Here is a 56547-nt window from a genome sequence, read left to right as displayed (position 1 = left end):
TTGGCTTCTACGGTCTGCAAGCCATCATGGCGGTCTACCTGGTGAAACAGCTGGGGATGTCCGAAGCGGACTCCATCACCCTGTTCACCTCGTTCAGCGCACTGGTCTACGGTCTGGTTGCCATTGGCGGCTGGCTGGGTGACAAAGTGCTCGGCACCAAGCGCGTAATCGTGCTCGGCGTGATTGTGCTGGCGCTGGGCTATGCCATGATTGCCTTCTCCGGCCATGACACCACCATGGTGTATGTCGGCATGGCGACCATCGCGGTGGGTAGCGGGTTGTTTAAAGCTAACCCCTCTTCGCTGCTGTCGACCTGCTACGAGAAAGACGATCCGCGTATCGACGGTGCTTTCACCATGTTCTACATGTCGATCAACATCGGTTCGCTGTTCTCGATGATGCTGACGCCGTGGCTGGCAGCCAAATATGGCTGGGGCGCGGCGTTTTCGCTGTCGGTAGTGGGCCTGGTGATCACCCTGCTGAACTTCCTGTTCTGCCAGCGCATGGTGAAGAATTACGGCTCCAAACCGGACTTTGCGCCGCTGCAGGTCGGTAAGCTGCTGATGACGCTGGTCGGCGTGGTGGCGCTGGTGGCGCTGGCGACCTGGTTGCTGCATCACCAGAGCATTGCGCGCATGACGCTGGGCGTGATCGCCATCGGTATCGTGCTGGTGTTCGCTAAAGAAGCCTTTGCGCTGCATGGCGCGGCGCGGCGCAAAATGATTGTCGCCTTCCTGCTGATGGTCGAAGCGATTGTGTTCTTCGTACTGTACATGCAGATGCCAACCTCGCTGAACTTCTTCGCCATCCGTAACGTCGAGCACGCCATTCTGGGCATTACCTTTGAGCCCGAGCAGTTCCAGGCGCTCAATCCGTTCTGGATCATGGTGGCCAGCCCGATTCTGGCAGCGGTGTACAACAAGCTGGGCGACAAACTGCCGATGCCGCACAAATTCGCCATTGGTATGGTGCTGTGTTCTGCGGCATTCCTGGTGCTGCCGTTTGGCGCGAAATTCGCGAACCAAGCCGGTATTGTCTCGGTTAACTGGCTGATCCTCAGCTATGCACTGCAGAGTATTGGCGAGCTGATGATCTCCGGTCTCGGCCTGGCGATGGTGGCACAGCTGGTGCCGCAGCGCCTGATGGGCTTCATTATGGGCTCGTGGTTCCTGACTACCGCTGGCGCTGCGATGATCGCCGGTAAAGTCGCCAACCTGATGGCGGTGCCGGAAAACGTCACCGATCCGCATGCCTCGCTGGCGGTTTACAGCCAGGTGTTCCAGCAGATTGGTATCGCTACCGGCGTCATCGCGCTGCTGATGCTGATCACCGCGCCGCTGCTCAACCGCATGACGCAGGATGATTCGCAGGCGGAGCTGAAGCGCGCCGACGCCAGCCAGTAATCCTCTTTAAGCCGGGCTCAGCCCGGCTTTTTTTATCCCCTTCACTTCCCCCGCCATCCGCTGTAGTTTAAGCAACACGCTCTTTACGCTCGCCTTTCAGGGCGCAGCCCAGGGATTTTGCATGGACAGATTTGACGAACTGCAGGTTTTTGTTGCGATTATCCAGCAGGGCAGTCTGGCCGGTGCGGCGCGCGTCCTGCAGCGTTCGCCGTCGGTGATTACGCGCACGCTAAATGCGCTGGAAGCGCGTTTCGGCACCACCCTGATTGAACGCACCTCGCGTCAGCTGGCACCGACCGCGAGCGGCTGGCAGCTGTTTGAGCAGGCGCGCCGGCTGCTCAGTGATTATCAGAGCGCGCTGGACAGCGCCCACCACAACGGGCTGCACGGCCTGCTGCGCATCACCGCGCCGGTGATGTGTGGTCGTCGCCACGTGATGCCGCTGGTCAACGCCTTCCTGCAACAGCATCCCGACATGCAAATCGAACTGATTTTAAGCGACAGCTATCAGGACCTGATTGAAAACGGCCTGGATATTGCGGTGCGCATCGGCGCGCTGCAGGATTCGTCGATGGTGGCGCGTCCTGTCGGCAACGTGCGCTCAATGCTGGTCGCCAGCCCGGATTATCTGCGCCAGGCCGGTTCACCGGCGCATCCCGCCGAGCTCAGCATGCATGCACTGGTGGCTGGCGTGCGCCATACCCGCGAATGGCGCTTTGCCCGGGATTTGCGGGTGCGCATTTCGCCGCGCCTGCGCGTCAATGATATCGCCAGCCAGCTGGATGCGCTGCGCAGCGGCCAGGGCATTGGCCGTTTGCTGTCGTATCAGGTGATTGATGAGCTGCAGGCTGGCACGCTGATCCGCCTGCTGGCCGCGTGGGAACCGGCACCGCTGCCGGTCCACCTGGTGGCGCAGCGGGTGAAAAATATGGCGCCGAAGGTCCGCTGTTTCTGGGATTTCGCGCTCACGCGGCTGCCGCCACGCCTGCAGGCGGCCGCTGAATTTCCCGATGGCGCACCTAATTACTGATCGCTGTCACGGGTAAACAATGCTGGCAGTTTTATGCTGCTGTGATCACTACAACTCATCAGGAGAGGCCATGATGAAACTCTATTGCAAGCCCGGTGCCTGCTCGCTTTCGCCGCACATTGTTGCGCGCGAGTGCGGGCTGGATTTTACGCAGGTCAACGTCGATCTGCAGAAGAAAGTGACCGAGCTGGGAGAAGATTACTGGCAGATTAACCCAAAAGGACAGGTTCCGGCGCTGCAGTTTGATGATGGCACGATTCTGACCGAGGGCGTCGCCATTGTGCAGTATCTGGCGGATCTGAAACCGGATCGCAATCTGCTGGCACCGACCGGCAGCCTGACGCGCTATCACACGCTGGAGTGGCTGAGCTTCATCAGCAGTGAGCTGCATAAAACCTTTTCACCGCTGTTCCGCCCGGATACGCCGGACGCGTACAAATCTATCGTCCGTGCACAGCTGGAACAGAAATTTAAACGGGTTGACGAGGCGCTGCAGGAGAAACAGTGGCTGATGGGGTTACGCTTCACCGTCGCCGATGTCTATCTGTTCGTGGTGACGCGCTGGGCGAAGGCCATCAAACTGGATCTGGAAGGGCTGAGCGCGCTGGAGACATGGTTTGCGCGCGTGGCGGAACGTCCGGCGGTTCAGGCTGCGCTGAAAGCGGAAGGCCTGGCCTGACGCTGCAGGCCGGCGTGACAGCCGGCCTGTTCATCGGCAATGATTACAGCTGTTCTGCCGCAAAGTGCTGCGTCGGTTGGGCAATCGCATCCTGCGCCGCCACCAGCTGCAGTTCGTACTCGCCCATCTCATGGGTTTTCAGCATCACTTCATACACCGCCGCGGTGACATGCTCCAGCGCATCCTGCAGGGATTTGCCGTGCAGCAGGTCAACCAGCAGCAGGCCGCTGGTCAGATCGCCAACCCCTACCGGCTGACGCACACCAAAATCCACCAGCGGACGGCTGATGTGCCAGCACTGGTCGGCGGTGACCAGCAGCATCTCGAAGCGATCGCTGCGGCGTCCGGCACGCGCCAGATGTTTCACCAGCACCACACGCGGCCCCTGCGCAATCAGCGCACGCGCGGCAACCACCGCCTGTTCCACGTTAGCCACCGTCTGGCCACTGAGCATCTCCAGCTCCAGCAGATTCGGCGCGATAAGATCGCTGGCCGGCATCGCCTGCTTGCAATGAAACTCCGCCACGCCGGGCGCGACAATGCAGCCTTTTTCCGGATGGCCCATTACCGGGTCGCAGAAATACCAGGCGTCGGGATTCGCCGCCTTGACCTGACGGACGATTGCCAGAATCTGCTCGCCCTGCTCGGCCGAGCCAAGATAGCCACTCAGCACCGCATCACAGGTTTTGAGACGATCGATGGCGGCGATGCCGTTTACGATGTCGGTCAGATGGGTGGCGGGCATCACGGTGCCGGTCCAGTGACCGTACTGCGTATGGTTAGAGAACTGCACCGTGTTTAACGGCCAGACGTTGGCGCCCATGCGGCGCATCGGGAATTCGGCCGCGCTATTACCGGCGTGGCCGTAAACCACATGAGACTGGATTGCGAGGATATTTTTCATTATTGCCCTGTACTGCTTGCCATAAAAAAGGGCCGGAGACCGGCCCTTGCACCTTACTGCCAGCTAATCAGGCAGTAGTGTTTTTTGCCGCGACGCAGCAGCGTGTAACGACCAAACAGTTTGTCGCTGTCGCTGAAGCGATATTCGGCATCAGATTGTTTTTCGCCGTTGATGGCTACCGCGTTGGAGCCAATCATGGTGCGTGCCTGGCCGCGTGACGGCACCAGCTCCGCCGCCACCAGTGCCTGCTGCAGATCATCTTCCGCGCTCAGGCTGATGGTCGGCATACCGTCCTGCGCCAGCTGCTCAAAGTCCGCTTCGGTCATGTCGCTCAGGCTGCCGGAGAACAGGCTGTCGGTGATGCGTTTCGCCGCCGTCAGGCCGCTTTCGCCGTGTACCAGACGGGTAACCTGCTCAGCCAGCACGTACTGCGCGCGCGGCGCTTTGCCACTGTTCTTGTCTTCTTCTTCCAGCGCATTGATCTCTTCAATGCTCATAAAGGTGAAGAATTTCAGGAAGCGATAGACGTCCGCATCAGCGGTATTGATCCAGAACTGGTAAAACTTGTACGGACTGGTTTTCTTCGCATCCAGCCATACCGCGCCGCCTTCGGTTTTACCGAATTTGGTGCCGTCCGACTTGGTGATCAGCGGTACGGTCAGGCCCCACGCCTGCTGCTGATGCAGACGACGCGTCAGATCGATGCCGGAGGTGATGTTACCCCACTGATCGGAGCCGCCAATCTGCAGCACCACGTCGTGGCGCTTGTTCAGTTCGGCGAAATCATAACCCTGCAGCAGGTTATAGGAGAACTCGGTGTAGGAGATGCCCTGATCTTCACGGTTCAGGCGCATTTTCACCGCTTCACGGTTGATCATCTGATTGACCGAGAAGTGCTTACCGATATCACGCAGGAAGGTCAGCACGTTCATGCCGCCAAACCAGTCATAGTTATTGGCCGCGATGGCGCTGTTGTCGCCGCAGTCAAAGTCGAGGAAAGGCGCAACCTGCTTGCGGATCTTCTCCACCCACTCGTTGACGGTATCCGTGGTGTTGAGTTTACGTTCCGCCGCTTTAAAGCTGGGATCGCCAATCAGACCGGTGGCGCCGCCCACCAGGGCCACCGGCTTGTGGCCAGCGTCCTGGAAACGTTTCAGGCACAGCAGCGGCACCAGATGGCCCAAGTGCAAGCTATCAGCGGTGGGATCAAAGCCGCAATAGAGTGCAATTGGCCCTTGCGCCAGCCGCTCTGCTAACGCTTCCTCGTCCGTTACCTGGGCAACTAAGCCCCTCTCTTGCAATTGTTGTATCAGGTTACTGCTGGTCATCACTGACTCCAAATTGATCAGACTGCACCTATGCTGGTACACAGCTGTCCGCGCCTGTGCGGATACGAAAAAAATGAGGGCTATAGCATAAAGCGCTGGCGAGTCGTGCGCCAGCGCTGAAAGGGGGTAAAACGCAGTTTTACGGTGCTAAACGATCGATTGTCCAGCGGCTGCCATCGCGCTGATAGAGGAAGCGGTCATGAAGGCGATGTTCGCCGCCCTGCCAGAACTCCATGGTGTGGAATCTGACACGGAATCCACCCCAGAAACTCGGCAGCGGCACTTCCCCCTGCTGAAATTTCTGCTTCAGCTCCAGGAATTTCCCCTCCAGCACGCCGCGCGCGGAAATGCGGCTCGACTGCTTCGATACCCACGCACCGATCTGGCTGTCACGCGGACGGCTGTGGAAATACTTCAGTACTTCCAGCGGCGACAGCTTCTCCACTTCACCCAGCACCATGACCTGTCGCTCCAGGAAGTGCCACGGGAAATGCAGCGAAATGCGCGGATTGTCTGCCAGCTGCAGCGCTTTGCGGCTGCCGAGGTTGGTGTAAAACACCATGCCCTGCTCATCGTAGTGCTTGAGCAGCACGATGCGCTGATACGGCTGGCCGCTGCTGTCCACCGTCGCCACCGTCATGGCGGTAGGATCGGGCAGCTGTGCGGCACAGGCCTGCTGCAGCCACTGTTCAAACAGCGCCAGAGGAGTATCTGGCAAATCTTTGCGCCGCAGTCCGCCGCGCGTGTACTCCCGACGCAGGTGGGCAATTTGTTGCAAGCTGTCACTGTCGCTCATGCTGATATCCCGGTTCTCTGTTACTGTGCGGAGGCATCCGCGTTCTGCAGTTCACAATCATTAATCACGATTTTATCGTTGCGTTCAACAAAGGCGCCATTGCCTTTTGACCAGAAAACGTAAGTGCCGTCGCTGTAGCGCGCGCCAGAGGCGGACACCGTCTGGGTCAGCGTCAGCGGTTTGCCGTCCAGAATAAAGCGCACCTGCTGCTGCGCGTTATCCAGCGTGACCGTCAGCGGCAGCGTGCCGCACTGGTAGTGTAATGTTTCTGGCGCGGGTGTTGGCTTGTGCCACAGGCCACAGCCGCTGAGTAGGGTCAGTGTGCCAGCCAGCACAATCATCTGCTTCATGTTTACTCCTTAACGTGTTACGTGGGGATTGGCAGGATAGATGGCACCCAGCACGCTCATTTCCCGCGCGCCGGTGACCGCCGGCAGATTGCCCGGCAGCCCGGAAAGCGTGCGGAAGGCCAGCCAGGCAAAGGCCAGCGCCTCCATGTCATCACCGCTGATACCGGCCTCATCGGTGGTGCCCACCTCGGTGCCAGACAGATGCGCAGCCAGCCGCGCCATCAGCAGCGGATTGCGACTGCCGCCGCCGCACACCAGCAGACGATCGCAGCCATCGTTGAGCTGCACCTGATGGGCGATAGTCAGCGCAGTCAGCTCGCACAGCGTTGCCTGCACATCCTGCGGGGCCAGCGCCGGGAAGCGCTGCAGCTGCTGTTCCACCCAGCCCAGGTTAAAGTATTCCCGGCCGGTGCTTTTCGGCGGCGGCAGCGCAAACCACGGATCGCTGAGCATCTGCTCCAGCAGTGCAGGCACAACCTGGCCACTGCGCGCCCAGCCGGCATCTTTATCAAACGGCAGGCCTTTGTGGCGCCAGATCCACGCATCAATCAGCATGTTGCCCGGCCCGGTATCAAAGCCGCGCACCGGCTGGCCGGGGATCAACAGCGACAAATTAGCAATACCGCCAATGTTCAGTACCATACGCCGTTCGACGCTGTCCATCAGCAGCGCCTGATGAAAAGCTGGCACCAGCGGCGCGCCCTGCCCGCCCAGCGCCATGTCGCGCCGGCGAAAATCGCCCACCACCGTGACGCCGGTCGCGGCAGCAATCTGGTTATTGTCGCCAATCTGCAGGGTATTCGGGGCTGCCGACTGCGGCTCGTGCCACACCGTCTGGCCGTGACAGCCAATCGCCATGATATCGCTGGCCTCCAGCGCCTGCTGCTGCATCAGCGTCAGCACGGCTTCGGCAAACAGCTGGCCGAGCCGGGTATCCAGCTGACCGAGCTGCGACAGCGTCAGCGTCTGTCCCTGACAAATCGCCAGCACCTGCTGACGCAGCGCCAGCGGGATGGGATGGCAGTAGCTGGCCTGTTGCGCCACCATGTGCTGATCGATGGCGGCCAGTACGACGTCTACGCCGTCCAGGCTGGTGCCGGACATCACGCCGATATAGCGTCCTGATTTCATAGCGCTTCCTTACCCGTTTGCGGGCCTGCAATGCATCTGTGTTTAGCCTGGCAAATTACCGATGCTAATTCTATGATAAATTTCCGCTTTTCAACTGCGCTGCGACGCGCATTCCGCGAGCAAACTATTTTCATCCGGCAATTGAATTTTTGTTGATAGGCAGTGGTCTATGCTTCGGCCCAGCCGCATATTGTTTGGACATGGCGTCAATTGCCCATTTTCTGACTTATACTCTTGCAGTACAGGATGAGAATATGGCGTTTTTTAGCATTAAGGAGCTTTCTGATGATTAAGCGTTTCGTAGCCGTAGCCCTGGCCGGTATCACGCTGGCTGGCTGTGTTAATAACGACACCCTTTCCGGCGATGTTTACAGCGCCAGCGAAGCTAAACAGGTACAAAGCGTCTCCTACGGTACGCTGGTTTCCGTGCGTCCGGTGAAAATTCAGGGCGGCGATGACAGCAACGTCATCGGCGCTATCGGCGGTGCCGTGCTGGGTGGTTTCCTCGGTAACACCATCGGCGGCGGCGCGGGTCGCAGTCTGGCAACGGCCGGCGGTGCGGTGCTGGGCGGCGTGGCCGGTCAGGGCGTGCAGGGTGCGATCAATAAGTCTGACGGCGTAGAGCTGGAGATCCGCAAGGATGACGGCAACACCATCATGGTGGTGCAGAAGCAGTCCGCCAGCCGTTATTCAGTCGGCCAGCGCGTGGTGATGGCCTCCAACGGCAGCCAGGTCACCGTCTCTCCGCGCTAAGCGCACAGATAAAAAAAACCGACGCCAGTGCGTCGGTTTTTTTATTTCTCGCGGTTCTGCAACTCGAGAATGTTTTTTTCCAGCCGGGCAATCAGCGTCACCATCTGATTGATCTCTTCGAGGCTGATGCCGGAGAGGATGTCGTCACGCGTCGCGTCGATCACGTTTTCGACCTGCTCAATGATCGGCTCAGCCTGGCGGGTCAGCTTGATGCGCTTGGCGCGGCGATCGTTAGCGCAGGTGGCGCGGGTGATCAGCCCCTTCTCTTCCAGCTGATCCAGCGTACGCACCAGCGAAGGCTGCTCAATACCGATGGCTTTCGCCAGCTGAATCTGCGACTGCTCTGGCGGGAGTTGATGAATATTGTGCAACGTCACCCAGTGGGTTTGTGTCAACTCAAGCGGCTTCAGACGCTGGTCGATCAACGCGCGCCAGATGCGCACCAGGCGAGACAGATCTGTTCCAAGCGGCGTATCCATTTCATCTCCTTATAATTAGCTTGCTAGCTATCAAGCCAGATTTTACACTATTCTGCGAGTTTACAGGACAAATTACAAATCCCAGGCCAGACGGCACACCCGCTGTCTACACTTGATTTAACCGTGCCGGGGTCATAAGGATGATGCCACGTGTCAATCTTTGCGCTCACCGCGACGGCGCCGCTGACCGATCTGGTCTTTGGCGCGTCGCTGTTCTTCCCGCCGCTGTTTAAAGCGGTGCTGCTGGGCTTCTTTTTCTGGTTGCTGATTCATCCGCTGCTGCGCGGCTGGATTTACTCCGGCGAGGTCTGGCACCCCACCTTAATGGATCTCTCACTGTTTGTGCTGTGCGTGAGCGGCGCGCTGTGGATACTGAGCCTCGGATAAATCATCATGAAATTCAACCCCTTTAAGTACTTTTCTACCCTTGTGGTGTTTGCCCTGGCGCTGCTTGCAGGCTGGTGGATGTGGAACTACTACATGCAGGCACCGTGGACGCGCGATGGCAAAGTGCGCGCCGAACTGGTGGACGTGACGCCTGAGGTTTCCGGTCGCATCAGCCAGCTGGCGGTGCGCGACAATCAGTTCGTGCACAAAGGAGAGGTGTTACTCCGGCTGGATCCGGTACCGTGGCAAATCGCGCTGGACAATGCGCAGGCGCAGCTGGCGAAGGCGCAGGCTGAGCTGGCCAAAGCACAGCATGAGGCCAGTCGCCGCGCCAGCCTGCCGCGCAATGTGATCTCGGCTGAGGATATGGACGCGGCGCGCCTCAACGCCAATGCGGCAGCGGCAACGGCACAAGCCGCGCAGGCGATGCTCGATCAGGCGCGCTGGAACCTGCAGCAAACCACGGTGACCGCGCCGACTGACGGCTGGGTCAGCAACCTGACGCTGCGTGCCGGCAATTACGCCAGCGCCGGTACGCCGTTGTTCGCGCTGGTCGACAGCCACTCTTACTATGTGATGGGCTATTTCGAAGAGACCAAACTGCGTCACATTCAGCCCGGCGCGCAGGCGAAAATCGTGCTGTACAGCAACGGTGCGCGGCTGCAGGGCCAGGTCGAGAGCATCGGGCGCGCCATTTACGATCAGAGCATCGCCAGCGACAGCGGGCTGGTGCCCGATATCAAACCCAACGTGCCGTGGGTCAGGCTGGCCCAGCGCGTCCCGGTGCGTATCCGGCTGAGCGCGGTGCCGGATAATGTGCCGCTGGTGGCTGGCACCACCTGCACCATCGCCATCGCGCACTGAGGCCGGCATGAATTTGCAGTGGCTGGCCTGGCACAATCTGCCGTGGATTAAGGCAACCGGCGGCGAGTGGCGCTATGCATTGCGCAACGCCATCGCGATGTGTCTGGCGCTCACCCTCGCCTATGCGCTGCAGCTGGATCAGCCCTACTGGGCGATGACCTCAGCGGCGGTGGTGAGTTTTCCCACCGTCGGCGGTGCCATCAGCAAAAGCCTCGGGCGCATCGTCGGCAGCCTGCTCGGCGCCAGCGCCGCGCTGCTGATCGCCGGTCATACGCTCAACGAACCCTGGCTGTTTGCCTTTTTCATGGCCGGCTGGCTGGCGCTCTGCACCTGGGTCGCCAACCATTTTCAAAACAATGTGGCTTACGCCTTTTCCCTGGCCGGTTACACCGCCGCGATTATCGCCTTCAGCAGCGTCAATGTCAGCGACGTCAGCCAGCTGTGGGACATTACCCAGGCGCGCGTGTGCGAAGTGATTGCCGGGATCCTCTGCGCCGGGCTGATGATGATGATTCTGCCCAGCACCTCGGACGGCAGTACGCTGATGCTTTCGCTGCGCCAGATGCACACCCGCCTGCTCGATCACGCGGTGCTGCTGTTGCAGCAGAGCAGCACGGATAACGTGCGCACCGCGCATGAAAATGTCATCAGCCAGATCCTCACCATGAATCTGCTGCGCATTCAGGCTTTCTGGAGCCACTATCGCTTCCGCCGCCAGAACAACGTGCTCAACTACGTGCTGCATCAGCAGCTGCGCCTGACCAGCGTGCTCTCCAGCCTGCGGCGCATGCTGCTCAACTGGCCCGAAGCCCCGCCCGCACTGTACAGCGCAATGCAGCAGCTGCTGCACGAACTGGCACAGCCGCAGTGTGATAAATACCGGCTGGCGCAGATTTTGCGCAGTATTACCCCGGAGATGCACGGTGATTTCCGCCAGCGCGCTTTTGTGCAGCGGCTGCGCTACTTTTGCTGGGTGTGGCTGAATGTCGCACGCTGGATTCGCCTGATTGAACGCGCCGACGCTGACACCCGTTTTCAGCCGCCGTATGCGCCCGCGCTGGCTCGCGAGAGCGACAGCGCCGAGGCGGGCTGGAGTGCGCTGCGCACGTTTAGCGTGATCATGCTGGGCTGCGCCTTCTGGATCGGCACACAGTGGGACGCCGGTGCAGCCGCGCTCACCCTGACCGCCATCGCCTGCGTGCTCTACTCCTCGTCGCCTTCGCCCGGCGGCAGCGTGTCGCTGCTGCTGAAAACCCTGCTGTGGCTGTCGCTGTTCAGCTTTGTGCTGCAGTTTGGCCTGATGGTGCAGATCAGCGCGCTGTGGCAGTTTTTGCTGCTGCTGTTCCCGCTGCTGCTGACGCTGCAACTGTTTAAGCTGCAACAGAAGAAACGCGCCGCGCTGTGGGGCCAGTTTATTGTGTTTATGGGATCGTTTATCGCGGTAAGCAATCCGCCAGACTGGGATTTCCAGAGCTTCCTGAACGATAACCTGGCGAAGGTGTGCGGCGTGCTGCTGGCGTGGCTGGCGTTTCAGGTGCTGCAGCCCGGTTCTGATGCGCGCCGCAGCCGGCGCCATATCCGGGCGCTGCGCCAGGCTTTTCTCGATCAGCTACGCCGTCAGCCGCGCCTGAGTGAGAGCCGGTTTGAATCGCAGATTTACCATCATATCAGCCAGCTGAGCCACAGCCGCGATGAGCAGGCGCGTGTCTGGCTGCTGCGCTGGGGCGTGGTGCTGCTGAACTGTTCGCACATTGTCTGGCAGCTGCGCGCCTGGCAGCCTGCCTCGCCGACGCTGGCGCAGCTGCGTGACACCAGCCTGCAGGATCTGCAGCGAATTATGAGTCTGCGCGGCGTGCGTCACGGCTCGCTGCAGACTGCGCTGGATACGCTGGCGCGCGCCATTGATCAGCTGCAACAGCAGCCGGACAGTGAAGCCAATACGCTGGCAGGCATCTTGTGGCGGCTGCGCTGTTCGCTGGCGCAGCTGCGTCAGGCGGTGCCGGATTGATTATTCGCAGTACTGGGTGAACTGATGGTTGAAGTCATCGTGCAGCTGCTGCAGGCTTTTCTGCCCTTCAAAGCGGGTTTTGTCCTGTTCGGACATCGGTTCGATCACCAGCGCTTTTTCATCCGATGAGTAGATGAAGCGCCGCACCAGCGTGCTGCCGGTAAAACTTTTGCCCTGAATCCCGCCACATACCACGGTGATACTGTGACGGCGGATGTCAGTGTGGGTGAAATTGGCTTCGGTCGCGCTGCGCAGGACGTTCTGGCAGCCTTTGGCTTGCAGACGCTGCAGGATACGCTGCGTGATCCATTCGCGGCCGCGGGCAATATCCTCACAGCTGGCGCGCAGCGGATTGGTATCAATATCGCGCTGAAGCTGACGGCTGGCCTCCAGTCGTAACTGGGTATCATTGGGGCGATCGCAGCCCACCAGCGCTAAACACAACAGCAAAATCCCACGCGTTTTCATGCCTGCCCCTGAGCGGTTCCGTTCCTGAATCAACATCATAGGATGGAATGTTGCCGCTGAGTAGCAGGAAAATGGGTCAGAATTTTTCTGCACGACGACGACGGGTACCGGCCCGTCGCCGCCCGGGAGTCAGATCACGCCGCAGGCGAGTCGCGCGCCGCCACCGCCAAGCGGTTGCGGATGGTCAGCATGGTTATCGCCGCCAACGTGCACCATCAACGCTTTGCCTTTGATCTCGCTCAGGGATTTGAGACGCGGTGCCACCACCGGATAGCTGGCTTTGCCGTCGTCAGTGACATACAGCGCGGGCAGATCGCCGAGGTGACCGTCAGCGTAGGGACCGAGGTGCTTGCCGCTGTTTTGTGGATCGAGGTGACCGCCCGCCGCGCCGGCCGCGACGGTTTTGCCTGCGGACTCGCCGGGCTCACAGCTGCCTTTGGCATGGACATGGAAGCCGTGAATACCGGGTTTCAGCCCGCTCAGGTTGGGCGCGAACTGCAGACCATACGGGGTTTCGCTGATGGTGACCTTACCAATCGACTCACCAACCCCCTGCGCCGTGACCTGATGCAGCGTCACCTCTTCTGACGCCGCCTGCGCACCGGCAGCACAGGCCAGCGCCAGAACAGCCATAATGGTTTTTTTCATAACGTCTCCTTACGGTTCAGATTCCCTCTAAGCCTGGACCGCTTTTGTCCAGGCTGCCGTAGTTTGACGCAGATTTACGCTTCAGGGCACATCATAACCCACTGCCGCCTTGCGAATACGGAACCACTGCTGGCGATCAAGCGTCAGTTCGCAGGCTTTCACCGCGTCGCTCACGCGCGCGGTTTTACCCGAACCGATGATTGGCAGCGGACGGCTGGGTAACTTCATCACCCAGGCGTAGACCACCTGTTCGATATTGCTGGCGCCGATCTCCTGCCGCACCTGCTCCAGCTCATCGCGCAGCGGCTGGCAGTGCGGATCGTTAAACAGGCGGCCGCCACCGAGGCACGACCACGCCATCGGCCGCATGCGCGTCTGCTGGCACTGGTCAAGCGTGCCGTCGAGCAGCGCCGACTGTTCCAGCGGTGAGATCTCCAACTGGTTGGTCACCAGGCTGAACGGCAGGCGGGATTGCAGCAGCGTGAACTGCGCAGCGGTAAAGTTGGAGACGCCAAAATAACGCACCTTGCCGCTCTGATGCAGCTGCAGGAACGCTTCGGCGATTTCATCGGCATCCATCAACGGATCCGGGCGGTGAATCAGCAGCAGATCGAGATAATCGGTGGCAAAGTGGCGCAGCGAGTTTTCCGCACTGTGCAAAATGTGGCTGGCTTCGGTGATGTAGTGACCGATTTTGTGCTCAGGTTTAGCGCGGGTCGCGATGCCACATTTAGTGACGATTTGCAGCTGCTGGCGCAGCTGCGGTGCCAGGCGCAGCGCCTCGCCGAATGCGGCTTCACAGCGATAGTCGCCATAGATGTCGGCGTGATCGACGGTGCTGATGCCCAGCGCCAGATGATGCTCAATGAACTGCACCAGCTGCTGTGGCGTCATGCCCCATTCCATCAGCCGCCAGTAACCGGCAATCAGCGGAGAAAACGTCGGTCCCTGCGGAGCAATAGGTTGCGGTTGTAACATGGTTAAACTCCCTTCTGCGCAATAGCGAAAGCGCGAGTATAACCAAATGCGCAGGCCGCGTTTTCTTAAAACAGCTCCGGTTGTTGTGGATCAGGATTTTCATCCACTTTTTGCTGGCGCTGCAGGCGCAACAGGCGCTGACGACACAGGCGCAGCACCTCGCGTTTTTGCGCATCACTGAATTTCATCCAGTTGAAGCGCTCTTCCCGGCTGCGCAGACAGCCACGGCAGTAGCCGCGCGCATCGCTCTGGCAGATACCGCGACAGGGGCTCGGAACCGGAAAGAACTCTAATTGCTCAGCCACATCCACTCCGCAATGAACATATCCACTCTTATTGATAACAGCTTAGTGACATAGTGCAAGGCATTAACCGCGAATACTGCTACTGTACGCAGCGACAGACACGCCTGCTTACTTCTGGGTGGCGTCAGTCAGGCCATCAATCGGGCGCATTGAGACGCGGTTAAGGTTTTCCTCATCTTTAATTCATACGATTGTCATATTCCGTTATTCCGATGAGTCTCCATGAAATTCACCTCTAAGTTACAGTGTCACGACAGCGGTTTTAATTTACTGGCCGCGCTGTTCTTTACCGTCGTACTTAATGCCCTGTTTTTACTGCGCGCATGGGAAATTATTCCTTATACCCGCCTCCACGATTATCTGTTTGCCGCCAGCATGCCGGTGGTGCTGGTCGCCGCATTTTATCTGGTGTTTTCGCTGCTGGCCTGGCCGTGGATACGCAAACCGCTGCTGATTGTGCTGATTCTCGCCAGCGCCGCGGCTAACTACTTTATGCACAGTTTCGGTACGGTGATCGACACCAACATGATCGAAAACGTGTTTGAGTCGAACGCGCAGGAAACCGGCGCGCTGATGAGCCGCAACTATGTTATCTGGATGCTGCTGATGGGCATTCTTCCGGCCGCGCTGGTGTGCAGCGTGCGGATCAGCAGCCGCCAGCGCTGGTGGTGGAACCTGCTGCAGCGCCTCGCCGGTGCGCTCGGTGCTGTGCTGATCATCCTGCTGATGGCCGTGCTGTTTTATAAAGATTACGCTTCGCTGATCCGCAACAATAAAGGGCTGGTGAAGATGATTACCCCAGCCAATATCGTCAGCGGCACCGGCCATTATGTCGATCAGCGTTATCTGCAGGGCAGTCAGGCGCTGATCAAAATTGGCGAGGATGCGAAAAAAGGGCCACTGATTGCCGCTGAGCAGAAAAAGACGCTGGTGGTGCTGGTGGTGGGCGAAACCGCGCGCGCGGAGAACTTCTCCCTCGGCGGCTACCCGCGCGACACCAATCCTCAGCTGGAAAAACAGCAGGTGATCTACTATCCCAACGCCAGCTCCTGCGGCACGGAAACCGCGATTTCGGTGCCCTGCATGTTTTCTAACATGCCACGCGAGCACTATGATGCCAATCTCGCCCATCATCAGGAAGGCGTGCTGGATGTGCTCGCCCATGCGGGCATCAGCGTGCTGTGGCGCGAAAACGACGGCGGCTGCAAAGGGGCCTGCGATCGGGTACCGCATACCGATATGACGCAATGGCGCTTGCCGCAGTACTGTCACGATGGCTTCTGCCTGGATGACGTGCTACTGCATCGCTTCGATAACTATGTCGACAGCCTGCACAATGACGGCATCATCGTTCTGCACCAGATGGGCAGTCACGGTCCGGCTTATTTCCAGCGCTACCCTGCGCAATTCCGGCGCTTTACGCCGACCTGCGACAGTAATCAAATTCAGGATTGCGATCATCAGGCGCTGGTTAATACCTACGATAACTCGCTGCTGTATACCGACGACATGCTCAGTCGTACCATTGATAAGCTGAAAGGCCTGAGCGATCGCTTCAACGTGGCGCTGGTGTATCTGTCCGATCACGGCGAGTCGCTGGGCGAACACGGCATGTACCTGCATGGCGCACCGTACCTGTTTGCGCCGTCGCAGCAGACGCACATTCCGCTGCTGCTGTGGATGTCGCCCGGCTATGCTGCGGCTTACCATGTCGATCAAACCTGTCTGCGCCAGCAGGCGGCAGACGCGGCGGTGTCGCAGGACAACCTGTTCCACACGCTACTCGGGCTGTTCAATATTCAGACGCAGCAGTATCAGCCGCAGCTGGATATGATCAAATCGTGCCAGAATCACGCCTGAGGATTGCATTAGACCGACTGGTCTAATACTCTGCCTGCCATGAACAAGACAGTGCAACGCAACGAAACCCGTGAACATCTGCTCGCCACCGGCGAGCAGGTTTGCCTGCAGCGCGGTTTCACCGGCATGGGGTTGAGCGAAATGCTGGCGCTGGCGGAAGTGCCGAAAGGCTCGTTTTATCACTACTTCCGCTCCAAAGAAGCGTTCGGCGTGGCGCTGCTGGAACGTTATTTCGTCAACTATCAGCAGCAGGTCGAACAGCAGCTGACCCGGCCTGGCCTGACGGCGCGCGAGCGTCTGCTGCAGCACTTTCGCTACGCGGAACGGCTGTTTATCGAGCAGGGCCACATCGTCGGCTGCCTCGGCGTTAAGCTTTCCGGCGAAGTGTGCGATCTGTCAGAACCGATGCGCGATGCGCTGCAGCGCGGTGCCAATGCTATTACGGCGGCTTACGCGCGTTGTCTGACGGAGGTCGCAGCGGAACAGCCGCTGCCCTATGGGCAAAGCCCGCAGCAGCTGGCGCAGCGCTGTTATCTGCTGTGGCTGGGCGCCAGCCTGCAGAGCAAAATTTCACGTGAGCCTGGGCCGATTAGCCTGGCGCTCGACACCATCGAACAGTGGCTTAATCACCGCTGATTTTTAAAAACGGCAATTTCTAGACGACCGGTCTATTACAGGAGTCATCATGGCGAGTAAACAGCTGTTCTCCCCACTGAAAGTGGGCGCGATTACCGTACCTAACCGCGTATTCATGGCGCCGCTGACGCGCCTGCGCAGCATTGAACCGGGCGACATTCCTACCCCGCTGATGGCGGAGTATTATCAGCAGCGCGCCAGCGCGGGCCTGATCATTACCGAAGCCACTCAGGTTTCGTTCCAAGCCAAAGGCTATGCCGGTGCACCGGGTTTACACACCGCGGAGCAGATTGCCGCATGGAAAATGATTAACGAAGGCATTCACGCCGCACACGGTCACAGCGCCGTGCAGCTGTGGCACACCGGCCGTATTTCACACAACAGCGTGCAGCCGGAAGGTAAAGCGCCGGTCGCGCCGTCCGCCATTGCCGCCGGCACCCGCACGTCACTGCGCGCCGCAGACGGCAGCGTGTACCGCGAAGATACCTCGATGCCGCGCGAACTGAGCGTGGCAGAAATTCAGCAGATCGTGAGGGATTTCGGCCAGGCCGCCGCTAACGCACGCGAGGCCGATTTTGACCTGCTGGAACTGCACTCTGCGCACGGCTATCTGATGCATCAGTTCCTCGCACCCGGTTCTAACCAACGTACCGATGAATACGGCGGTTCGATTGAGAAGCGCGGCCGTTTCGCGCTGGAAGTGGTCGATGCTGCGATTGCGAACTGGTCAGCCGATCGCATCGGTATCCGCATCTCGCCAATTGGCGCCTTCCAGAATCTGGAAAACGGTCCGGATGAAGAGGAAGCGGCGCTGTGGTACATCAGCGAGCTGGGCAAGCGCGGCCTCGCCTATCTGCACCTGTCTGAGCCAGACTGGGCTGGCGGTAAGCCTTACACCGATGAGTTCCGCCAGAAAGTGCGTGCCGCCTTCCCGGGTGTGATCGTCGGTGCCGGTGCCTATACCGTGGAAAAAGCGGACGATCTGATTGGCCGTGGCCTGATTGATGCGGTGGCCTTTGGCCGCGACTTCATCGCTAACCCGGACCTGGTGGCGCGTCTGCAGCAGGATGCACCGCTTAACCCGCAGCGTCCGGAGAGCTTCTACGGCGGCGGCGCGGAAGGTTACACCGACTACCCGACACTGTAAGTCAAACGCGACCGCAGCGGATGTGCGGTCGCGTGCTTTCTTCAGGGGATTCAGTCGCTATACTAAGCGGGTTCCCTGATGACTTTTAAAAAGAGGATGTTATGCGTTTACTTCACACTATGTTACGCGTTGGCGATCTGCAGCGCTCCATCGATTTTTACACCCGCGTGCTGGGCATGCGCGTGCTGCGTCAGAGTGAAAACACCGAATACAAATACACCCTGGCTTTCGTCGGTTACACCGAAGAGAGCGAAGGGGCGGTCATTGAGCTGACCTACAACTGGGGCGTGGATAAATACGACCTCGGCAATGCCTACGGCCATATCGCGCTGGGCGTGGATGACGTGGCAGCGACCTGCGACCGCATCCGTCAGGCGGGCGGTAACGTCACGCGTGAAGCCGGCCCGGTGAAAGGCGGCAGCACCATCATCGCCTTCGTGGAAGATCCGGACGGTTACAAAATCGAGCTGATCGAAAACAAACACGCCGGCAACGGCCTCGGCAACTAATGCCGTTAGTCAGCCTGTTAATTTGCAGGCTGGCTCCCCTCTCCTGCTGCACCCTGCGCCGATTTTTGCCATAATGCGCGCTGCCCCATTTCCTGCAATGAGATCCTGATGTCTGAATCGAACGCCTTAAACGCTCTCCATCAACGCTTTCGTGGTTTTTACCCTGTGGTGATTGACGTTGAAACCGCCGGTTTTAACGCGCAAACCGATGCGCTGCTGGAAATCGCCGCCACCACGTTAAAAATGGATGAGGACGGCTGGCTGCACCGTGATGAAACCCTGCATTTTCACGTCGAGCCGTTTGAAGGGGCGATTCTCAATCCGGAGGCGCTGGCGTTTACCGGTATCGATCCCAGCAATCCGCTGCGCGGCGCGGTGAGCGAATATGAGGCGCTGCACGCCATTTTCAAGATGGTGCGCAAAGGCACCAAAGACAGCGGCTGTAACCGCGCCATCATCGTGGCGCACAACGCCACCTTTGATCATAACTTCCTGATGGCTGCTGCAGAACGCAGCGGCATGAAGCGCAATCCGTTTCACCCGTTCGCTACCTTTGATACCGCGGCGCTGAGCGGACTGGTGCTGGGGCAAACCGTGCTGGCGAAAGCCTGTAAAGCGGCAGGGATAGATTTTGACAGCACCCAGGCGCACTCGGCGCTGTATGATACCGAGCAGACCGCCACGCTGTTTTGTGAGCTGGTGAACCGCTGGAAACGCCTTGGCGGCTGGCCGCTGGCGATGAGTGAAGAACAGGCTGAAGACGACGCACCGGCCTGATAGCCGCCAGATCACCGCCAAAAAAAGGCCGACATTGCGTCGGCCTTTTTCTTATTCCGCTTCTTTGTGCTTCTCAGCGGTTTCTTTGATCAGCGGTTGCAGTTCGCCGCGCTGGAACATCTCAACGATGATGTCACAGCCGCCGACCAGCTCGCCATCCACCCACAGCTGCGGGAAGGTTGGCCAGTTGGCGTATTTCGGTAATTCAGCGCGAATGTCCGGATTTTGCAGAATGTCCACGTAGGCGAAGCGCTCACCGCAGGCAGAGAGCGCCTGCACCGCCTGTGCAGAGAAGCCGCAGCTTGGCAGTTTCGGCGAACCTTTCATGTATAGCAGGATCGGGTTTTCTGCGATCTGGCGCTGAATTTTTTCAACAGTACTCATTTTTGCCTTCCTTAATCCTTCACTTCGTGTTTGTTTATTGTAGCGACTTCGCCCGGCGACTGAAAACGGGATTTTGCGTTAGCCAGTGCTAATCGCCATGTTTGTTAAGTTCGCACGCCACGAATAACATTTTCATATCATTAATAAGCATTAATCAATTAATAATTAGCAATAATTCCGCTGAGTTAAGCAGCTGAAATCGCTCATTTTTGCCACAGTTTCAGTACCGTGACAGATTAATGGAAAAAGACCTTACCTTTTGCAAAAAAAGTGGATTAGAATTGCCCCGGTGCTGATCGTCGATCAGATTTTTCTAACTTTACCGCGGTCTGGCTTCCTGCCGACGGCTTAACCTGTAACCGGACTATGCGTTTACTGATTACGCTTTTCATACTGGCTTTTGCCCAACTGTTCTTTAATGTGGCGGCGGCTTCTCCGCATGCGCCGGTTAATGCCAGTTTGCAGAAAGCGGAGAAAAAGAACGCGCGTGACGATGAGCGGCGCAAACGACGCCCGGTGAAAACCACCAGTAAAAAGTCACGTCTGACGTCGGTGCAAAAGTTCAAACTCAAAAAACAGCAGAAAAGCGAAACGGCACTTCAGCACACCACCAGTCGTAAATCCTCGCTTAAGCTCAGCGCGAAAAAATACGGTCATCAGCGCCTGGCGAAAAAATCCCGCGCAATCGCCGTTGATGATGAAGTGCAGCAGCTGAGCGGCATCAAAATGAGCAAAGCGCACCGCCAGCGCTACCAGAAAGCGCGGGAAACCGCGATGAACAAACTGATGGGCCAGTTAGGTAAACCGTACCAGTGGGGCGGCACCTCACCGCACACCGGCTTCGACTGCAGTGGCTTAGTCTGGTACGCCTACAAAGATCTGGTGAAATTCAAATTCCCGCGCACCGCCAATGAGATGTATCACCTGCGCGATGCGGCACCGATTAAGCGTGAGATGCTGGAGAAAGGTGACCTGGTGTTCTTCCGCATTAATAACCGCGGCACCGCCGATCACGTGGGCGTCTACCTCGGCAACGGCAAATTTATTCAGTCTCCGCGCACCGGCAAAGATATCCAGATTAGCGCCTTGGGCGAAGATTACTGGCAGAAGCATTACGTTGGCGCACGTCGCATGATGACGCCGAAAACCGTGCGTTAACCCAGCGTTGCGCAACAAAAAAGCCGGTAGCTGTCAGCAGCACCGGCTTTTTTATTAATGCAGAATGGCGGTAAAGCTAAAGGCAATGATCATCAGCAGCGCAGCTGCGGTGGTGGTTAATGCCAGCTTTAAATCGGTACTCATCACAACTCCTTAGTCACACAGTTTGCAGGGTTAAATAATTTTCGCACAGTGATGGGCAAAAATCTCGTGTTATCCGCGCAGCCTTGCTAGAATCGCCGCCTTTCGTTGCGCAACAGATTTAGCGCATGCTGTTTTGACAGCCTGCTGAAGGATGTTTCCCTGCCCGGTCACGCAGATTAGCCCGGATATTCCGGGCGCAAAACCCTTCACAGACGCAAACGTTTAACCATATACTTATCAGTCAGTTGCGATAAGTCCAGGAGTAGTATTTTCATGGCAACCATTAAAGATGTGGCGAAACGCGCCGGTGTCTCAACCACCACGGTTTCGCATGTCATCAATAAAACGCGTTTTGTCGCGGAAGAGACGCGTAACGCCGTATGGGAAGCAATCAAAGCGCTGCACTATTCCCCCAGTGCGGTGGCACGCAGTCTGAAGGTGAACCACACCAAGACGCTGGGCCTGCTGGCCACTTCCAGCGAAGCGCCCTACTTTGCTGAAATTATTGAAGCGGTAGAGAATCACTGCTTCGATCGCGGTTACACGCTGATACTCGGCAACGCGCACAATGATTTGCAAAAGCAGCGCGCCTATCTGTCGATGATGGCGCAAAAGCGCGTCGATGGCCTGCTGGTGATGTGCTCCGAATATCCCGACGATCTGCTGCAGATGCTGGAAGAGAATCGCAACATTCCGATGGTGGTGATGGACTGGGGCGAGTCGCGCGGCGACTTTACCGATACCGTGCAGGACAACGCCTTCCACGGCGGTTACCTCGCCGGCCGTTATCTGATTGAGCGCGGCCATCGCGACATTGGCGCTATTCCTGGCCAGATGGAACGCAACACCGGCGGCGGGCGCCATGCCGGTTTCCTGCAGGCGATGCAGGAAGCGGGCATCAGCGTGCGTCCGGAGTGGATCGTGCAGGGTGACTTTGAACCGGAGTCTGGCTATCAGGCGATGCAGCAGATCCTCAATCAGAAACAGCGCCCGACGGCGGTGTTCTGCGGCGGCGACATCATGGCGATGGGCGCGATTTGTGCCGCCGATGAGATGGGCCTGCGCGTGCCGCAGGATATTTCGGTGATCGGCTATGACAATGTGCGCAACGCGCGTTACTTCACCCCGGCGCTGACCACCGTGCACCAGCCGAAAGCGCAGCTGGGTGAAAAGGCGCTGGAGATGCTGCTCGACCGTATTACCAGTAAACGTGAAGAGCCGCAGACCATTGAAGTGCAGCCTACGCTGATTGAGCGCCGCTCCGTGGCCGATGGCCCGTTCCGCGATTATCGCCGTTAAGCCTGTTTCTCGCTGAGCCACTCGTGGTTCAGCGTCTCGGCATCACCCAGATAAGCAAGCAGCCACGCCAGCGCCGGTGACGCGCGCTGCTCAGACCAGCTGACGCAACACGGGCTGTCCGGAAACGGCTGTGGCAACGTCAGCTCTACCAGCGCGCCGCTGTCCAGCAGCGGGCGCGCCAGGTGGCCTGGCACCATGCCCACGCACAGTCCGGCCTGCAGGCAATCCAGCCCGGTTTCCCACTCCGGCACCACCAGCCGCCGCTGGTTATCCAGCGTCCACGTCATGCGGCGCGGCAGCGCGCGCGACGTATCTTCCAGCACCAGCGACGGCCAGGCACGCAGCGTTTCATCGTCCAGCAGCGGACTCTGTGCCAGCGCATGCTGCGGACTCACTACGCAGCGCCAGTTAAGCGCGCCCATGTCCTGAAAGGCGAAGCGGCCGCCGACCGGAATGGCCTGGGTAGCGCCAATCGCCACATCGACACGACCATCAGCCAGCGCGTCCCACACGCCGTTAAACACTTCGTAGCTGATGATCAACTCCATGTCGGGGAAATGGCGGTAAAAATCCTTCACCAGCTGGCGGGTGCGTTGCGGTTTGACGATGCAATCCACCGCGATGCTGAGCTGACCGCGCCAGCCGTTCGCCAGCTGCTGGCACTGACGGCGCGTGGCCAGCATTTTTTTGATAACAGATCGCCCTTCACGCACAAAATGCTCGCCGGCGGCGGTCAGCACCACTTCGCGATGCTGACGCTCGAACAGCGGCACTGCCAGCCAGCTCTCCAGCTGGCGTACGGTATAGCTGATGGCAGAGGGCACGCGATGCAATTCCTGTGCGGCGGCACTAAAACTGCCGGTGCGCGCCACCGCGTCTGCCACTTCAAGCGCATATTCCGACCACATATTTTTGCCTTCAAAAAATTTAACAGCACAATGCAAATATTAGCGTTTCACAAAGCTGCCTGCACCCTTTTACACTCCCCGCCGTTCAACCTGCCGAATGAGAAAAACCATGCTGTCATCAAAAGGATTTCTGCCTTACCTTGCCGTGCTGAGCATGCTCGGCTTTCTGGCGACCGACATGTACCTGCCGGCGTTCGGTGCCATGCAGCGCGACTTTGCCGCCACGCCGGGCACCATCAGCGCCAGCCTGAGTCTGTTTCTGGGCGGCTTTGCCTGTGCGCAGGTGCTGTGGGGCGTGCTATCGGACCGCTTCGGCCGTAAGCCAGTTTTACTTGCCGGCCTGAGTCTGTTTGCGCTGAGTTGTCTCGCCATGCTGTGGGTGACTGACGTCTGGCTGATGCTGGCGCTGCGCTTTGTGCAGGCAGTGGGCGTCTGCGCCGCCGCGGTGAGCTGGCAGGCGCTGGTGGTCGATCGCTATCCGCAGGCCCAGGCCAATAAAGTGTTTGCCACGATCATGCCGCTGGTGGCGCTGTCTCCGGCGCTGGCACCGCTGCTGGGTGCCTGGCTGATGGGCCATTTTCACTGGCGCGCAATTTTCCTCGCGCTGGCGCTGGTCACGCTGGTGCTGTTAATCGGCACGCTGAAGCTATCCGGTACGCGACGCGCGCATCATGACAACACGCCACAGCCAGGCTGGCTGACGCTGCTGGCGACACGCGCTTACAGCGGCAACGTGCTGATCTACGCCGCCTGCTCCGCCAGCTTTTTCGCCTGGCTGACCGGCTCGCCGTTTATCCTCGCTGCCGCCGGATTGAGCCCGGCTGATATAGGCCTGAGCTATATTCCGCAGACCATCGCCTTCCTGCTGGGCGGATTTGGCTGCCGCGCGCTGCTGAATCGCTTTCAGGGTGCGCAGCTGCTGCCGTGGTTACTGCTGATCTACAGCCTGAGCATTCTCAGCCTGTTTGTCGTGGCACTGATGACAGCGCCGCCGCTGGTGGCTCTGCTGCTGCCGTTCTGCGGCATGGCGCTGGCCAATGGTGCTATCTATCCGATTGTGGTGGCCAGCGCCCTCGCCCCGTTCCCGCAGGCCACCGGTAAAGCGGCTGGGCTGCAGAATCTGCTGCAGCTGGGCTTGTGCTTTCTCGCCAGCCTGATTGTCTCCGCCGGTCTGCAGCAGGCGCTGTTCCATACCACGCTGGTGATGGTGGCCACGGTAATCCTGGCCTGGGCCGGTTTCCTGTGGCAGCGCACCCCCCCCGCACAAAGTGATATTGCTCACGCTTCCCGTCCCTGCGAAGATAATTGCTAAGGCAACGATTATCGTTAGCAAACTAACGATAAGCCGTTGAATACTGACCCACGTGAGCATATACTCAGTGGGTCAGCATTTCTGCAACAAATCAATAACATAATAAGCGTATTTTTTAGCGACACTGTCGCTGGGATGGCGTCTGCACGATTTTCACCTCCGAAGTGGTGGCAGACTTTTCTATTCAGATTCATACCTCTGTAATACGTCGGCTAACGGGTGCACGGATTTTCCGTGAGTTCTCTCACAGGCCTGAGGAATTTGACTATCCTTTTTCTCAGGTTCAAATCGGCAAGGTGATGGAGAAGCTATGAGTTCATCGTGTATAGAAGAAGTGAGCCTTGAAGAAAACCAATGGTTTCGTATCGCCCATGAGTTACTGGAGCGGGCGGATATTCACATCAACGGCACACGCCCCTGGGATATTCAGGTCAGGCATGCGGATTTTTTTAAACGGGTGCTGCAGGAAGGATCGCTGGGCCTCGGTGAAAGTTACATGGACGGCTGGTGGGAGTGCGAGCGGCTGGATATGTTCTTCCACCGCGTGCTGAAACACCATCTGGATAAGCAGTTACCCCACCATTTTAAAGATACGCTGCGCATTGCCGCCGCGCGCCTCACCAATTTACAGTCGAAAAAGCGCGCGTGGATCGTCGGCAAAGAGCACTACGATCTGGGCAATGACCTGTTTTCACTGATGCTCGATCCGTTTATGCAGTACTCCTGCGGCTACTGGAAACGTGCGGAAACGCTGGAGCAGGCGCAGCAGGACAAGCTGGATATGATCTGTCGTAAGCTGCAGCTGGAACCGGGTATGACGCTGCTGGATATCGGCTGCGGCTGGGGCGGACTGGCAGAATATGCCGCGCGTCATTACGGCGCGAAAGTGCATGGCGTGACCATCTCTGCCGAGCAGCAGAAGATGGCACAGCAGCGCTGTGCCGGGCTGGATGTGACCATTCTGCTGCAGGATTACCGCGATCTGGATCAGCAGTTTGACCGTATCGTCTCGGTGGGCATGTTCGAACACGTCGGGCCGAAAAACTATGCTACCTACTTCGATGTGGTTGATCGTAACCTGAAACCAGAAGGCATATTTTTGCTGCACACCATCGGAGCCATCCGCACTGACATGAACGTCGATCCGTGGATCGATAAATACATTTTCCCGAACGGCTGTTTACCCTCGGTGCGGCAGATCGCGGATGCCAGCGAATCTCACTTTATCATGGAAGACTGGCACAACTTTGGCGCCGATTACGACACCACGCTGATGGCCTGGCATGCGCGATTCCAGGCGGCGTGGCCGCAGCTGGCGGAGAAGTATGGCGAGCGCTTTAAACGCATGTTCAGCTACTACCTCAACGCCTGCGCCGGTGCGTTTCGCGCGCGCGATATTCAGCTGTGGCAGGTAGTGTTTAGCCGTGGCACGGAAGGCGGTTTGCGCGTAGCGCGCTAACGTCGGGCAATAAAAAGGCGCTTATCGCGCCTTTTTTTATCACCGCTTACTCTGCGTCCGGCAGCGCCTGCGCCACCTGCACGGCCGCGGCCTCGCGCTGCGCCAGCACGCGTTCCACGGTGTCGACAATCGCCTGCGTATGCGGATCGATTTCGATATTTACCTTGTGCCCGAGTTTTTTCGCGCCCAGCGTGGTGCGCTCCAGCGTTTCCGGGATCAGATGCACGCAGAACTTGCTTTTGGTGACGTCGCCAACCGTCAGGCTGATACCATCAATGCCGACAAATCCTTTGTGCAGAATATATTTGATCTGCGCGGCATCCTGTAATTTAAACCACACTTCCCGGTTATGCTCGGACTGGATAATTTTACAGATTTCCGCAGTGGTCATAATATGGCCGGACATCAGGTGACCGCCAATTTCATCGCTGAATTTCGCGGCACGCTCAATATTCACCACGTCGCCCACGCGTAATTCACCGAGGTTAGTGATGCGCAGCGTCTCTTTGATCAGATCAAAGCTGACGCGATCGCCGTCGATGGCGGTGACCGTCAGGCAGCAACCGTTGTGCGCCACCGACGCGCCAAGCGCCAGACCGGGCAACAGCTCAGCGGGCAAACGCACGGTGTGGGTGCGAAACAACTCTTTCTCATCAATGGCGACAATTTCTGCCGTGCCCTGCACAATTCCGGTAAACATAATTTCAGCCTCTGCAAAGTTTGTGGCAGTTTATCACAGCTTGCCCGCCAGGGTTTAATTTGCCGGCGCGCAAACTTTACACAAATGGCGCTGCAAAATGCGATCAATGTTTGGCGGAAGTGCTGGCTACCGCTACACTAGGTCGCGCATTCTTCGGGGATTTCACCCCACTCTCGTCTTAAATTACGCAGGTGATACGTGCAGAAGTATTTAACAGAAGCGCGTCAATTGCTGGCCCTCGCGATCCCGGTCATCCTTGCTCAGGTGGCGCAGACCGCGATGGGATTTGTGGATACCATAATGGCCGGTGCGGTGAGCGCCACGGATATGGCCGCCGTTGCTGTCGGCACCTCTATCTGGCTCCCCGCCATTTTATTTGGTCATGGTCTGCTGCTGGCTTTGACGCCTACCGTTGCGCAACTCAACGGATCCGGGCGACGCGAACGCATTGCTGAACAGGTGCGCCAGGGTTACTGGCTGGCGGCTGGCGTGGCGCTGCTGATTATGGTGGTGCTGTGGAACGCCGGCTACCTGATTCACAGCATGCATGACATCGACCCGCAGCTGGCGGCAAAAGCGGAAGGTTATCTGCACGCGCTGCTGTGGGGCGCGCCGGGCTATCTGTTTTTCCAGGTAGCGCGTAATCAGTGCGAAGGGCTGTCAAAGACCAAACCGGCGATGCTGCTGGGCTTTCTCGGCCTGCTGGTCAACATCCCGCTGAACTATGTGTTCATCTATGGCCATTTCGGCATGCCTGCGCTCGGCGGCGTGGGCTGTGGCGTCGCTACCGCATCGGTTTACTGGGTGATGTATCTGGTGATGCGCTTCTGGCTGAAGCGTATGCCGGCCATGCGCGATATCCGCATGCACACGCGCTGGTCGCCGCCGGCGCGTGCCATCCTGACACGGCTGTTCACGCTGGGCTTACCGGTCGCGCTGGCGCTGTTTTTTGAGGTCACGCTGTTTGCCGTGGTCGCGCTGCTGGTTTCGCCGCTGGGCATTGTTAAAGTTGCCGGACATCAGATCGCGCTGAACTTCAGTTCGCTGATGTTCGTACTGCCGCTGTCGCTTGGCGTGGCGACCACCATTCGCGTCGGCTACCGTCTGGGACAGGGCTCGGCCGAACAGGCGCGCATCGCCGCGTGGACCGGTCAGGGCGTCGGCATCACCATGGCGGCGATCACCGCGCTGTTCACCGTGACCTTCCGCCACGATATTGCCGCGCTTTACACCGCCAATCCGGAAGTCATTACCCTGGCGGCACAGCTGATGCTGCTGGCGGCCATCTACCAGTTTTCGGATTCGATTCAGGTGATCGGCAGCGGCATCCTGCGCGGCTACAAGGACACGCGCTCGATCTTCTTCATTACCCTGATCGCCTACTGGGTGCTGGGACTGCCGGTGGGTTATGTGCTGGCGCTGACTGACTGGATCGTTGCACCGCTCGGCCCGGCCGGTTTCTGGTGTGGATTTATCGTCGGTCTGACTTCCGCAGCGGTGATGATGATCTGGCGTATCCGCCGTCTGCAGCGTTTACCGGCGCAGGTGATTCTGGCGCGCGCCGCGCGCTAAGTGGCTGAGCGGGCGTTTATTTGGCCCGCGGCGGTGAAAAAAACGACGCTTAGCACAGTTGCTGGTCAGTCGTCAGGAAAAATCACTTTTCCGCTTGCCAGCATCACGGCCTGCCGTTAATATTCGTCCCCGCTGTCGCCCTGACAGCGTGTTGCGCTCTTAGCTCAGTTGGTTAGAGCACCACCTTGACATGGTGGGGGTCGATGGTTCGAGTCCATTAGAGCGCACCAAGTGCGTCCGTAGCTCAGTTGGTTAGAGCACCACCTTGACATGGTGGGGGTCGGTGGTTCGAGTCCACTCGGACGCACCAGATTTCTGAAATGCGCTCTTAGCTCAGTTGGTTAGAGCACCACCTTGACATGGTGGGGGTCGATGGTTCGAGTCCATTAGAGCGCACCACTTTTGCTGTTCACTCCCTTGCGCAACTCGCCTTTCCTTGATCTGCGTCGGTTTTCTCCCTCTGCTTTTGTATTGGTTTTCGCATACTTAGCGATTATACTATGCCGCGTTGTTCCACCTGAAAGGTTTCAGCGCTAACGTGCCTATGCCAGCCACTTACAGAATTTGCGCAACACCGTCGCTACGGTCTTCCCGCCCTGCGCATAACTTCTCTGCACGCTTAGCCTTCGTCACCTATTCTTACTTCTGTATCACACGCACCAACATCAAACAGATTTTCACTTCGGTGCCAGGCGCATCGAATCCCGACCTTTATCATCCATCACAACTTACAGAAATCTGACATGAAAAAGACCAAGATCGTTTGTACTATCGGTCCAAAAACCGAATCCGAAGAGATGCTGACTCAACTGCTGGAAGCGGGCATGAACGTCATGCGCCTGAACTTCTCTCACGGGGATTATGCCGAACATGGTCAGCGCATCACCAACATGCGTGCCGTCATGGAAAAAACCGGTCGCCAGGCCGCGATTCTGCTGGACACCAAAGGCCCGGAAATCCGCACCATGAAACTGGATGGCGGCAACGATGTGTCACTGAAAGCCGGCCAGACCTTCACCTTCACCACCGATCAGTCGGTGATCGGTAACAGCGAGCGCGTTGCCGTGACCTATGCCGGCTTCACCGAAGACCTGAAAATTGGTAACACCGTGCTGGTAGACGATGGTCTGATTGGCATGGAAGTCACCGAAGTGACTGAAAATACCGTGGTATGTAAAGTGCTGAACAACGGCGACCTCGGTGAGAATAAAGGTGTTAACCTGCCAGGCGTGTCAATCCAGCTGCCTGCGCTGGCAGAGAAAGACAAGCGTGACCTGATCTTCGGCTGCGAACAGGGCGTCGACTTCGTGGCGGCTTCGTTCATCCGCAAACGCTCTGACGTGCTGGAAATCCGTGAGCACCTGAAAGCGCACGGCGGCGAGCACATTCAGATCATCTCCAAAATCGAAAACCAGGAAGGCCTGAACAACTTCGACGAGATCCTCGAAGCCTCTGACGGCATCATGGTGGCGCGTGGCGACCTCGGCGTGGAAATCCCGGTTGAAGAAGTGATCTTCGCGCAGAAGATGATGATCAAGAAGTGTAATAAAGCGCGCAAAGTGGTGATCACCGCGACGCAGATGCTGGATTCGATGATCAAGAACCCGCGCCCTACCCGTGCGGAAGCCGGCGACGTGGCCAACGCCATCCTTGATGGCACCGATGCCGTGATGCTGTCCGGTGAGAGCGCCAAAGGTAAATACCCGCTGGAATCGGTCACCATCATGGCGACCATCTGTGAGCGTACCGATCGCGTGATGAAATCCCGCATCGATTCACTGCAGGATTCACGCAAACTGCGTATCACTGAAGCCGTGTGCCGCGGTGCCGTTGAGACCGCTGAGAAACTGGAAGCGCCGGTGATTGTCGTGGCGACCGAAGGCGGTAAGTCAGCGAAGTCCGTGCGTAAATACTTCCCGGATGCCACCATTCTGGCTCTTACCACCAACCAGACCACCGCGCGTCAGCTGATCCTCAGCAAAGGGATTGAAACGCGCCTGGTGACTGAAATCGCCTCTACCGATGATTTCTACCGCATCGGTAAAGAGATGGCGCTGCAGAGCGGCTATGCGCAGAAAGGCGATGTGGTGGTGATGGTTTCCGGTGCGCTGGTGCCAAGTGGAACCACCAACACCGCGTCGGTGCACGTACTCTGATCGCGCCGGTGAGGTTTATTTAAAAAAGCGCCTTTCGGGGCGCTTTTTTTATTCCACGCCTCAGAGAGAAACCGGAAAATTCCAATCGATAATAACTATTCAATATCCCGCAGGATTAAGGTTAATCCGATTAAATCTCTCTGTTTTCGCTAAATATTTTCATCATGTTCTGCGAAATGCTGCTTCTTTGAGCGAACGATCAAATTTAAGCATGTTCTCATCAAAAATTTATTCTCAACTTAAAAAGCTTTGTGTAATACTTGTAACGCTACATGGAGATTAACTCAATCTAGAGGGTATAAATAATGAATCGTACTAAACTGGTACTGGGCGCGGTAATCCTGGGTTCAACTCTGCTGGCTGGTTGCTCAAGCAACGCTAAAATCGACCAGCTGTCTTCAGACGTTCAGACTCTGAACGCTAAAGTTGACCAGCTGAGCAACGACGTGAACGCAATCCGTTCTGACGTTCAGGCCGCTAAAGACGACGCAGCTCGCGCTAACCAGCGTCTGGACAACCAGGCTCACTCTTACCGTAAGTAAGAGTTCTGGTTTGAAAAATGGTGCCCTTGTGGCACCATTTTTTTTGTCCGGATTCTGCCGTCCGCTGGCCCTGAATCACGGTGTCGCCGCGGCTGCGCCCTGCGCCTGACTGATGGTGGCGGGTGTTGCGCCCTGCTGCGTCTGCAGCACTGCCGGTAGCGGCGTATCCTGATTCACCGGTTCCCCACTGCTCACCAGCACCGGCATACCTGAACGTCGTTCAATCGCCGCCTTAATCAGCGCACTGTCGCTCTTCGCACTCTTTATAAAGGCTTTCAGCGGCGCGCTCAGCGCAATCGGCATGGTCTGTGGATCGTCCTGCTCACTGTGCGATAACGGCTGGTGCACCTCAATGTAGCGTTTGCCGTCCGGCTCAATCGCGTACTTGATCGGCTGGTTGATCACCTGCACGCGCGTGCCCTGCGGCACGCTATTAAACAGCGCTTCGATATCGTCCGGGCGCAGACGAATACAGCCGGAGCTGACGCGCATCCCGATGCCGAAGTCGGCATTGGTGCCGTGAATCAGATACTGGCCGCTGCCGCGCGCCAGACGCAGCGCAAACAGCCCCATCGGGTTATCCGGCCCGGCAGGCACCACTGCAGGCAGCGTGATGCCCTCTTTGGCGTAGCGTTTGCGGATATTGACGGTGGGCGTCCAGGTTGGGTTAGGGATTTTCTGGCTGATACTCGTCACCATACTGGGCGTGGCGGCTCCCAGCTGGCCGATGCCAATGGGGTAAACCACCACGCGATCTTCCCCTTTGGGATAGTAGTAGAGGCGCAGTTCAGCCAGGTTGATCACGATACCTTCGCGCGGCGCATCCGGCAGCAGCATCTGCAGCGGCACGGTAAGCTGCGTGCCGGCTTTCGGCAGCCAGGGATCGACGCCGGGATTGGCTTCGAGCATGCCAAGCATGCCTATCTTATAACGCGCGGCAATGCTCTCCAGCGGCCGTTTGTCATCCGGGACGGTGGTCAGGGTGTTTTCGCCAATCAAACGGCTATCAGCGGCTGGCAGGGGGTATTCCGTAGCAAACGCAGGTGCAGACAGTCCGAAACAGGACAACAGCAATGCACCGGCTAAACGAAGCGCAGGTTTCATGCAATTTTCTCTTTGTCGGATGGAACAGACCCCGGTCAGGGCCGGGGTCTGGAGAGTGTAACTTAGCTGAGAGACTGTGCGTTATGCCGGATCGCGCGAATCATCGCTTCCAGCCCCTGCGAACGCGACGGGGTGAGGTGTTGCGTCAGGGCCAGTTCGCCAAACCAGTGGGCGACATCCAGCGCCAGAATCTCTGGCGCTTTCAGCCCCTGATACAGGCTAAACACCACGGCAATCAAGCCCTTAACGATGGCGGCATCGCTGTCACCTTCAAAGGCGATGGTGCCGTCGGCCTGCGGGGTCATCCGAATCCATACCTGACTCTGACAGCCGGAAATGACGTACTGCGGCTGGTGCAAGCTTTCAGAGGATTCTGGTAATTTCGCCCCGAGTTCAATGATGTAGAGGTACTTCTCTTCCCAGTTGGCGCAACGATTAAAGTTGCGCACCAGTTTCTCTTTTTCTGGCAGGTTTGCCATGCATAACTCCTGAAATCTGCTCAACCGCCCAGCAGACGATGAATGCGCGTCAGCCCGGCCGCCAGCCGATCGGCTTCCTCTTCGCTGTTATAGAGCGCGAAAGAGGCGCGACACATCGCCGGCACCGCATAATGACGCATCAGCGGCATGGCGCAGTGGTGGCCGGTGCGAATGGCAATGCCGTACTGGTCAAGGAAGCTGCCGACGTCAAATGCGTGGTGCTTGCCGAGGTTAAACGCCACCACGCCGCTGCGTTCGGACGGGCCATAAATCACCAGGTCCGGCACCGATGCCAGCTTGTCCAGCGCATAGCGCATCAGCTGGCTTTCGCGCTGATGGATTGTCTCCAGACCGAGTTCGCTAATCCACGTCAGCGCCGCGCCGAGACCGATGATGCCGCCGGTGTTCGGCGTGCCGGCCTCAAAGCGCCACGGTGCGCCATTCCAGGTGGTACCGGTTGGCAGCATGACCTGATCGATCATCGAACCGCCGCCTTCCCACGGTGGCATGATCTCCTGTAGCGCTTTACGCGCGTACAGCACGCCAATCCCGGTCGGTCCATAGATTTTATGGCCGGAGAACACGTAGAAATCGCAGCCGATATCCTGCACGTCAACCGCGTGGTGCATCACCGCCTGGGCGCCGTCCACCAGCGTCACCACGCCCGCCGCTTTCGCCTGCGCCACGATGGCTTTCACCGGGTTAACCGTACCCAGCACGTTGGAAACGTGCGTTACCGCCAGCAGGCGCGTACGGCTGTCGATCAGCCCCGCCAGCTGTTCCAGCGCCAGCTCGCCGTTATCGTTAAGCGGCAGCACACGGATTTCCGCACCGGTACGCTGCGCCACCATCTGCCATGGCACGATGTTGGCGTGGTGTTCCATCTCAGTGACGATCAGGTTATCGCCCGGCTGCAGCTGACTGCCGCCCCAGCTGTTGGCCACCAGATTGATGCCTTCGGTGGTGCCTTTAACGAAGATGATCTCTTCCGGCGCGGCGGCATGCAGAAAACGCGCCGCCTGGGCGCGCACGTTTTCCATGTCGCTGGTCGCCTGCGCACTCAGCGAGTGAATACCGCGATGCACGGCCGCATAGCCGTGCTGATAGAAATGACTCTCGGCGTTGATCACCGCGAGCGGGCGCTGTGCGCTGGCCGCGCTATCAAGGTAGGCCAGCGGATGTCCGTTGACCTCACGACTCAGAATCGGAAATTCCGCTCTGACTCGTTCGAGATCGAAACTCATGACTCAACTCCCGGGAAACGGTCGGTAATACGTTGCAGCACCACCTGGCGCAGCGCGTCATCTTCCAGCGCTTCCGTCAGTTCTGCGGCGAAAGCATGGATGATCATCTGCTGCGCGGCGTCTTCGGCGATGCCGCGCGAGCGCAGGTAGAACATCTGCTCATCGTCGATGCGACCGATGGTCGCACCGTGGCTGCACTTAACGTCATCGGCGTAGATTTCCAGCTGCGGCTTGGTGTCCACTTCCGCCAGGCGACCGAGCAACAGGTTGTTGTTGGTCATCTGCCCGTCCGTTTTCAGCGCGTGTTGTGCCACTTTGATGTGGCCGTTGAACACCGAGCGCCCTTTGTCACGCGAAATGGTTTTGTGCAGCTGGCGACTCAGGCAATGGCCCTTGTTGTGCTCCAGATAGCTGCGCGTGTCCGCCACTTCGCTGCCTACCGGCAGTACCAGACTGTTCAGCGACAGCTCGGTGTTTTCACCGTTAAGCTGCACGCTGGTGTTGTGACGCGACAATCCGGCACCCAGCAGGAAGCTGGTGCTGCTGACCTGCGCATCACGACCAATCACGATGTCGTTGTGCGCAAAGTGGTAGCTGCTGCTCTCTTCAAACGCCAGCTTGATATGCTTCAGCTGCGCGTTGTCGCCCACCGCAAAGGTGAAGCGCGCGCCGGTGAAGTGCGCGCTGGCATTCAGGGTCACGTAATGCTCGATCACCTGCGCCTGCGCGCCGGATTCCAGCTCCAGATGGTGACGGTGATGCACGGTATTCAGCGCATCCGCCTGACCGCTGGTAATGTGCAGCAGATACAGCGGCTGTGCTGCAGCTTTGCCGCGCGGCAGACGAATCGAGGTCACCTCTTCCGCCAGGCTTTCTGTCAGGTGCAGGAACACTTCCGGCTGAACCGCGGCCGGTAGCGGGCGGCGCTCAGCGGCACGGCTGTGCTGCACCTCAAACAGACCGGTGTCACGCGCGCTCAGCTCGGGCTGGAAGCGGCCGTCGACGAACACCAGGCAAAGGGCGTCCAGCGGCAGCGCCAGCGCAGCCACCTGGTCAGCGCTCACGCCTGGCGCTTCCGCCTGCACGAACTGCTGTGCCAGCAGGCTGTCCAGTGCGGTGTATTTCCAGTTTTCATGCTTGCGCGTCGGCAGGCCGACACGCATCAGCTGCTGCCAGTGCTGCTGGGCCTGCAGCGAACGTTGCTCGCCGCGCGACTCAAACAGATGATGCCACTGCTGCAGCGCGTTATCACTCCTGGTCGGTAAGCCAGCCATAGCCTTGCTCCTCCAGCTGTTTCACCAGCGTAAAGTCGCCAGACTTCACGATTTTGCCCTGATACAGCACGTGCACGTGATCGGGCTTGATGTAATCCAGGATGCGCTGGTAGTGCGTCACGATGATGAACGAGCGCTTGCCGTCGCGCAGGCTGTTTACGCCTTCGGCGACAATTTTCAGCGCATCGATATCCAGACCGGAGTCGGTTTCATCAAGGATGCACAGCTCAGGCTCCAGCGCCGCCATCTGCAGGATGTCGTTACGCTTCTTCTCACCGCCGGAGAAGCCGACGTTGACGGAACGGGTCAGCAGATCTTCCGGCATCTTCAGCAGCTTGATCTTGTCTTCGATGAAGTCCTGGAAGTCGAAACGGTCCAGCTCTTCCTGCTCACGGTATTTACGTACCGCATTGACCGAAGTCTGCAGGAAGAATTGGTTGCTGACGCCCGGGATTTCCACCGGGTACTGAAACGCCATGAAGATGCCTTCACCGGCACGCTCTTCCGGCTCCAGCTCCAGCAGATCTTTGCCCTTAAAGGACACAGAACCGCCGGTGATTTCATAATCTTCACGACCGGCCAGCGTGGCAGACAGTGTGCTCTTACCGGAACCGTTCGGTCCCATGATGGCATGCACTTCGCCGGGCTTAACCTCAAGGTTCAGACCGCGCAGAATCTCTTTGTCTTCAACGCTAACCTGTAAATCTTTAATGCTTAACATACTCTTTCCTTCACATTGCTTCCGGCAACGCGTGTGGCATCAGCCGACACTGTGCTCAAGGCTGATCGCTAACAGTTTTTGCGCTTCCACGGCGAATTCCAGTGGCAGCTCGGAGAAAACGTCTTTACAGAAGCCGTTGACGATCATCGAGATCGCATCTTCTTCGCTAATGCCGCGCTGCAGGCAGTAGAACATCTGATCTTCACCGATGCGCGAGGTGGTGGCTTCGTGCTCAAGCTGCGCGCTGTTATTGCGCGTTTCCACGTACGGGAAAGTGTGCGCGCCGCAGTCTGGCCCAATCAGCATCGAGTCACACTGGGTGAAGTTACGCGCGTTGGTCGCGGTCGGCATGATTTTCACCAGGCCGCGGTAGGTATTCTGGCTCTTACCGGCCGAGATCCCTTTCGAGATGATGGTCGATTTGGTGTTTCTACCAATGTGAATCATCTTGGTACCGGTATCGGCCTGCTGGCGACCGCTGGTCAGCGCGACGGAGTAGAATTCACCCACTGAGTAATCACCGCGCAGGATGCAGCTCGGGTATTTCCAGGTGATGGCTGAGCCGGTTTCGGACTGCGTCCACGACATCTTGCTGTGCTCGCCTTCGCACAGCGCACGCTTGGTGACGAAGTTAAGGATACCGCCCTCGCCTTCTCCGCCCGGGAACCAGTTCTGCACCGTGGAGTATTTCACTTCGGCGTTTTTGTGGATGATCACTTCAACCACCGCTGCGTGCAGCTGGTAGGTGTCGCGCACCGGCGCTGAACAGCCTTCGATGTAGCTGACGTAGCTGTCTTCATCGGCAATCAGAATGGTACGTTCGAACTGGCCGGTTTTCGCCGCGTTGATGCGGAAATAGGTCGACAGCTCCATCGGGCAACGCACGCCTTTCGGGATGTAAACGAACGTCCCGTCCGAAGCTACCGCCGAGTTAAGCGCAGCAAAGAAGTTATCGTTGTGCGGCACCACGGTGCCGAGATACTTCTGCACCAGCTCCGGATGATCGTGGATCGCTTCACCGAAGGAGCAGAAAATAATGCCCTGCTCAGCCAGCTTGTCACGATAAGTGGTCGACACGGACACCGAGTCGAAAATGGCGTCCACCGCCACTTCCCTGCCTTCACGCACCGGCACGCCCAGCTGGTTAAACGCGTCTTCCACTTCTTTGGTCAGGTAATCGCTGGAGGCGACGCTGCCGGAGGTCTGAGTGGCACCCGGTTCAGAGGCACAGCTGTCATCGCAGTTGCCGCAGGACGGCGCGGAATAGTAGCTGTAATCCTGATAATCGAGTTTGTCGTAGTGCGCTTTCAGCCAGTGTGGCTCTTCCATCTCTAACCAGGCGCGAAACGCCTTGAGGCGGAACTCCAGCATCCACTCGGGTTCGTTACGTTTGGCCGAAATGGCACGCACCACATCTTCATTGATGCCGTGTGCCAGTTCGTCGGTTTGCAGCTGGGTGAAGAAGCCTTCTTTGTAGTTCAGGCTGCCTTCCCAGGTTTGTACATCGTCAGATGCTTCGCTGTGTCGTGACATATTTCACTTACTCGACGCCAAAGCTTTCACCGCACCCGCAGGCGTGCTGAGCTTTAGGGTTGTTGAATTTAAAAATCTGGTTCAGGCCTTCGCGGACATAATCCAGCTCGGTGCCGTCAACAAACGGCATCGCCTGAAGCGGCACAAACAGTTTTGCGCCATATTGCTCAAACTGCAGGTCGTCATCGGCAGGCGCTTTCACCAGATCCATAACGTACCCAAAACCGGCACAGCCGGACTGCTTCACGCCCAGTTTCAGGCCCTTAACTTCCGGGTCCTGTTCAACCAGGCTGAGAATCTGTTTCGCTGCCGATTCGGTCAGCGTGAGCCCTTTCCAGACGAAATCGTCAGGTGAAAAAGACGCTGCATTTACTGATGACATAGTGCTACCTCGTAAGTCTGGGCCTTTTCAGGCTATCCCCCTATGGTAGTGATATCAGATATCACTTCAACCTCTTGTTTTGCAGGGATAATCATCTCGTGCTGTTTTTTACTGCTGCTTTATTAAGCATAGTCCCTTCCCACCAGCTTGTGCGCGCCATTCCCGCGCGCGCCGTCAGAACGTAACCTGTTCATAAGCCGTAAATTTTCCAGTTCGCTTTTTACGTTTATGCTCTGATTGATAGGTTACGCCTTTGCTGAATGTAAAGAGATTGTTATTGCCGATTTTTATAACAGGCAAAGGAAATCAATAAAATTTCACGGCGGGAATTGCATTCCTGGCGCGGTTTAATATGATAATGATTATCATTAACCTACTTTGGGTGGCGACATGACGCTTTCCGTCTCAGCCTGGTTACAACACAAAATCGACGAATATAAGTTTTCCGTGCGTGACATCACCGTCGACTTTTATCTGGCTCAGGCAAAGCTCAACCGCACCGATTGTTCGATTGAACAGTTGCGTCGTTTCAACGATACCTGTCTCGACATGGCCGAAATCTGCCAGCTGAACGGTGACGATCATAGCTACCTGCATGCCATGGGCAAGCTGCACCACCGTTTAGTGCAGGAGATGGGCAATGCCGATCGCGACCGTCTGTTCCGTATTCAGGCTTACCAGCTGGCGCGCCTGTCGCTGACCCGTTTGTGTCATCAACTGGCGCTCAGCGGCGACTGGGACCAGGCCACTCGCCTGCAAAGTGATTTCGTCCGCCACGCAGGCTGGATATTCTAATCCAGCTTTGTGACGGCTCCTACAATTTGTTTACATCAATTCCAGCAAAGCCTGTAGCGGATGGCGCATACCGTTGCCCTCGGCGCGTTTCACCTGGCTGCGGCAGGAGAAGCCGGTAGCGAGACAACGCTGACGCGGCAGCTTCTGCAGTTGCGGATGCCACGACAGTTCATAAATGCCCAGCGAGTTCGCCAGGTTTTTACTCTCGTGACCATAAGTGCCGGCCATGCCACAGCAGCCCACGTTGATGTTCTCCAGCTTCGCGCCAAAGCGGGCGAAAATAGCCTGCCACTGATTGGGCGTTGACGGCAGCGCCGTGACCTCGGTGCAGTGGGCAAACAGATACCAGGCTTCGCCGCTGGCGATCTGCACCTCGTGCCCGGCCAGCACGCCGTGCAGCCACTCATGCACCAGTTGCACGCTGAACGCGCCGCGCTGCTCGCCCAGCACCTGCTGATACTCGTCGCGATAGCACAGCACCGTGGCCGGATCGACACCGACCATCGGCACACCGAGCTGCGCCACCCGGTTAAGGAAGTCAGCGGTTTTGCCGGCGGTGCGGGCAAAGCGCTGCAGAAAACCTTTCACGTGCTGTGCTTTCCCATTGGGTGAGAACGGCAGCAGCACCGGCCGGTAGCCGAGTTTTTCAATCAGCCGGATAAAATCGGTCACCAGCTGCGCTTCGTAATAGCTGGTAAACGGATCCTGCACCACCAGCACGTGCTGCGCGCGCTGTGCCGTATCCATCGCCTCCAGCTGCTCCAGCGTCACCCGCATCGCCGGGTGGCCGCTCAGCTGCTGCTTCAGGCTCGGCGAGGAGAGCAGTGGCAGATCCACCATGCCGATGTGGCGCTGGCTCAGATCGCGCATCCACGGCTGTTTCAGGAAGAAGTTAAACACCCGCGGCGCTTTGGCCATCAGCGGCGCATAGCTTTCGACCGACGCCACCAGATGGTCGCTGACCGGGCGCAGATAGCGGGTGTGATAAAGCTGCAGGAAGCGCGAACGGAAATTCGGCACATCTATTTTGATCGGACACTGTGTTGAGCAGGCCTTGCACGCCAGGCAGCCGGACATCGCCTCTTTCACTTCATGCGAGAAGTCATATTCGCCCTGGCTGGCGTGCCAGGTGTTACGCGTGCGCTGAATCAGGCTGCGCAGGCTGGCACCCTGTTTTGGTAAGGCCTGCTCCAGCTGCAGCGGATCAACGCCCTGCTCCGCCAGCAGACGCAGCCACTCGCGCGTGAGCGTGGCGCGCCCTTTTGGCGAGTGGATGCGGTTGCGGGTGATTTTCATCGACGGACACATCGGGCTGCGTACGTCAAAGTTGAAGCACAGCCCGTTGCCGTTACACTCCATCGCGCCGCGCCAGTCGTTGCGCACCGTCAGGGGAATCTGCCGATCGAGGCTGCCGCGCGTGGCGGCATCAACCTGCATCATGGGTTCATCGTTACCCAGCGGCGTACAGATTTTGCCCGGATTAAGGCGGTTATCCGGATCGAACGCCGCCTTGATGCGACGCAGCTCGTTAAACAGCGTTTCGCCAAAAAATGCCGGACTGTACTGGGCGCGGAAGCCTTTACCGTGCTCGCCCCACAGCAGACCGCCGTAGCGCGCGGTGAGCGCCACCACTTCGTCAGAGATTTGCTTCATCAGCATCTCCTGCTGCGGATCGCACATGTCCAGCGCCGGACGCACGTGCAGCACGCCGGCATCAACGTGGCCAAACATACCGTAGCTCAGGCCGTGGCTGTCGAGCAACGCACGAAAATCCACAATGTAATCCGCCAGATGCTCCGGCGGCACGGCGGTGTCCTCAACGAACGGAATCGGTTTGGCGCGCCCTTTAGCGTTGCCGAGCAGGCCAACCGCTTTTTTACGCATGTTATAGATGCGTTCAATGCCGGCCAGATCATCGCACAGCTGATAGCCCATCACGCCGCCCTGCTGCTGCGCCATCAGCGCATCCAGCCGCGCGCACAGCGCGGTGATTTGCTGCGCAATCAGCGCCGCATCGTCACCGGCAAATTCGACAATGTTCAGGCCGAGCATCTCTTTGCCCGGCACATCGGTAATCAGCTCGCTGACCGAATGCCAGACGATATCCTCGCGCGCCAGGTTCAGCACTTTTGAGTCGACCGTTTCCACCGACAGCGCGTTGGCCTCGACCATAAACGGCGCGTTGCGCAGTGCCGAATCGAACGAATCGTATTTGATGTTTACCAGCCGCCGCACTTTGGGGATCGGCGTGATATCCAGCCGGGCTTCGGTGATAAAGGCCAGCGTGCCTTCGGCACCGCACAGCAGGCGCGTCAGGTCGAAGGTTTGCAAATCGTCGCTGAACACATGGCGCAAATCGTACCCGGTGAGGAAGCGGTTCAGTTTCGGGAACTTCGCCAGAATCAGCTCGCGCTGTTCGCGGCAGCGATTAAGCACCTCTTTATAGATGCGTCCTTCGGCGGTCGGCGTGCTGGCCAGCTGTTCCGCCAGCGCAGTGGGCATCGCGCGCGTATCAAGAATGTCCCCTCCCAGCAGCACGGCACGTAAGCCTTCGACGTGATCGGAGGTTTTGCCATACACCAGCGATCCCTGGCCGGAAGCATCGGTATTGATCATGCCGCCCAGCGTGGCGCGGTTACTGGTCGACAGCTCGGGAGAGAAGAAAAAGCCGTACGGCCTGAGCCAGGCGTTGAGCTGATCTTTCACGACGCCAGCTTCCACCCGTACCCAACCCTGCTCGGTATTGATCTCGAGGATGCGGTTCATGTAGCGCGACATGTCGACCACAATCCCCTGATTGAGTGACTGCCCGTTGGTGCCGGTGCCGCCGCCGCGTGGCGTAAACACCAGGCTGTTAAAGCGTGGCTCGCCGGCCAGACGGGCAATCAGCGCCACATCCGCCGTCGAACGCGGGAACAGCGCCGCATCGGGCAGCAGCTGATAGATGCTGTTGTCGGTGGAGAGTGTGAGGCGGTCGGCATAGCTGGTGGCGGTGTCGCCGGTGAAGCCCTGTTCTTTAAGCGACTGCAGGAATGTCAGCACCAGTTGAACGAGGCCTGGCGCCTGAGAAATCTGTGGGATCATTATTTCGTGACCGGGATGTTGTAAACGTTTGCGTGGTTAATTTTTTCAACTCTTGGTTGTATCACATTTTTTTAGCGGCCGCTGTTTTTTCAGGAAAACGGCCGCGCGGCGCTGCTTTTTCTGTTTAATTTTCAGGAAATAGATCATCATTGTGATGGCGTCGCTGAGCGCCCTCCTGAAGGATTACTGAGGTCTGTGTTGTGATGAAAAGCCTGCAACGCGGTATGGATCTACCGCAAATGTTGTTCTCGCTGATGTTCATCTTGCTGATGATCATTGCCTGTTTGTGGGTGGTGCAGCCGTTCATTCTCGGCTTCGCCTGGGCCAGCATGGTGGTGATTGCCACCTGGCCGCTGATGATTCGTCTGCAGCAGCTGCTGTGGGGGCGCCGCTCGCTGGCGGTGATCGCCATGACGATACTGCTGCTGCTGCTGTTTATTATTCCTATCGCGCTGCTGGTCAGCAGCCTGATTGATAACAGCGCGCCGGTGATTGCCTGGGCAACCCAGCGTCATCTGGTGCTGCCGGATCTCGCCTGGCTGCGCGAGATTCCCTACGCCGGACGCAAACTCTATTCCAGCTACCATAAAATGATCGACGGCGGTGGCGCGGCGATCATGAGCCAGATACAACCTTATATTGGCCGCACCACCGGCTTCTTTGTCGCTCAGGCCGGGCACTTCGGCCGCTTTATGTTGCATCTTGCCCTGATGCTGCTGTTCAGCGTGCTGCTCTACTGGCGCGGTGAGCAGGTTGGCCTCGGCATCCGTCACTTTGCCTATCGCATGGGTGGCCGGCGCGGTGACGCGGCGGTGTTGCTGGCCGGTCAGGCGATCCGGGCCGTGGCGCTCGGCGTGGTGGTGACCGCGCTGGTGCAGGGCGTGCTGGGCGGCATCGGGCTGGCCATTTCCGGCATTCCGTATGCCACGCTGCTGACGGTATTAATGATTCTTACCTGCCTGGTGCAGCTCGGGCCGTTAATCGTGCTGGTGCCGGCGATTATCTGGCTCTACTGGAGCGGCGATACCACCTGGGGCACGGTGCTGCTGGTGTGGAGCTGCGTGGTCGGCACGCTGGATAACGTGCTGCGTCCGATGCTGATTCGCATGGGCGCCGATTTACCGATGATTCTGATACTTTCCGGGGTAATTGGCGGGCTGATCGCTTTCGGCATGATTGGATTGTTTATCGGTCCGGTGGTACTGGCGGTCTCTTACCGGCTGGTTTCCGTCTGGATGCACGAAGCGCCCGCGCCGGATGACGATCCGCAAACCGCCATCGAGGCGCTGGCCGAACATGAAGAGCCGCAGCCGTAACCCACTCTTCTTTTCTAACCGGGCGCCCGGCCCGGTTTTCTCCTCTGGTTTCCGCGCATCTCATCCATACCGATTTGCCTTAGTTAAGCGTGGTTAAGACCCATTAATCAGCGCCACTTAATTTCGCAGCACAATAAATTTTTTCCATTAGTGATTTTTAAGAAAAAACGCACTTTTTAGCGTTTAAGCCCTGTTGCACCGATAAAATGATTATTTTTCGCACTGAATCCTGTGCCGGATGGGTGAAAAAGCGTGATGAAAGGTTATCAGCTTTAAACTAATAAGAGGATTCTTAAAGACGTCAGCGGCGGCGGTGAATAACATGTTCACTATGTTTTAAATCAAGCCACTGATTTTTAAACAACCTTTTTCCCCTGAGTAAAGTGAAGAATTGCTGTGTGTAGTCTTTGCCCATCCCCTGTGATGGGCTTTTTTTTGCCTGCAATTCAGCGATAAACAGAGCGGCCCGGCGGCGAACGCCGTCAGCGCTGGGTTTATGGCACTCTTCGTGAATGAAACAGGCGACGGGAAAAAGACAGGCGCCCGACGATTGCCGGGCACCTGGAAGGGATGACAGATTATGCTTTGGCGGCGTCCAGCTCAGCGAGGCTCAGCCAGGTTTCCACCACGGTATCCGGGTTGAGCGACAGGCTGTCGATGCCCTGCTCCATCAGCCAGGCCGCGAAATCCTGATGATCGGATGGCCCCTGGCCGCAAATGCCGACGTATTTGCCCTGCTTCTTCGCCGCCTGAATTGACATCGACAGCAGCGCCTTCACGGCATCGTTGCGCTCATCAAACAGCGCCGACACCACACCGGAATCGCGATCCAGACCCAGCGCCAGCTGCGTCATGTCGTTAGAGCCGATAGAGAAGCCGTCGAAGTGCTGCAGGAACTGTTCTGCCAGCAGCGCGTTGGACGGGATCTCACACATCATGATCACCTTCAGTCCGTTCTCGCCGCGTTTCAGGCCCTGCTTCGCCAGTTCAGCCACCACGGCTTCGGCCTGATCGACGGTGCGTACGAACGGCACCATAATTTCAACGTTGGTCAGCCCCATCTCATTGCGCACGCGCTTCACCGCTTCGCACTCAAGCGCGAAACAGTCGCGGAAGCTGTCCGCCACGTAGCGTCCGGCACCGCGGAAGCCCAGCATCGGGTTCTCTTCCTCAGGCTCGTAACGCTCGCCGCCGACCAGGTTGGCGTACTCGTTGGTTTTGAAATCCGACAACCGCACGATGACGCGCTTCGGCGCAAAGGCCGCGCCCAGCGTGGCGATCCCTTCGGTCAGTCGCGCGATGTAGAACTCTACCGGATCGTCGAAGCCTTTCATCATCTGACGAATCTGCGCCTGCAGTTCCGGTGTCTGCTGATCAAACTCCAGCAGCGCTTTCGGGTGCACGCCAATCATGCGGTTGATGATGAACTCGAGGCGCGCCAGGCCGACGCCTTCGTTGGGCAGGCAGGCAAAGTCAAAGGCACGATCCGGGTTACCGACGTTCATCATAATTTTCAGCGGCAGATCTGGCATGGTGTCGACCTGCGAACTGGTCACGTCAAAATCCAGCAGATCGTTGTACACATAGCCGGTATCGCCTTCGGCGCATGACACGGTAACCTTGTGCCCGTCCTTCAGGTGCTCTGTCGCGTCGCCACAGCCCACCACCGCCGGAATGCCCAGCTCGCGCGCGATGATCGCCGCGTGACAGGTCCGGCCGCCGCGGTTGGTAACGATCGCTGAGGCCTTCTTCATGATCGGTTCCCAGTCCGGGTCGGTCATGTCGGTGACCAGCACATCGCCTTTTTCGATACGGTGCATCTCGCTGATGTCGTGAATCACCTTCACTTCGCCCGCACCGATGCGATGGCCGATGGCGCGGCCTTCCACCAGGATCTTGCCTTTGCCCTGCAGGCTATAGCGCTCCATCACCTGACCATTAGAACGCACCGTCTCCGGTCGCGCCTGCACGATGAACAGTTTGCCGGTGTGGCCATCTTTGGCCCACTCAATATCCATCGGACGCTTGTAGTGCTGCTCAATCAGCACCGCCTGGCGCGCCAGCGCCTGCACTTCATCGTCGGTCAGGCTGAAGCGGTCGCGCTGTTCCTGTTCCACGTCTTCAATGCGCACCTGTTCGCCATGCGCCTGCGAATCGGCATATACCATGCGAATCTTCTTCGAGCCCATGGTGCGGCGCACAATCGCCGGACGATTGGCAGCCAGCGTCGGTTTGTGCACGTAAAATTCATCCGGGTTGACCGCGCCCTGCACCACCATCTCGCCCAGACCGAACGCCGAGGTGATAAACACCACCTGGTCGAAGCCGGATTCGGTATCAATGGTGAACATCACGCCGGAGGAAGCGAGGTCGGAACGTACCATGCGCTGGATACCGGCCGAGAGTGCCACGCCGCGGTGGTCATAGCCCTGATGCACGCGATAGGAGATGGCGCGATCGTTAAACAGCGAGGCGAAAACGTGCTTCACGGCCACCAGCACCGCATCATAGCCCTGCACGTTGAGGAAGGTTTCCTGCTGACCGGCAAACGAGGCATCGGGCATGTCCTCGGCGGTGGCCGATGAGCGCACCGCAAAGGAGGCTTCGGCGTCATCAGCAGAAAGTTGTTCATAGGCGCTGCGAATCGCCGCTTCCAGCTCTGACTGGAAAGGCGTATCCACCACCCATTGACGAATCTGTTTGCCGGCCTGCGCCAGCGCTGCAACATCATCAATATCCGTGTTATCCAGCAACTCATAAATACGCTGGTTCAGTCCGCTTTGGTCGAGAAACTGATTAAAAGCGTAAGATGTCGTCGCATAGCCGTTTGGCACGGAGACCCCGAGCGACGACAAATTGGTAATCATTTCTCCCAGGGAAGCATTCTTGCCCCCTACCCGATCAACATCATGCATGCCAAGCTGGTTGTACCAGAGCACTAGCGACTGTTGGTCTTGATTGGACATTGAGATTATCCTTTTAAATGATTGGAGCACATGGAACATTTTGCTATTCGCCAGTCCAGCCTGGCACAATCAATTAATAAAGACTAAGTGTTGAATCGTTAAAGCAGAAAATCGGCGGCAAAATCGGATTACTCCCCGAATGGCGCTTTGTTGCGCAACGCTGTTATTTTTCGCCAACCTGTTGCATTAACGATAAATTTCTCATTTTCAGCGGGTTAGGCTGACTTTTTGTTGCGCAACGCCCGGTGATTTTATTTTGTGGCGGCGATGGCAAAAAGCGGGAAATTAGCGCGGTTCAGGCGGCTATTTCATCTATGCTGGGTCATCAGCGCAGCGCAAAAATAGCGTATTGCCCGCATAGATATGGATATTTCATTTTGCCCGCACGGGAAATGAAATCTTTTCGGTGATAATGTTACGCAAAAGTAAACAAAAGCATGAGGTCAATGATGAGCACTGAACGCAGCGTATTCTATATCTCCGACGGTACCGCCATCACTGCGGAAGTGCTGGGCCACGCGGTGCTGTCGCAGTTTCCGGTGAATACCAACAGCGTCACCCTGCCGTTTGTGGAAAATGTTCAGCGCGCCCAGGCGGTGAAAGCCCAGATCAACGCCCTGTTCCAGCAGAGCGGCGTGCGTCCGCTGGTGTTTTTCTCGATTGTCACGCCCGAGGTGCGCGACATCATTCTGGAGAGCGAAGGCTTCTGCCAGGACATCGTGCAGGCGCTGGTGGCGCCGCTGCAGAGCGAGCTGGGCGTGGCGTCGATGCCGGTGGCGCACCGCACCCACGGCCTGACCGCCAGTAACTTAGGCAAATATGATGCCCGCATCGCCGCGATTGATTACACCCTGGCGCACGATGACGGGATTTCACTGCGCGGGCTGGAGGACGCGCAGGTGATTCTGCTCGGCGTATCGCGCTGCGGCAAAACCCCAACCAGCCTGTATCTGGCGATGCAGTTCGGCGTGCGCGCGGCTAACTATCCGTTCATCGCCGACGATATGGATAACCTGAAGCTGCCGCCAGCGCTGCGCGCGCATCAGCATAAGCTGTTTGGCCTGACCATCGATCCGGAACGGCTGGCGGCGATTCGTCAGGAGCGCGCTGAAAATACCCGCTATGCGTCAATGCGTCAGTGCCGGCTGGAGGTCGGTGAAGTGGAGGCGCTGTTCCGCACCCATCAGATTCGCTATCTCAACAGCACCAATTACTCTGTCGAAGAGATCGCCACCAAAATCCTCGACATCATGGGCCTGCGCCGCAGCATGTACTGACCTCACCTGCCAGGTTGTAAAGCCTGGCTGCCGTCAGTAATGAATAGCCTTTTGATTTAGCTGGTTGAATTCACGGGCTAATGGTTTATTGTGATCATCATCACTTCCCGGTATTTCACCGCTGCGAAGAACAGATTTTTGAGAATCCCAATGAACAAAACTGATGAACTGCGCACCGCGCGCATCGGCACGCTGCTGACGCCGGCCGCGCTGGCGCAACAACACCCCATTTCGGCGGCGATTGCCGCTAACGTTACCGCCGCGCGTCAGCGTATCGCGCGCATCCTGACCGGTGAAGATCCACGCCTGCTGGTGATTATCGGCCCCTGCTCGCTGCACGATCCCAAGGCCGCGCTGGAGTACGCAGAGCGTCTCAATCTGCTGCGTGAACAGCACAAGGACCGGCTGGAAATTGTGATGCGCGCTTACTTTGAGAAGCCGCGCACCGTGGTCGGCTGGAAGGGTCTGATTTCCGATCCGGATCTCGATGGCAGCTTCGACGTCAACCGCGGCATCGCTATCGCGCGCCAGCTGCTGCTGGATATCAACGCCATCGGCATGCCAACCGCCACGGAGTTTCTCGATATGGTGATCGGCCAGTTTATTGCCGACCTGATCAGCTGGGGGGCGATTGGCGCGCGCACCACCGAGAGCCAGATTCACCGTGAAATGGCCTCGGCGCTCTCCTGCCCGGTCGGCTTCAAGAATGGTACCGACGGCAACGTGCAGATCGCGGTGGATGCGATTCGCGCCGCGCGCGTCAGCCACATGTTCCTGTCACCCGACAAAACCGGGCAGATGACGATTTACCAGACCAGCGGCAACCCGCACGGTCACGTGATCCTGCGCGGCGGGCGTCAGCCGAACTATCACGCTGAAGATGTGGCCGCTGCAGCCGCCAACCTGCGCGACTTCAACCTGCCGGAACAGCTGGTGATCGACTTCAGCCACGGTAACTGCCTGAAGCAGCATCGCCGTCAGCGCGATGTGGCACAGGACGTGGCGGCGCAGATTCGTGCCGGTTCACGGGCGGTCGCTGGCGTAATGATTGAGAGTTTCCTGCAGGAAGGTAATCAGAAAGTGGTGAGCGGCCAGCCGCTGACGTACGGCCAGTCGATTACCGATCCGTGCCTCGGCTGGGACGACAGCGCCGAGGTGCTGGCGCTGCTGGCGGCCGCCGTTGACAGCCGCTTCTGATGGTCACTAGCTGGAGCAGCTCACCTCCAGCGTTTTCCCCCACTCTGGCGGCCGCTGACGCAACTCTGCGCTGATGGCCGCCTCGTTATACGGCTGCTGCAGTGCCTGATGCAAGCTGGCCAGCGCCGCCGTTTCTCCCTGCTCAACCTCATCGATCACCTGCTGAGCCAGGTAGTTGCGCAATACCAGCGCCGGGTTTGCCGCTTTCATCACTGCCTGGCGCTGCGAATCGCTGACGCCATCCTGCAGCAGACGCTGGCGGTAGTCGTGATACCAGCGATCGAACGCCTCGCGATCGATAAACTCGTCACGCAGCGGCGAACGCGTCTCCGCCTGCTGCGTCTCGCTCAGCAGGCGGAACGTCAGCGTGTAATCGCTATGTTCAGCACTCATCAGCGCCAGCAGACCGGTGAGAATGGCGTTATCCCCGGCATCCGCGGTCAGCAGCCCGAGTTTCGCACGCATCTTCTCGCCCCACATCTGCATTAGCTCGCTCTCATAATGGCTGAGCGCCTGTTTCAACTGCTCCGTGCTCAGCAAACCGGACAGCGCATGTGCCAGACGGTTAAGATTCCACAAGCCGATCATCGGCTGGTTGCTGAAGGCGTAGCGCCCCTGATAATCGCTGTGGTTGCAAATGAAATCCGGGTTGTAGTCGTCAAGGAATCCGTAAGGACCGTAATCGAGCGTCAGGCCGAGGATCGACATGTTGTCGGTGTTCATCACACCATGGGCAAACCCGACGCTCTGCCACTGCGCAATCAGGCGGGCGGTGCGTTTGACGATATCGGTAAACCACAGCAGGTAGCGATCGGCTTCCTGCTCCAGCTGCGGCCAGTGATGATAGATTGCGTAGTCGGCCAGCTGGCGCACTTTCTCCGGCTCACCGCCGTAATAGAAATGCTCGAAGTGGCCAAAGCGCAAATGGCTGTCAGCGATGCGCATCAGCATGGCGCCGCGCTCACGGGTTTCACGCTGGACCGGTTCGTCGCCAATGGCCAGCGCCAGCGCGCGCGTGGTGGGAATACCGAGATGGTGCAGCGCTTCCGAGGCGAGAAATTCACGCACGCTGGAGCGGATCACCGCGCGGCCATCGCCCATGCGTGAATAGGGAGTCAGGCCCGCGCCTTTCAGGTGCCAGTCGAGCTTGCGGCCATCGTCAAGCTGCTGTTCGCCAAGCAGCAGACCGCGGCCGTCGCCCAGCTGACCGGCCCACACGCCAAACTGATGCCCGCTGTAAACCTGCGCCAGCGGCGACATGCCGGGCAGTAGCGCGGCGCCATACCAGACGCCGTGGCCCTGGCCGGTAAACAGCGCGGCATCCAGCCCCATCTCCTGCGCCAGCGGCGCGTTGTGGTAGCACAGACGCCCCCCGGCGAGCGGCGTTGGGTCCAGCGCGGTATAGAATCCCGGCAACGCCTGCTGCCAGCTATTAATGAATTGCATCGACACTCCGTAAGGTGCGCAACGCTGCGCCACCCGCATTGAGTTTAAAAGATAAAGCGTAGTCTACCGCCGGGTTGACGGAGAAGACAGGTGAAAGGTTACTGCTGTGAAGGTGTGGTCAGCGTGACGTGCGGATAGATGAGATCGCTTAACCGTTCTGCTTTGACCACCGGGAACAGACTGCCCTGCAGCTGTGCGCCACTCAGGGTGCTGACTTTCTCCAGCAGCGCATTATCGTCGACGCCACAAATAATTATTTGCGGGGCATAACCGGCAAAATTATCGATAACAGTCTGAATAAAAGGCGTAAATGAGGCACGTTTCGCCAGCCCCTGAATAAACGCCTTGTCCATTTTTAACACGCTAAACAGATTTTCGTATACCGCAGTGGCGGGTGATTTCCCCGCGCCAAATTGGGAAAGGGATAAGCGGAATTCCTGTTGCAGCTGTGCTAACAGCGGCTGTTTTCTGCCAGCCGATAATTGCGGAAACGTTTCGCTGATATCCAGCACAATAAAGGGGAGCTGTTTAAATTTCCTTAAGAGAAACTCACTGGCCAATAGCGTTGCGGCCATTGATTCATCAATACGAACCAGCGCGATAATTTGATGTAACTCAAAAAAGTCCCGGTACTTTTCCAGCAGTACCAGCTGACTTTGCAGTAACCGTAATTGCTGTGCATCGTCAAGTTGCGGCAACAGCAGGTCCTGCGGCAGCGTAATAGGGGCGCTGTCGTGCACGAACTGGGTAACCAGCTCGACCGCAGTCAGCTGGCCCGCCAGTGAATAGGCAGGATAAAACCAGGTTTCCGACTGATAGTCGGCAGATAAATGGACTTTCATTTTTACAGCCAGATGCAGTGGCAATTGGCGCATCGTATATCAATGAAAACGGTCAGGCAATAGGACCAAACGTTAGAAGAGACCCCGTTTTCTGTCTAATTACCGACTTTTCTGCATTAAATAATACTTAAGCCAAATGATCCGGGTTAATGTCCGCACGAATTTAATTCATTACGTCCTATTTTTAGTAGCAAACCCGATTTCGGTAAAGTGCCATTTTAAATGAGAGTTATATCTGAGGAAAAAAAACAATTAAATCGCGGCCAAACCCATCAGCTTATTACGCCTTTTTTTAACACTAATGGGTTAGGCGGATCAGATGCGCCGTGCCTGCCAGAATACTTTGCGCCAGTAAACGTTATCCAGCGATGAACGGATCACGCCCTGGCTGGTGGACGCGTGAATGAAGGTGTTGTCGGTGTCATAGATGCCGACGTGCAGGCCATTCTCGCCGCTGCCGGTTTTGAAAAACACCAGATCGCCAGGCAACAAATCACGCTTGTCGATGCGTGTGCCGATGTCAGTCTGGTCAATCGTTGAACGCGGCAGCTGCAGGTCAAAACGGTCACGGAAGGTCAGATAGACAAAGCCGGAACAATCCACGCCGCCACGGCTTAAACCGCCATAGCGATACGGCGTACCGCGCCAGCGGCTGAGCTGATCGTTGAGTTGCGCAATCACGGTGATGGAATCTGACAGGCGGCCGTTGGGTGGCGGCGCGTGATGGCTACAGCCCGCCAGCAGCAACACAAGGAGAAACAGGGTTAGCCGCATCAGAATAGTCCTTAAAAACATCGTCCGGCTGACACTGTAGCGACAAAGCGGCGCGGCGCGCAAGTCAGGGAAGATAAAGCAGCGGCCCCTGTGGCGTCTCCAGCTGCACGAATTCGGCCTGATAAAGCGGTGCCAGCCGCCCGGCGGTCAGCACCTCACGGGCCCTGCCCTGACTGACCACGCGGCCCTGATGCATCAGCCAGACGCGATCGGCGTGGCGCAGGCTGTGGTTGAGATCGTGTCCGCTGGCCACAATGGCGATGCCGGCCTGGCTTAGCTGCATTAACAGCCTGTCCACCGCGCGCTGCTGCGCGATGTCGAGTGCGGTCAGCGGCTCATCCAGAATCAGTAACGCCCCGCGCGGGTTAATCGCCGGATGAATCTGCAGTATCACCGCGGCCAGGCGCACCCGCTGCCACTCCCCGCCGGAAAGCTGCGCCAGCGGGCGCGTCAGCTTATCCTGCAGGCCGAGCTGCTGCAGCAGGTCGATGAGCGTGGCCTGCGCCTCTGTGCCCGCCAGCGGGCTGTGCAGGCGCAGATAGTGCCACACCGGCAACGTGGCGGGCGCCGGCTGCTGCTGGGGAAGCCAGGCGCGCAGCTGCGCCAGGGCCGCTCCCGACCAGCTGCGCAGCGGCTGACCGGCCAGCGTCAGCTGCCCATCGGCGTCGAGCAAGCCCGCGAGCGTGGTCAGCAGCGTACTTTTTCCGGCGCCGTTGGGCCCGACCACGTGCACCCGCTCACCGCGGCTGAGCGAGAGATCTGCCGCGTGCAGTCGTCCGGGCACGCGCAGATCCTGGCACTGCAGCAGCATTCAGGCCGCCAGCGCCTGCTCAATGCGTTTGAGAATGATCGGATCGTCCGGCGTCATGTCCGGTGAGAAGCGCGCAATCACTTCACCCTGTTTATTGATGAGGAACTTCTCGAAATTCCACAGGATGTCGCCTGGCGCTTTCGGCGCGCGGCCTTTGCTCTCCATGCGCTCAAGAAAACCGCTGCCAGCCGGACGTTCGGCTTCCGGCTGCGCAGCCACCAGCTGGCGATACAGCGGATGGCGCTGCTCGCCGTTAACGTCGGTTTTATCGAACATCGGGAACGTCACGCCATAAGTGGTGCTGCAGAACGTTTTAATCTCTTCATTGGTGCCCGGCTCCTGCTCAAGAAACTGGTTGCAGGGAAAGCCCAGCACGCTGAACGCTTTGTCCTGCCACGCTTTCTGCAGCGACTCTAACTGCTCATACTGCGACGTCAGGCCGCATTTTGATGCCACGTTAACCACCAGCAGTACCTTGCCCTGAAACTGTGCCAGCGTGGTTTTGTCACCGTCCAGCGTAACCAGCTCTGTCTGATAAAGGCTCATCGTCGATTCCTGTTGTTAATTGCACTGTGCCAGCCGCAGCTAGCGCGAAGACTTCACTAATAACATGATAAACAGCGGCGCGCCGAGCGTGGCGGTGACCACGCCAATCGGCAGCTCGGCCGAGGTGAGCACCAGCCGTGCCAGAATGTCCGCCGCCAGCAGCACCGCCGCACCGGCCAGCGCCGCGGCCGGCAGCAGATAGCGGTGATCGCTCAGGCCGCTGAGGCGCAGCAGGTGCGGGATCACCAGCCCAATAAAACCAATCGCGCCCGCCATCGCCACGCTGACGCCCACCAGCCAGCCCATCGCCAGCACCAGCAGGTTACGCCACAGTAGCAGCGGCAGACCGAGCTGCCGCGCGGAGACCTCTCCCAGCGCCAGCAGATTGAGCGTACGGGCGCTGGTCAGCAGCGCCAGCGTCACCGGCAGCAGCGCCAGCATCATCCAGCCGTAGCGCCAGTCGATGCCGCTAAAGCCGCCCATCATCCAGTACATCAGCTGGCGCAGATCGAGGCTGGTGCTAAAGTACACCGCCCACGTCATGATGGCGCTACAGATAATGCCGAGCGCCACGCCGGTCAGCAGCAGGCGGCTGGCCGACAGCTGCCGGTGGGCAAAATGCAGCAGGATCAGGGTAATCAGCAGTGCGCCCGCCATCGCCGCCAGCGCCAGGCTCCACAGCGCGCCATTGCCCAGCAGCACCGCGAGTACCAGCCCGATGCCGGCGCCGTTGGAGACGCCCAGCAGCCCCGGCTCCGCCAGCGGATTGTTGAACAGCGCCTGCATCACCACACCGCACACCGCCAGCGCCGCGCCAACCAGCAGCACCGCCAGGGTGCGCGGCAGGCGCAGCTGCCAGACGAACAGATCGCCGCTGGCTGAAAACCACTGTAGTGGAGAAAGCCAGCTGTCGCCCGCGCACAGGCTGATTACCAGCAGCAGCAGCACGGCGGCAGTGAGCGCGCCAAGCCAGCGCCGGCTGCGACGGTCGGCCTGATGGGCCAGCTGATCCAGCAAAGTCATAAGTAAGATTGGCTGAGAAAACAGAGATGTGATTGTAGAGGGATTACGGCAAAAAGAAAGCAGCAGCTGCCGCGCTGCGCCTGACGATTTGCGCGCATAAAAAAGGCCGCTACGCGGCCTTTTTGTCATACTGAAATCAGTCAGCATCCTTGGGTGACGCGTTCTCCACGCGACTTTTCAACTTCTGCCCTGGACGGAATGTCACCACGCGGCGGGCGGTGATTGGAATATCTTCCCCCGTCTTCGGGTTACGGCCCGGACGCTGGTTTTTGTCACGCAGATCAAAATTACCAAATCCGGACAGTTTTACCTGTTCTCCGTTTTCCAACGCGCGGCGAACTTCTTCGAAAAAAAGCTCTACCAACTCTTTGGCATCGCGTTTGCTCAACCCGAGTTTTTCAAACAGGTACTCTGACATTTCAGCTTTTGTAAGCGCCATAGGTTCAATCCCTCAAGGTTGCCTGGAATCGCTCTTTTAATGCTGCAACGCATTTGGCAACGGTCGCAGCAATCTCCTCTTCTTCGAGTGTCCGGCTGGTATCCTGCAAAATCAGGCTAATCGCGAGGCTCTTTTCACCCTCGTTTACGCCCTTACCACGGTACACGTCAAACAAGTTTACGCCAACTACCTGATTTACGCCAACTTTCTTACACTCCGCGATGATATCTGCTGCGGGCACATTTTCAGCCACCACCACAGCGATGTCACGGCGGTTTGCCGGGAAGCGTGAGATCTCGCGCGCGTCAGGCAGGACGCGGTCTGCGACCTTATTCCAAAGCAGTTCAAACACTAAGGTGCGGCCGTTAAGATCCAGCTTACGTTCCAGCTCCGGATGAACCACCCCGATAAATCCGATTCGTTCGCCGGCTAAATAAATGCCTGCGCTCTGTCCTGGATGCAGCGCAGGGTGGGTGTCTGCACGGAACGAAATCGCGTCGGTTTTACCGGTCAAATCCAGCAGCGACTCTAAATCGCCTTTCAAATCATAGAAGTCAACCGTCTGGCGCGCCAGATCCCAATGCTCTTCGTAACGGTTACCGCTCAGCACGCCTGCCAGCATAAGATCCTGGCGAATGCCGAGATCGGCCTGCGTATCAGGCACAAAGCGTAAACCGCTCTCAAACAGGCGCACACGGCTCTGCTGACGGTTCTGGTTATACACCACGGCACTGAGCAAACCGGTCCACAGCGACAGGCGCATCGCCGACATATCGCTGGAAATCGGGCTGGGCAGAATCAGCGCTTCTTCGCCTGGATGCAGCAGCTGCTGCACTTTCGGATCGACAAAGCTGTAGGTGATCGCTTCCTGATAGCCTTTATCCACCAGCAGGGTTTTAGCGCGCTTCAGCGACAGATCGGCTTCGCGGTGCTGAGTCATCAGCAGGCTGGCTTTCACCGGCACATCCGGAATGTTGTTGTAGCCGTAGACGCGCGCCACTTCTTCAACCAGATCTTCTTCGATGGCCATATCGAAGCGCCAGCTCGGGGCGACGGCCTGCCATTCGCCGTTGCCGACCGTGACGTCACAGCCAAGGCGGGTCAGGATATCGGTCACCTGCTCATCCGCAATCACGTGGCCAATCAGGCGGTCCAGCTTCTCACGGCGCAGCGTAATGGTGGCGCGCACCGGCAGTTTGCTGGCGTCGGTCTGATCGATAACCGGGCCGGCTTCGCCGCCGCAAATCGCCAGCAGCAGCTGTGTCGCACGCTCCAGTGCCTTGTGCTGCAGCGCCGGATCGACACCGCGCTCGTAGCGGTGGGAAGCATCGGTATGCAGACCATGACGACGCGCACGGCCGGTGATCGCCAGCGGCTCGAAGAACGCGCACTCGAACAGCACGTTTTGCGTCGCTTCATTGACGCCGGAGTGCTCACCGCCGAAGATGCCGCCCATCGCCAGCGCTTTGTGGTGGTCAGCAATCACCAGCGTGTCGCTGTGAAGAGTGGCTTCGCTGCCGTCGAGCAGCGTCAGGGTTTCTCCCTCTTTCGCCATGCGCACCACGATACCGCCGTCAATCCGGTCGAGATCGAAGGCGTGCATCGGCTGACCGAGCTCCAGCAGCACATAGTTGGTGATATCCACCACCGGATCGATCGAGCGGATACCGCAGCGGCGCAGTTTTTCGCGCATCCACAGCGGCGTTTCCGCTTTCACGTTCACGCCTTTTACCACGCGGCCGAGGTAGCGCGGGCAGGCATCAGTAGCGTCTACGCGAATCGGGAAGGTGTCGCTGAGGGTGGCTTTAACCGGCTCGATGACCGGCGCCTGCAGCGGCAGACCGTTGAGCACCGCGACATCGCGTGCGATACCGATGATACCGAGGCAGTCGGCACGGTTCGGCGTCACGCTGATTTCGATGGTGTTGTCATCCAGCTGCAGGTACTGGCGAATATCGGTGCCGATCGGCGCATCCGCTGGCAGCTCGATAATACCGTTGTGATCGTCAGAAATACCCAGCTCGGAGAACGAGCACAGCATGCCTTCTGACGGCTCACCGCGCAGTTTTGCCGCTTTGATTTTGAAATCACCCGGCAGCACGGCACCGACGGTCGCCACGGCCACTTTCAGGCCCTGACGGCAGTTTGGCGCGCCGCAGACGATATCCAGCAGGCGATCGCCACCAACGTTGATTTTGGTCACGCGCAGCTTGTCGGCAT

54 protein-coding genes, 3 tRNA genes and 1 other RNA gene (2 of these 58 running past the window's edge) are annotated in these 56547 nt (G+C 58.2%); 27 read left to right on the top strand and 31 right to left on the bottom strand.

Annotated elements, in window-relative coordinates; translation table 11 throughout:
• From dtpA to gstA, 3 genes are all read left to right on the top strand, one after another.
• Positions 1-1403 carry the 3' portion of a dipeptide/tripeptide permease DtpA gene (dtpA, locus tag MXF20_RS03415; RefSeq protein WP_325967669.1) on the top strand. 103 nt of this gene lie to the left of the window's left edge, so only the last 1403 of its 1506 coding nucleotides appear in the window; its start codon lies off the left edge, out of view; the stop codon is at positions 1401-1403.
• A 121-nt stretch (positions 1404-1524) separates the two neighbouring features.
• On the top strand, positions 1525-2433 hold the full coding sequence (locus tag MXF20_RS03410; protein WP_325967668.1) for a LysR family transcriptional regulator: 909 nt from the start codon (positions 1525-1527) through the stop codon (positions 2431-2433).
• A 73-nt stretch (positions 2434-2506) separates the two neighbouring features.
• Complete coding sequence (gstA, locus tag MXF20_RS03405; RefSeq protein ID WP_325967950.1) at positions 2507-3112, top strand: glutathione transferase GstA; 606 nt, start codon at positions 2507-2509, stop codon at positions 3110-3112.
• Positions 3113-3155: 43 nt separating this feature from the next.
• Here gstA and pdxY read toward each other — a convergent pair whose 3' ends face one another.
• From pdxY to anmK, 5 genes are all read right to left on the bottom strand, one after another.
• Complete coding sequence (pdxY, locus tag MXF20_RS03400) at positions 3156-4016, bottom strand: pyridoxal kinase PdxY (protein ID WP_325967667.1); 861 nt, start codon at positions 4014-4016, stop codon at positions 3156-3158.
• Between the two features lie 53 nt (positions 4017-4069).
• Positions 4070-5344 carry a tyrosine--tRNA ligase gene (gene tyrS / locus MXF20_RS03395; RefSeq protein WP_325967666.1) on the bottom strand — a complete coding sequence of 425 codons (1275 nt, stop codon included), beginning with the start codon at positions 5342-5344 and terminating at the stop codon, positions 4070-4072.
• A gap of 139 nt (positions 5345-5483) precedes the next feature.
• On the bottom strand, positions 5484-6140 hold the full coding sequence (gene pdxH / locus MXF20_RS03390; RefSeq protein ID WP_325967665.1) for a pyridoxamine 5'-phosphate oxidase: 657 nt from the start codon (positions 6138-6140) through the stop codon (positions 5484-5486).
• Between the two features lie 20 nt (positions 6141-6160).
• The gene (locus MXF20_RS03385) at positions 6161-6490 is read right to left on the bottom strand and encodes an MliC family protein (RefSeq protein WP_325967664.1); all 330 of its coding nucleotides are present in this window, start codon (positions 6488-6490) and stop codon (positions 6161-6163) included.
• Positions 6491-6499: 9 nt separating this feature from the next.
• Positions 6500-7621, bottom strand: coding sequence for an anhydro-N-acetylmuramic acid kinase (anmK, locus tag MXF20_RS03380; RefSeq protein ID WP_325967663.1), 1122 nt, complete (start codon positions 7619-7621; stop codon positions 6500-6502).
• 285 nt (positions 7622-7906) lie between these two features.
• Between anmK and slyB the strand changes: the two genes are divergently transcribed.
• Positions 7907-8374 carry an outer membrane lipoprotein SlyB gene (slyB, locus tag MXF20_RS03375; protein WP_325967662.1) on the top strand — a complete coding sequence of 156 codons (468 nt, stop codon included), beginning with the start codon at positions 7907-7909 and terminating at the stop codon, positions 8372-8374.
• Positions 8375-8415: 41 nt separating this feature from the next.
• On the opposite strand, the gene slyA is transcribed toward slyB, so the two are convergent.
• On the bottom strand, positions 8416-8853 hold the full coding sequence (gene slyA, locus MXF20_RS03370) for a transcriptional regulator SlyA (RefSeq protein WP_010618966.1): 438 nt from the start codon (positions 8851-8853) through the stop codon (positions 8416-8418).
• Positions 8854-9003: 150 nt separating this feature from the next.
• Between slyA and MXF20_RS03365 the strand changes: the two genes are divergently transcribed.
• The 3 genes from MXF20_RS03365 to MXF20_RS03355 are packed head-to-tail and all read left to right on the top strand — an operon-like array spanning position 9004 to position 12112.
• The gene (locus MXF20_RS03365) at positions 9004-9240 is read left to right on the top strand and encodes a DUF1656 domain-containing protein (RefSeq protein ID WP_325967661.1); all 237 of its coding nucleotides are present in this window, start codon (positions 9004-9006) and stop codon (positions 9238-9240) included.
• Between the two features lie 6 nt (positions 9241-9246).
• Positions 9247-10104 (top strand): HlyD family secretion protein, encoded by an 858-nt coding sequence (locus MXF20_RS03360; RefSeq protein WP_325967660.1) that lies wholly within the window; start codon positions 9247-9249, stop codon positions 10102-10104.
• A 7-nt stretch (positions 10105-10111) separates the two neighbouring features.
• Entirely contained in the window at positions 10112-12112 is a 2001-nt protein-coding gene (locus tag MXF20_RS03355; protein ID WP_325967659.1) for an FUSC family protein, read from the top strand.
• On the opposite strand, the gene MXF20_RS03350 is transcribed toward MXF20_RS03355, so the two are convergent.
• The 4 genes from MXF20_RS03350 to MXF20_RS03335 form a co-directional block, all read right to left on the bottom strand.
• Positions 12113-12580, bottom strand: coding sequence for a hypothetical protein (locus MXF20_RS03350; RefSeq protein ID WP_325967658.1), 468 nt, complete (start codon positions 12578-12580; stop codon positions 12113-12115). It lies immediately after the preceding gene.
• 129 nt (positions 12581-12709) lie between these two features.
• Positions 12710-13228 (bottom strand): superoxide dismutase [Cu-Zn] SodC, encoded by a 519-nt coding sequence (gene sodC, locus MXF20_RS03345; protein WP_325967657.1) that lies wholly within the window; start codon positions 13226-13228, stop codon positions 12710-12712.
• An 81-nt stretch (positions 13229-13309) separates the two neighbouring features.
• Entirely contained in the window at positions 13310-14206 is an 897-nt protein-coding gene (locus tag MXF20_RS03340; RefSeq protein WP_325967656.1) for an aldo/keto reductase family oxidoreductase, read from the bottom strand.
• A 65-nt stretch (positions 14207-14271) separates the two neighbouring features.
• Positions 14272-14511: a DUF1289 domain-containing protein gene (locus MXF20_RS03335; RefSeq protein WP_021506211.1), complete on the bottom strand. Its 240-nt coding sequence runs from the start codon at positions 14509-14511 to the stop codon at positions 14272-14274.
• Between the two features lie 222 nt (positions 14512-14733).
• Between MXF20_RS03335 and eptA the strand changes: the two genes are divergently transcribed.
• The 5 genes from eptA (at position 14734) to rnt (ending at position 19440) form a co-directional block, all read left to right on the top strand.
• Positions 14734-16371 carry a phosphoethanolamine transferase EptA gene (gene eptA, locus MXF20_RS03330; RefSeq protein WP_325967655.1) on the top strand — a complete coding sequence of 546 codons (1638 nt, stop codon included), beginning with the start codon at positions 14734-14736 and terminating at the stop codon, positions 16369-16371.
• Between the two features lie 39 nt (positions 16372-16410).
• Positions 16411-17007: a TetR/AcrR family transcriptional regulator gene (locus tag MXF20_RS03325; protein WP_325967654.1), complete on the top strand. Its 597-nt coding sequence runs from the start codon at positions 16411-16413 to the stop codon at positions 17005-17007.
• Between the two features lie 49 nt (positions 17008-17056).
• Positions 17057-18154, top strand: a complete 1098-nt coding sequence (locus tag MXF20_RS03320; protein WP_325967653.1) for an alkene reductase — start codon at positions 17057-17059, stop codon at positions 18152-18154.
• Positions 18155-18255: 101 nt separating this feature from the next.
• Positions 18256-18663: a lactoylglutathione lyase gene (gene gloA / locus MXF20_RS03315; RefSeq protein ID WP_325967652.1), complete on the top strand. Its 408-nt coding sequence runs from the start codon at positions 18256-18258 to the stop codon at positions 18661-18663.
• A gap of 108 nt (positions 18664-18771) precedes the next feature.
• Positions 18772-19440 (top strand): ribonuclease T, encoded by a 669-nt coding sequence (gene rnt / locus MXF20_RS03310; RefSeq protein ID WP_325967651.1) that lies wholly within the window; start codon positions 18772-18774, stop codon positions 19438-19440.
• 51 nt (positions 19441-19491) lie between these two features.
• Here the strand turns inward: rnt and MXF20_RS03305 are convergent, their stop codons facing one another.
• Positions 19492-19824: a Grx4 family monothiol glutaredoxin gene (locus tag MXF20_RS03305; protein WP_021506217.1), complete on the bottom strand. Its 333-nt coding sequence runs from the start codon at positions 19822-19824 to the stop codon at positions 19492-19494.
• A 366-nt stretch (positions 19825-20190) separates the two neighbouring features.
• Here MXF20_RS03305 and MXF20_RS03300 point away from each other — a divergent pair, with 366 nt between their 5' ends.
• Positions 20191-20982, top strand: a complete 792-nt coding sequence (locus MXF20_RS03300) for a C40 family peptidase (protein ID WP_325967650.1) — start codon at positions 20191-20193, stop codon at positions 20980-20982.
• Positions 20983-21036: 54 nt separating this feature from the next.
• Here the strand turns inward: MXF20_RS03300 and MXF20_RS03295 are convergent, their stop codons facing one another.
• Positions 21037-21126, bottom strand: coding sequence for a YnhF family membrane protein (locus MXF20_RS03295; RefSeq protein ID WP_021506219.1), 90 nt, complete (start codon positions 21124-21126; stop codon positions 21037-21039).
• Between the two features lie 273 nt (positions 21127-21399).
• Between MXF20_RS03295 and purR the strand changes: the two genes are divergently transcribed.
• Positions 21400-22425 carry an HTH-type transcriptional repressor PurR gene (gene purR, locus MXF20_RS03290; protein ID WP_325967649.1) on the top strand — a complete coding sequence of 342 codons (1026 nt, stop codon included), beginning with the start codon at positions 21400-21402 and terminating at the stop codon, positions 22423-22425.
• Here purR and punR read toward each other — a convergent pair.
• Entirely contained in the window at positions 22422-23333 is a 912-nt protein-coding gene (gene punR, locus MXF20_RS03285) for a DNA-binding transcriptional activator PunR (protein WP_325967648.1), read from the bottom strand. The two genes, purR and punR, sit on opposite strands and share 4 nt — an antisense overlap.
• Positions 23334-23442: 109 nt before the next feature.
• Between punR and punC the strand changes: the two genes are divergently transcribed.
• Positions 23443-24645 carry a purine nucleoside transporter PunC gene (gene punC / locus MXF20_RS03280; protein WP_325967647.1) on the top strand — a complete coding sequence of 401 codons (1203 nt, stop codon included), beginning with the start codon at positions 23443-23445 and terminating at the stop codon, positions 24643-24645.
• A 310-nt stretch (positions 24646-24955) separates the two neighbouring features.
• Positions 24956-26104, top strand: coding sequence for a cyclopropane fatty acyl phospholipid synthase (cfa, locus tag MXF20_RS03275; protein WP_325967646.1), 1149 nt, complete (start codon positions 24956-24958; stop codon positions 26102-26104).
• Between the two features lie 46 nt (positions 26105-26150).
• On the opposite strand, the gene MXF20_RS03270 is transcribed toward cfa, so the two are convergent.
• Positions 26151-26804: a riboflavin synthase subunit alpha gene (locus MXF20_RS03270; RefSeq protein WP_325967645.1), complete on the bottom strand. Its 654-nt coding sequence runs from the start codon at positions 26802-26804 to the stop codon at positions 26151-26153.
• Positions 26805-27002: 198 nt separating this feature from the next.
• On the opposite strand from MXF20_RS03270, the gene MXF20_RS03265 reads away from it, so the two are divergent.
• From MXF20_RS03265 to MXF20_RS03240, 6 genes are all read left to right on the top strand, one after another.
• A complete protein-coding gene (locus tag MXF20_RS03265; protein WP_325967644.1) occupies positions 27003-28376 on the top strand; it encodes an MATE family efflux transporter in 1374 nt (457 codons plus the stop codon).
• A 153-nt stretch (positions 28377-28529) separates the two neighbouring features.
• Positions 28530-28606: transfer RNA gene (locus MXF20_RS03260), tRNA-Val, on the top strand.
• A gap of 3 nt (positions 28607-28609) precedes the next feature.
• Positions 28610-28686, top strand: a tRNA-Val gene (locus tag MXF20_RS03255).
• A 12-nt stretch (positions 28687-28698) separates the two neighbouring features.
• Positions 28699-28775, top strand: a tRNA-Val gene (locus MXF20_RS03250).
• 344 nt (positions 28776-29119) lie between these two features.
• Positions 29120-30532, top strand: a complete 1413-nt coding sequence (pykF, locus tag MXF20_RS03245) for a pyruvate kinase PykF (protein ID WP_325967643.1) — start codon at positions 29120-29122, stop codon at positions 30530-30532.
• 305 nt (positions 30533-30837) lie between these two features.
• A complete protein-coding gene (locus MXF20_RS03240) occupies positions 30838-31074 on the top strand; it encodes a major outer membrane lipoprotein (protein ID WP_007374746.1) in 237 nt (78 codons plus the stop codon).
• Between the two features lie 75 nt (positions 31075-31149).
• Here MXF20_RS03240 and MXF20_RS03235 read toward each other — a convergent pair whose 3' ends face one another.
• From MXF20_RS03235 to sufA, 7 genes are all read right to left on the bottom strand, one after another.
• Entirely contained in the window at positions 31150-32178 is a 1029-nt protein-coding gene (locus MXF20_RS03235; protein WP_325967642.1) for a L,D-transpeptidase family protein, read from the bottom strand.
• A 62-nt stretch (positions 32179-32240) separates the two neighbouring features.
• Entirely contained in the window at positions 32241-32657 is a 417-nt protein-coding gene (gene sufE / locus MXF20_RS03230; protein WP_021506228.1) for a cysteine desulfuration protein SufE, read from the bottom strand.
• 20 nt (positions 32658-32677) lie between these two features.
• Positions 32678-33901: a cysteine desulfurase SufS gene (sufS, locus tag MXF20_RS03225; protein WP_325967641.1), complete on the bottom strand. Its 1224-nt coding sequence runs from the start codon at positions 33899-33901 to the stop codon at positions 32678-32680.
• Complete coding sequence (gene sufD, locus MXF20_RS03220; RefSeq protein WP_325967640.1) at positions 33898-35175, bottom strand: Fe-S cluster assembly protein SufD; 1278 nt, start codon at positions 35173-35175, stop codon at positions 33898-33900. The genes sufS and sufD overlap by 4 nt, the downstream gene beginning before the upstream one ends.
• A complete protein-coding gene (gene sufC, locus MXF20_RS03215; RefSeq protein WP_325967639.1) occupies positions 35150-35896 on the bottom strand; it encodes a Fe-S cluster assembly ATPase SufC in 747 nt (248 codons plus the stop codon). The genes sufD and sufC overlap by 26 nt, the downstream gene beginning before the upstream one ends.
• A gap of 39 nt (positions 35897-35935) precedes the next feature.
• A complete protein-coding gene (gene sufB, locus MXF20_RS03210) occupies positions 35936-37429 on the bottom strand; it encodes a Fe-S cluster assembly protein SufB (protein WP_325967638.1) in 1494 nt (497 codons plus the stop codon).
• Positions 37430-37436: 7 nt separating this feature from the next.
• Positions 37437-37811 (bottom strand): Fe-S cluster assembly scaffold SufA, encoded by a 375-nt coding sequence (sufA, locus tag MXF20_RS03205; RefSeq protein ID WP_058776260.1) that lies wholly within the window; start codon positions 37809-37811, stop codon positions 37437-37439.
• A gap of 390 nt (positions 37812-38201) precedes the next feature.
• Between sufA and MXF20_RS03200 the strand changes: the two genes are divergently transcribed.
• Positions 38202-38606 (top strand): hypothetical protein, encoded by a 405-nt coding sequence (locus MXF20_RS03200; RefSeq protein ID WP_021506233.1) that lies wholly within the window; start codon positions 38202-38204, stop codon positions 38604-38606.
• A 30-nt stretch (positions 38607-38636) separates the two neighbouring features.
• Here MXF20_RS03200 and MXF20_RS03195 read toward each other — a convergent pair whose 3' ends face one another.
• Positions 38637-41690: an FAD-binding and (Fe-S)-binding domain-containing protein gene (locus tag MXF20_RS03195; protein ID WP_325967637.1), complete on the bottom strand. Its 3054-nt coding sequence runs from the start codon at positions 41688-41690 to the stop codon at positions 38637-38639.
• A gap of 203 nt (positions 41691-41893) precedes the next feature.
• Between MXF20_RS03195 and ydiK the strand changes: the two genes are divergently transcribed.
• The gene (gene ydiK / locus MXF20_RS03190) at positions 41894-43006 is read left to right on the top strand and encodes an AI-2E family transporter YdiK (RefSeq protein ID WP_325967636.1); all 1113 of its coding nucleotides are present in this window, start codon (positions 41894-41896) and stop codon (positions 43004-43006) included.
• A 331-nt stretch (positions 43007-43337) separates the two neighbouring features.
• Positions 43338-43445, top strand: an RNA gene (gene rprA / locus MXF20_RS03185) — antisense sRNA RprA.
• A gap of 139 nt (positions 43446-43584) precedes the next feature.
• Here the strand turns inward: rprA and ppsA are convergent.
• A complete protein-coding gene (gene ppsA, locus MXF20_RS03180) occupies positions 43585-45972 on the bottom strand; it encodes a phosphoenolpyruvate synthase (RefSeq protein WP_325967635.1) in 2388 nt (795 codons plus the stop codon).
• Positions 45973-46421: 449 nt separating this feature from the next.
• Between ppsA and MXF20_RS03175 the strand changes: the two genes are divergently transcribed.
• Positions 46422-47249, top strand: a complete 828-nt coding sequence (locus MXF20_RS03175) for a pyruvate, water dikinase regulatory protein (protein WP_325967949.1) — start codon at positions 46422-46424, stop codon at positions 47247-47249.
• Between the two features lie 150 nt (positions 47250-47399).
• Positions 47400-48446, top strand: a complete 1047-nt coding sequence (locus MXF20_RS03170) for a 3-deoxy-7-phosphoheptulonate synthase (RefSeq protein WP_021506238.1) — start codon at positions 47400-47402, stop codon at positions 48444-48446.
• 6 nt (positions 48447-48452) lie between these two features.
• Here the strand turns inward: MXF20_RS03170 and MXF20_RS03165 are convergent, their stop codons facing one another.
• From MXF20_RS03165 to pheT, 8 genes are all read right to left on the bottom strand, one after another.
• Complete coding sequence (locus MXF20_RS03165) at positions 48453-49892, bottom strand: protein adenylyltransferase SelO (RefSeq protein ID WP_325967634.1); 1440 nt, start codon at positions 49890-49892, stop codon at positions 48453-48455.
• A gap of 98 nt (positions 49893-49990) precedes the next feature.
• Complete coding sequence (locus tag MXF20_RS03160) at positions 49991-50734, bottom strand: EAL domain-containing protein (RefSeq protein ID WP_325967633.1); 744 nt, start codon at positions 50732-50734, stop codon at positions 49991-49993.
• Positions 50735-51049: 315 nt separating this feature from the next.
• Positions 51050-51508: an NlpC/P60 family protein gene (locus tag MXF20_RS03155; RefSeq protein ID WP_325967632.1), complete on the bottom strand. Its 459-nt coding sequence runs from the start codon at positions 51506-51508 to the stop codon at positions 51050-51052.
• Positions 51509-51572: 64 nt separating this feature from the next.
• Positions 51573-52319 carry a vitamin B12 ABC transporter ATP-binding protein BtuD gene (btuD, locus tag MXF20_RS03150; RefSeq protein WP_325967631.1) on the bottom strand — a complete coding sequence of 249 codons (747 nt, stop codon included), beginning with the start codon at positions 52317-52319 and terminating at the stop codon, positions 51573-51575.
• Positions 52320-52865: a glutathione peroxidase gene (locus tag MXF20_RS03145; protein ID WP_325967630.1), complete on the bottom strand. Its 546-nt coding sequence runs from the start codon at positions 52863-52865 to the stop codon at positions 52320-52322.
• Positions 52866-52904: 39 nt separating this feature from the next.
• Positions 52905-53888 (bottom strand): vitamin B12 ABC transporter permease BtuC, encoded by a 984-nt coding sequence (gene btuC, locus MXF20_RS03140; RefSeq protein ID WP_325967629.1) that lies wholly within the window; start codon positions 53886-53888, stop codon positions 52905-52907.
• Between the two features lie 136 nt (positions 53889-54024).
• Positions 54025-54327, bottom strand: a complete 303-nt coding sequence (gene ihfA, locus MXF20_RS03135; protein WP_021506246.1) for an integration host factor subunit alpha — start codon at positions 54325-54327, stop codon at positions 54025-54027.
• Positions 54328-54331: 4 nt separating this feature from the next.
• Positions 54332-56547, bottom strand: partial view of a phenylalanine--tRNA ligase subunit beta gene (pheT, locus tag MXF20_RS03130; protein WP_325967628.1) — the 3' portion only. Its footprint extends 172 nt past the window's final position; only the last 2216 of its 2388 coding nucleotides appear in the window; its start codon lies off the right edge, out of view — the gene reads right to left on this strand; it ends in the stop codon at positions 54332-54334.

Source organism: Pantoea dispersa, assembly GCF_035783935.1.
Taxonomy (GTDB): Bacteria; Pseudomonadota; Gammaproteobacteria; order Enterobacterales; family Enterobacteriaceae; genus Pantoea; species Pantoea dispersa_C.
This window is presented reverse-complemented; position numbering and strand designations above follow the sequence as displayed.

Coding starts and splice junctions, on each gene's coding strand:
- MXF20_RS03410 (WP_325967668.1), top strand. CDS start 1,525: ATGGACAGATTTGACGAACTGCAGGTTTTTGTTGCGATTATCCAGCAG.
- gstA (WP_325967950.1), top strand. CDS start 2,507: ATGAAACTCTATTGCAAGCCCGGTGCCTGCTCGCTTTCGCCGCACATT.
- pdxY (WP_325967667.1), bottom strand. CDS start 4,016: ATGAAAAATATCCTCGCAATCCAGTCTCATGTGGTTTACGGCCACGCC.
- tyrS (WP_325967666.1), bottom strand. CDS start 5,344: ATGACCAGCAGTAACCTGATACAACAATTGCAAGAGAGGGGCTTAGTT.
- pdxH (WP_325967665.1), bottom strand. CDS start 6,140: ATGAGCGACAGTGACAGCTTGCAACAAATTGCCCACCTGCGTCGGGAG.
- MXF20_RS03385 (WP_325967664.1), bottom strand. CDS start 6,490: ATGAAGCAGATGATTGTGCTGGCTGGCACACTGACCCTACTCAGCGGC.
- anmK (WP_325967663.1), bottom strand. CDS start 7,621: ATGAAATCAGGACGCTATATCGGCGTGATGTCCGGCACCAGCCTGGAC.
- slyB (WP_325967662.1), top strand. CDS start 7,907: ATGATTAAGCGTTTCGTAGCCGTAGCCCTGGCCGGTATCACGCTGGCT.
- slyA (WP_010618966.1), bottom strand. CDS start 8,853: ATGGATACGCCGCTTGGAACAGATCTGTCTCGCCTGGTGCGCATCTGG.
- MXF20_RS03360 (WP_325967660.1), top strand. CDS start 9,247: ATGAAATTCAACCCCTTTAAGTACTTTTCTACCCTTGTGGTGTTTGCC.
- MXF20_RS03355 (WP_325967659.1), top strand. CDS start 10,112: ATGAATTTGCAGTGGCTGGCCTGGCACAATCTGCCGTGGATTAAGGCA.
- MXF20_RS03350 (WP_325967658.1), bottom strand. CDS start 12,580: ATGAAAACGCGTGGGATTTTGCTGTTGTGTTTAGCGCTGGTGGGCTGC.
- sodC (WP_325967657.1), bottom strand. CDS start 13,228: ATGAAAAAAACCATTATGGCTGTTCTGGCGCTGGCCTGTGCTGCCGGT.
- MXF20_RS03340 (WP_325967656.1), bottom strand. CDS start 14,206: ATGTTACAACCGCAACCTATTGCTCCGCAGGGACCGACGTTTTCTCCG.
- eptA (WP_325967655.1), top strand. CDS start 14,734: ATGAAATTCACCTCTAAGTTACAGTGTCACGACAGCGGTTTTAATTTA.
- MXF20_RS03325 (WP_325967654.1), top strand. CDS start 16,411: ATGAACAAGACAGTGCAACGCAACGAAACCCGTGAACATCTGCTCGCC.
- MXF20_RS03320 (WP_325967653.1), top strand. CDS start 17,057: ATGGCGAGTAAACAGCTGTTCTCCCCACTGAAAGTGGGCGCGATTACC.
- gloA (WP_325967652.1), top strand. CDS start 18,256: ATGCGTTTACTTCACACTATGTTACGCGTTGGCGATCTGCAGCGCTCC.
- rnt (WP_325967651.1), top strand. CDS start 18,772: ATGTCTGAATCGAACGCCTTAAACGCTCTCCATCAACGCTTTCGTGGT.
- MXF20_RS03305 (WP_021506217.1), bottom strand. CDS start 19,824: ATGAGTACTGTTGAAAAAATTCAGCGCCAGATCGCAGAAAACCCGATC.
- MXF20_RS03300 (WP_325967650.1), top strand. CDS start 20,191: ATGCGTTTACTGATTACGCTTTTCATACTGGCTTTTGCCCAACTGTTC.
- MXF20_RS03295 (WP_021506219.1), bottom strand. CDS start 21,126: ATGAGTACCGATTTAAAGCTGGCATTAACCACCACCGCAGCTGCGCTG.
- purR (WP_325967649.1), top strand. CDS start 21,400: ATGGCAACCATTAAAGATGTGGCGAAACGCGCCGGTGTCTCAACCACC.
- punR (WP_325967648.1), bottom strand. CDS start 23,333: ATGTGGTCGGAATATGCGCTTGAAGTGGCAGACGCGGTGGCGCGCACC.
- punC (WP_325967647.1), top strand. CDS start 23,443: ATGCTGTCATCAAAAGGATTTCTGCCTTACCTTGCCGTGCTGAGCATG.
- cfa (WP_325967646.1), top strand. CDS start 24,956: ATGAGTTCATCGTGTATAGAAGAAGTGAGCCTTGAAGAAAACCAATGG.
- MXF20_RS03270 (WP_325967645.1), bottom strand. CDS start 26,804: ATGTTTACCGGAATTGTGCAGGGCACGGCAGAAATTGTCGCCATTGAT.
- pykF (WP_325967643.1), top strand. CDS start 29,120: ATGAAAAAGACCAAGATCGTTTGTACTATCGGTCCAAAAACCGAATCC.
- MXF20_RS03240 (WP_007374746.1), top strand. CDS start 30,838: ATGAATCGTACTAAACTGGTACTGGGCGCGGTAATCCTGGGTTCAACT.
- MXF20_RS03235 (WP_325967642.1), bottom strand. CDS start 32,178: ATGAAACCTGCGCTTCGTTTAGCCGGTGCATTGCTGTTGTCCTGTTTC.
- sufE (WP_021506228.1), bottom strand. CDS start 32,657: ATGGCAAACCTGCCAGAAAAAGAGAAACTGGTGCGCAACTTTAATCGT.
- sufS (WP_325967641.1), bottom strand. CDS start 33,901: ATGAGTTTCGATCTCGAACGAGTCAGAGCGGAATTTCCGATTCTGAGT.
- sufD (WP_325967640.1), bottom strand. CDS start 35,175: ATGGCTGGCTTACCGACCAGGAGTGATAACGCGCTGCAGCAGTGGCAT.
- sufC (WP_325967639.1), bottom strand. CDS start 35,896: ATGTTAAGCATTAAAGATTTACAGGTTAGCGTTGAAGACAAAGAGATT.
- sufB (WP_325967638.1), bottom strand. CDS start 37,429: ATGTCACGACACAGCGAAGCATCTGACGATGTACAAACCTGGGAAGGC.
- sufA (WP_058776260.1), bottom strand. CDS start 37,811: ATGTCATCAGTAAATGCAGCGTCTTTTTCACCTGACGATTTCGTCTGG.
- MXF20_RS03200 (WP_021506233.1), top strand. CDS start 38,202: ATGACGCTTTCCGTCTCAGCCTGGTTACAACACAAAATCGACGAATAT.
- MXF20_RS03195 (WP_325967637.1), bottom strand. CDS start 41,690: ATGATCCCACAGATTTCTCAGGCGCCAGGCCTCGTTCAACTGGTGCTG.
- ydiK (WP_325967636.1), top strand. CDS start 41,894: ATGAAAAGCCTGCAACGCGGTATGGATCTACCGCAAATGTTGTTCTCG.
- ppsA (WP_325967635.1), bottom strand. CDS start 45,972: ATGTCCAATCAAGACCAACAGTCGCTAGTGCTCTGGTACAACCAGCTT.
- MXF20_RS03175 (WP_325967949.1), top strand. CDS start 46,422: ATGAGCACTGAACGCAGCGTATTCTATATCTCCGACGGTACCGCCATC.
- MXF20_RS03170 (WP_021506238.1), top strand. CDS start 47,400: ATGAACAAAACTGATGAACTGCGCACCGCGCGCATCGGCACGCTGCTG.
- MXF20_RS03165 (WP_325967634.1), bottom strand. CDS start 49,892: ATGCAATTCATTAATAGCTGGCAGCAGGCGTTGCCGGGATTCTATACC.
- MXF20_RS03160 (WP_325967633.1), bottom strand. CDS start 50,734: ATGAAAGTCCATTTATCTGCCGACTATCAGTCGGAAACCTGGTTTTAT.
- MXF20_RS03155 (WP_325967632.1), bottom strand. CDS start 51,508: ATGCGGCTAACCCTGTTTCTCCTTGTGTTGCTGCTGGCGGGCTGTAGC.
- btuD (WP_325967631.1), bottom strand. CDS start 52,319: ATGCTGCTGCAGTGCCAGGATCTGCGCGTGCCCGGACGACTGCACGCG.
- MXF20_RS03145 (WP_325967630.1), bottom strand. CDS start 52,865: ATGAGCCTTTATCAGACAGAGCTGGTTACGCTGGACGGTGACAAAACC.
- btuC (WP_325967629.1), bottom strand. CDS start 53,888: ATGACTTTGCTGGATCAGCTGGCCCATCAGGCCGACCGTCGCAGCCGG.
- ihfA (WP_021506246.1), bottom strand. CDS start 54,327: ATGGCGCTTACAAAAGCTGAAATGTCAGAGTACCTGTTTGAAAAACTC.